This window comes from Paracoccus versutus, assembly GCF_000763885.1.
GTDB classification, from domain to species: Bacteria; Pseudomonadota; Alphaproteobacteria; order Rhodobacterales; family Rhodobacteraceae; genus Paracoccus; species Paracoccus versutus.
In genome coordinates this window covers 53754-100343 of record NZ_JRKO01000017.1, presented here as the reverse complement: position 1 = coordinate 100343, position 46590 = coordinate 53754, and the positions used below count along the sequence as shown (strand labels likewise).

Genomic DNA, 46590 nt, shown 5'->3' with positions numbered 1-46590 from the left:
CCCCACCACCGCCACGCTGCACCCAAGGGAAGGCTACGACGATGCCGACCGCGCGGCGCTGGCCGGGCTGGCGGCACGCCATCCGAACCTGACCATCGGCGGCGACAGCATGCGGCTCTTGCGCGACTGCGCCTTTGTGGCGACGCAGAACAGCGCGGTGGCCTTCGACGGCTACCTGCTGGGCAAGCCGGCGGTGCTGTTCGCCCAGATCGACTTCCACCACATCGCGCTGAACGTCGCCCAGCTGGGCGCGACCGAGGCGCTGGCGCAGGCCGAAACCCATGCGCCGGATTTCGACCGCTACCTGTTGTGGTTTCTTCAGGAAAAAGCCATCAACGCCACGCGGCCCGAGGCAGGCGCGCGGATCCTGGCGGCGATGCGCCGGGGCGGCTGGCCGATCGGGACCGCCCCCGGCACCTGAAATCAGATGGATTCGTCGATCCAGGCCTTCAGCGCGGCCTTGGGCGCGGCGCCGATCTTGTTCGACACGACCTGGCCGTCCTTGAACAGGAACAGCGCCGGGATGCCGCGCACGCCAAGCGCGGCGGGGCTTTCGGGGTTCTCGTCCACGTTGACCTTGACGATCTTGACCCGGCCCTCGTATTCGGCGGCCAGCTCTTCCAGCGAGGGGCCGATCTGGCGGCAAGGCCCGCACCATTCGGCCCAGAAATCGACCACGACCGGGGTCGGGGACTGACGGACTTCGCTGTCGAATTCGGCGTCGGAAACGGCTTGGGTGTTGGCCATCGGGCTCTCCTGCAATGTGCCGGCAGGGCCGGCAGGGCGTATCCGTCAACAGCTAGGCACCGGGGCGGTTGGGGTCAAGGCCCGCCATCACCCGATCCAGCAAGTCGTCGGGCAGCGCCATCAGGCTGCGCGCAGCCGTCCAAAGCACCGCAACCTCGACCCGCGCCTGCGGCCAGATCGACCGCAAAGCCGCGCGATAGGCGGCCATCTGTCGCAGGATGCCCAGCGGCACCGCCTGCGGCGTCCCCGGCACCTCGCGGTTCGACTTGTAGTCCACCGCCAGGATGCGGCCGGGCTCGACCACCAGCCGGTCCACCGCACCGGTCAGGATGCCGATGCCCGGCACCGGCGCGGCCAGCGCTACCTCGGCCATCACCTCGGCCGCGTCGGAAAGCGCAAAGACCTGCGCCAGGTCCGGCGCCTCGATCACCGCGCGCGCCTCGGCCAGCAGCGCCGCCAGTTCCTCGGGGGCCGGCAGGCCGCCCTCGGCATCGGCCAGCACGTCGCGGGCCAGATCGGGCCATTCGGCGGGATCGCGGCCCGGCAGATGCTCCAGCAGCAGATGCAGCCGCGTGCCGAACAGCATCGCCGCCGCGGCATCGCCTTCGCCGGGCGCGCCGATCACCTTGGCGCCGCCCAGAGCCGTCGCGGCGACGGGGCGCAGCTTTTCGGGCGCGGGGGGCGGGGGCGCGCGCAGCCAGTCCGGCTCGGCCAGCACCGGCCTTTCGGCCGGCACCGCATCCGGCGCGTCCTCGGGCCAGTCGCCAAAGGACAGCCGGCGGATCTCGCCCCCCCAGGGCGCGGGCAGGCGCGCCTGGGCCAGGTCGGAGCGGCCCAGCCCGGCCTCGACCATGGCGTGCCAGCTGTCCTCGCCCTGGCCGGTCTCGCCCGCCGCGGCAACGATCAGCCAGCTTTCGGCGCGGGTCAGGCCGACATAGAGCAGCCGCTTGCGTTCCTGCAATTGCCGCTCGGTCTGGGCGGCGGCCAGTTCCTCGACCGGATCGGGCCGCTCGCCCTTGCGGCCGCGCCACAGCGCCAGCCCGTCCGGGCCGGGCAGCACCGGCGCCTCGCGCGGGGGCTTGCGCTTGGCGGCGTCGGGCATGATGACGATGGGGCTTTCCAGCCCTTTCGAGCCATGCACGGTCATCACCCGGATCAGCCCCTCGCCATCCCCGGCCGAGCCGGGCTGGCGGCGGACCTCGACATCGTCGCCGGTCAGCCAGACCAGGAAGCCGGTCAGCGAGGGCGTCTCCGAGCTTTCATAGCTCAGCGCCTGCGACAGCAGCTCGTCGATGCCGTCCTGCGCCTCGGGGCCCAGCCGGGCGATCAGCCGCTCGCGCCCGCCGTGGCGGATCAGCAGGCGCTGGACCAGGTCATAGGGACGCATGAAGCCGGTCTGGCCCATCAGGTCGGCCAGCACATCCACCACATGGCGATGCGTCGATTCCCGCAGCCGCCGCCACAGGTATTCGCCGCGCCTGCGCCCGGCGGCGAGGCGATAAAGCTGCTCCTCGGTCAGCCCGAACAGCGGCGAGCGCAGGCAGGCCGCCAGCGACAGGTCGTCCTCGGGCGTGGCCAGCACCGACAAGAGGGCGCGAATGTCCTGCACCGCCATTTCCCCGGCCAGCTTCAGCCGGTCGGCGCCGGCGACGGGCAGGTTCGCCGATTTCAGCGCCGCGATGATCTCGGCAAACAGTTCCGAGCGGCGCTGGACCAGGATCAGCACGTCGCCGGCGCGGATGCGGCGCCGCTGGCCGGTCTTGGCGTCCAGGATCGGCTGGCCCAGCATCTCGCCCACGGCGCGGGCGATGGCGCGGGCCAGCTGCACGGTTTCCGAATTCTCGGCCGGCTGGTCCACCGGGTCGGTCCAGTCGCCGGGCTCGGGCTTGTCGGGCTTGGGGATCGCCGGCCACAGGTCCACCCGGCCCGGCATCCCGGTGCGAAAGGCGCGGTGCTGCGGCGGATCGCCCAGGCCGCGCGCCGCATCGCCGGCAAAGACCTGGTCGACCAGCGACAGGATCGCGGTCGAGCTGCGGAAGGAATGCCGCAGCTCCAGAACCTGCATCGGGTTCTGCACCGCCTGGAAGGCTTGCGCAAAGCCGGTGCGGCGGGCCTCGAACACCGCGATGTCGGCACCCTGGAAGCTGTAGATCGACTGCTTGGGGTCGCCCACCACGAACAGGCTGCGGCTGCCGGGCCGCGCGCCCTGGCCGGCGGTGAACTCGTCCGTCAGCCGCTCGATCACCTGCCATTGCGCCGGGCTGGTGTCCTGCGCCTCGTCGACCAGGATATGGTCGATGCCGCCGTCCAGCCGGAACAGCACCCATTGCGCCATGCTGTTTTCCGACAGAAGCCGCGCGGTGCGGTCGATCAGGTCGTCGAAATCCAGGTGGCCATGCGCCGCCTTCTGCGCCCGGTAGCGGGTCAGGAAGCCATGGCCGAAACGGTGCAGCGCCAAGGTCCGCTCGGCATGGGCCAAGGCGATGCGGCGGGGGCGGGCGGATTCGACCCGTTCCATCAGGATCGCCAGGTCGTCGAGCAGGTCGGCGCAGGGGCCGCTGCGCAGCGCCTTGGTCGGGAAGCTGTCGTATTTCGCGGTAAAGGGCTCCTTGGCGCCGGCGCCGGTCAGCAGCACGGATTCGAGGATCGCCAGTTCCGCCAGGCCCGGCTGCGTCCAGTTGCCGGGGCCAAGCTTCGCCGCCGCCTTCTGGTCGGTGGTGCTGCCCTTCAGCAGATGCGGGACCAGCGCGGCGACGACCGTGGCGCCATCGGCGAAGCATTCCGCCAGGAGCGCCCGCATGTCCTCGCCCGGCGCCAGCCCGCAGGCCGCCCAGAGCGCGTCCCGGTCCGCGGGGGCATCGAACCCCCGCAGACCGGCGAGGAAGGCGTCGAGCTTTTCGCCCGAATGCAAGGCCAGCAGGTCTTCCAGCTCGGACGCATGGTCTCGGGCCATTTCCTCGATGATCTCGGCGCGGATCAGCGCGGCGCTGCGGTCGTCAAGCTCGGTGAAGCCGTGCGGCACCCCGGCCTCGATCGGAAAGCGGCGCAGGACGCCCGCGCAGAAGCTGTGGATGGTCTGGACCTTGAGGCCGCCCGGCGTCTCGATGGCGCGGGCGAACAGCCGGCGCGCGGCGGGCAGGTCGGGGGCGCCCGCCTCGCCCAGCCGCGCAAGTTCCGCGCGCAGCGCCGGTTCGGGCAGCATGGCCCATTGGCCCAGCCGCGCCAGCAGGCGGTTCTGCATCTCGGTCGCCGCGGCCTTGGTATAGGTCAGGCACAGGATGCGCTCGGGCGCGGTCCCGGCCAAGAGCAGCCGCGCCACCCGGTCGGTCAGCACCCGCGTCTTGCCCGAGCCGGCGTTGGCCGTCAGCCAGGTCGAGCGATGCGGGTCCGCCGCCCGCACCTGCGCCAGCGTCGCCTCATCCATCATCGGCGAACCTCTGCGGCTGGGGGATTTCGGTCGTGTCCCATTCGCCATGCCGCGACAGGTGGTCGTAGTCGCTGGCATGGTCGGACCGCTCCATCGCCAGCCGCGCGGTAAAGCCGCGCTCGCCGCCCAGATAGCGGCGGATCAGGGTGACGAAGCCGGCCCAGGTTTCCTCGGCGAAGCCGGGGCTGAACTCGCGCGGCTCGGTCTTTCCCTCGCCGCCCAGCTGGATATAGCTGATGCCCTCGACCTCGGCCGGTCCCAGCGCCTTGAAGGCGCCGTGCCGGACCATGGCGGCCTCGAGCGGCAATTGCTTGTCGAAATGCGCGATCTGCTTGTCCGAAGGCGGCTTGCCGGACTTGTAGTCATAGACATGCACCCGGCCATCCTGCAGCAGGTCCAGCCGGTCGGGCCGGGCGATCAGGCGGAAATCCAGGCCGGGGACGCCCTGTTCGCCATATTCCTCGACCAGGATCGGCCGGCCGCGCGCCAGCCTTGCGGCCTCGTCCGCCATCAGCCGGTCGGCGATGCCGGCGATGCGCGCGCGCCAGAACAGCCGGGCCGAGGGCCAGGGCACCTCGGCCTCCAGCACCGCATCAGTGATGGAAAGCAGCCGCGCCGCCATGACCTGCGGCGCCTCGGGCAGGTCGGGCAGGCCGCGCAGGAAACGGTCCATGATGTGATGCAGCACGTTGCCGCGTTCGGCCGCGTCGGGTTCGGGGCGCAAGGGGTCCAGCGCGCGCAGGCCCAGCACGCGGCGGGCATAGACAGCATAGGGGTCGCGGATCAGCGTCCTGACCTCGGTCACGGACAGTTCGCGCAGCGCCGGCGGCGGCGGGATGGGCGAGGGGCGATGCGCCGGCGCCAGCCGCATCCGCGGCCGGGCCTGCAACTCGGCCAGATCCAGCCAATGGCGGCCGCGATCCCGCATCGCCGCCAGCGCCTGCGGCCCCTGCTGATCGGGCAGCCCGCCCAGCAGATTCACCAGCCGGTTCAGCCAGCGCGAGGGGATGGTCTCGGCCTCGGCATCGCGGCGGGCGCGGGTCAGCACCACCCGGCCCGCGCCAACGGCCTGCTGGAAGTCATGCGCGGCCAGGCCCACCTGGCGTTCGGGCAGGGTCAGTCCGGCGGCCAGCCGCATCGGCCGCGACAGCCACGGATCGGGCGGCAGGGCCTGCGGCCAGCCGCCCTCGTTCAGCCCCGACAGGATCACCAAGCCGGCGGCCTCATCCACCGCCTCGGTGCGGGCCTCGCGCGGGCCGCGAAAGCGGACCAGCGGATGGGCGGCCACGTCCTGCCGCACCGCCTGTCCCTGCAATTCGTCGTAAAGCAGGTCGCAGAACTCGCCCTGCCGCAGGTCGTGGCCCAGATGCGCATGGGCGGCCAGGTGGTCCAGCACCGACCGCGCCAGCCCGCCCGAGGCCTTGGCCCAAAGCTCGGAGGCATCGGCGCTGCCGCCGGGACCGGCGGCCAGATCCTCGGCCAAGGCGCGCAGATCGCGCAGCCGATCTGCCAGGGGCCGCGGCGCCCGATCCTGCGCCAGCGGCACGATGCGGTCCAGCAACTCGGCCAGCCATAGCGCCCAGGGCTTGCTGGAGCCGTCGCCCCGGTCCGCCCAGGCCCGCAGCGCCGCGCCGTCGGGAAAGGCGGGGCCGTTGCGGCGCAGGTGCAGTTCCAGGTCGCGGGCATGGCGGTTGTGGTCGCGCCGGTAGTCGGGGCCAAGGCCCGTCGCCGTCACCGGGTGCTTGAGCAGCACCAGCAGCGCGTCCAGCATCATCTCGGCCCCGAAAAGGTCGGCGACATGGCGCAAAAACAGGCCGGGCGCGGTCAGCGGCAAGGGCTGGCCGGCGGAATCGTCGGGGATGATGCCCCAGCGGTCCAGCGCCGATTGCACGCGGCGCGTCAGCATCCGGTCGGCGGCGATCAGCGTCACCGGCTGGCCGCGCTCGACCGCCTCGCGGATGATCAGCGCCACGGCCTCGGCCTCTTGCCCCGGCTGCTCGGCCTCGATCAGGGTCAGGCGTTCGGTCGCGGGGACCAGCGGACCAAGGCGCGGGCCTTCCTCGATCCATTGGTCGGTGACGGGCGCCGGGCGCAGCGCCAGCGAGATCAGCCGGTTGCGCGCCGGGTCGGGGGCGGTGCCGGGCAACCATTCGCCGGGCGGCCCGAACTCGGCCAGCAGCGGCGCATAGCGCGCCTGCGGGTGATCCTCGGACAGCGCGTCGAGCCCGTCCCAGACCGCCTGCGGCAGGTCGGCATCGAAGCCCGGCAGCACCACCGCGCCCATCGGCAGCCGGGCGACGGCGCGCATGAAATCCCGCGTCGCGCCATGCGAGCCGGTCGAGCCGGCGACGACCACCGGGCCCTGCGGCAGATCCTCGCCCCGCGCCCAGGCTGCGGCCAGCGCCTGGGCCGCGGCGCGCTGGCGGGCCTCGCGGTCCTGCGGCGGGTCGGACAGGTAATAGCCGGCGGCGATCTTGAGGAAGGCCAGCGCGCGGCCCCAATGCTGGGCATGTTCGCTGGCGTCGATGCGGTCCAGCGCCTGCGCGTCCAGCCCCTCAAGCTGCATCTCGGCCATCAGCGCCGCCAGCGAGGCGGCCAGTTCCGGCACCGATTGCCCCTGCGCCAGGTCGGGGTCGGCCCGCAGCGCGGCATCGATCAGGCGGCCCAGCTCCAGCCGGCGCGCCAGCGGCGCCGTGGCCGCACCGCCGCCCAGGTCGGCGATCAGCCGCAGCCGGGGCAAAAGCAGCGGCCCGCGCCGGATGAAGGCCTGGCGCAGCGCCGTCAGCGACTGGCCGGAGTTGGCATAGACCGTGACCCGCGCCATGTCCTGCGGCGGACGGTCCGCCATGCGCCGGACCAGCCCCTCGGCCAGGCCGCCGGCAAAATCGGCGCCGCAGGGCAGGGCGAAGACGCCGTTCTGCCAGTCAGGCATCGAGCAGGCTCTCGGCCAGCGGGATGCAATCGGGCCGGCCCACGTCGCACCATGCGCCGGGATGGACCAGGCCGTAAGCGCGGCCCTCGGCGATCATCAGATCCCAGAGCCGGTTGAGCGAGAACACCTGCTCGGGGATCTCGGCCAGCCGCTCGGGGCGGATGATCTGCACGCCGCCATAGACCAGGTCGCCCTTGCGGATCAGCCGGCCGGCAGAGCCAAGGCTGAAATCGCCGCCGCCCTGCCGGCCATGCGTCCGCGCCAGCGGCACCAGCATCAGAAGCGCGTCCATGTCCTCGCGCCAGCCGTCCAGCAGGGCGCGGACCGGGTTCGGGCCGGTCCAGACCACATCCGGGTTCATCGTGATCACAGGGCCGGGGCCAAGCAGCGGCAGCGCCTTGCGCAAGCCGCCCCCGGTCTCCAGCAGCAGGTCGGCTTCGTCCGAGACGGCGATGTCCTGCCCGGCGACGTGATCGCGGATCTGCTGGCCCAGGTGGTGGATGTTCACCGCCACCGGCCCGACGCCCGCCTGCCGCCCCAAGGCCAGCGCGCGATCCAGCAGCGTCTGGCCACCGACCGCGATCAGCGGCTTCGGCACCCTGTCGGTCAGCGGTGCCATGCGGGTGCCCTTGCCCGCGGCAAAGATCATCAGCGGCAAGGTCATCCGGCGATGCCCTCGATCACCTCGGGGGTCGGGGCCGGGATGCCCTCCAGCGCCTCGGCCAGCGGCGCCAGGGCCGGATGGGCCAGGTCGCGCTGGATCGCCGCCCAGACGCGCGGCATCATCGCCAGGTAGCGCCGCTTGCCTTCGCGCTGCGCCAGCCGGGTGAAAATGCCCATGATGCGCAGGTTGCGCTGCGCGCCCAGAAGCGCATAGGCGGCGCGAAACCGTGCCTCGTCCACCCCGGTCGCGGCGATGTAGCGGGCGATCTGCGCCGCCTCGATCCCGGGGGCGACGTCCCGGCGGGCGTCCTGCAGGGCCGAGACCAGGTCATAGGCCGGATGCACCGCCACCGCGTCCTGGAAATCCAACAGGCCCAGCGGCGCATCGGCCCGCCAGACCACGTTCTCGGCATGGAAATCGCGCAGGCCCAGCACCGGCGGCATGTCGGCGGCCAGCTTGGCATGCAGGTGCTCGATCACCGCGGCGACCTCGGCCCCCTTGCCGGGCGCGCCGGCGGCGGGGGGGTAGTATTCGGCGAAAAGCCCGACCTGATGCGCCAGTTCCGGCCCGTCGAGGCGCGGCACGAAATCCGGCGGCTCGTGGCCATGCAGCTGCACCAGCAGGTCGGTCATGCGGTCATAGATGCGGGGCGCAAGCTCGGGCCGCTGCTCCAGCACGCGGGCGACCAGGTCGTCGCCCAGATCCTCGATCAGCAGCAGGCCCTGCGCCTGGTCGGTGGCCAGGATCTCGGGCGCGTGCAGGTCCAGCGCCCGCAGCCATTGCGTCATCGCAACATAGGGCGCGGTCACGCCGGGCGAGGCATCCATCAGGACCGCGCTGCGCCCGCCGTCCTCGACCAGCCGGAAATAGCGCCGCGACGAAGCATCGCCCGCCAGCGGCCGGAGCCGCGCCCCGGACCAGCCGGCGCGGTGGATCAGCCGGGCGATGGCGGGCAGGCGGGTCATCAGGCCCCAATGCGGCTCGGAGCCCGCCAGGGTGATGCGGCGCAGGTCGGGCGCATCCGCCAGGGGCTCCAGCCCCACGGTCAGCGCGCCCTCCAGCGGGCTGCCATGCTCGGGCCATTCGACCAGCACGATGGCCTCGCGCATGGCCTCGTCGAGGCCAAGCTCGGCCAGTTCCTCGGGATGGGTCAGGCGGTAGAGGTCGGCATGCCAGATCTCGGTCCCCATCGGGTCGGCATAGGTCTGGACCAGGGTAAAGGTGGGGCTGGGCACCTCTTCGGCCGCCTCGCCCTGGCGGGCGCGGATGAAGGCGCGGGCGAAATGGGTCTTGCCGGCGCCGACCGGCCCCTGCAACGCCACCACGTCGCCCGGTTTCAGGACAGCCGCCATCACCCGCGCCAGGCAGGCGGTCAGGTCGGCATCGGCATCGTCAAGCGTCGCAAGCAGGGTCATGGCGTGAACCTAGACGCTGGAGCCTCAAAGACCAAGCACATCCGCCATGTCGTATTCGCCCGGCCCCTTGTCCTGGCCCCAAAGCGCCGCACGCAGCGCGCCGCGGGCAAAGATGGCGCGGTCGGTGGCGACATGGCGCAGCACCACCCGCTCGCCCGTCGTGGCGAAGATCACGTCATGCTCGCCCACGATGTCGCCGCCGCGGATGGCGGAAAAGCCGATGGAGCCGGGCACGCGGGCGCCGGTGATGCCTTCGCGCGCGGGGGTGCGCAGTTCGTCCAGGCTGTGGCCGCGCCCGGCGGCGGCGGCCTCGCCCAGCATCAGGGCGGTGCCCGAGGGCGCATCGACCTTGCGGTTGTGATGCGCCTCGACCACCTCGACGTCCCAGTCCTCGCCGAGGGCGGCGGCGACCTTGCGGGTCAGGCCGACCAGCAGGTTCACGCCCAGGCTCATGTTGCCGGCGCGGATGATCGGCGCGTGACGGGCGGCGGCACGCAGCTTGTCCAGGTCCGCGGGCTCGAATCCCGTGGTGCCGATCACATGCACGGCGCGGGCCTGCGCGGTGAGCTCGGCGAAGGCCACCGTCGCCGCCGGGGCGGTGAAGTCGATCACCGCCTGCGCCTTGGCGATGGCCTCGACCGCGTCGTCGGTGACGGTGATTCCCAGCGCCGCGCCGCCCATCGCCTCGCCCAGGTCGCGGCCGACCCAGGGGTTGCCCTCGCGCTCAATGGCACCGACAAGGCGGGCCTGATCCGACCCCAGAATGGTGCGCACCAGCATCTGCCCCATGCGGCCCGACGCGCCCGTGATGACGATTCCCGGTTTTTCCATGCTCGATCCCCCGTTTGCGGCATGTCTATCCCGTTGCGGCGCGGGCCGCGACCCCCTACATCTGCGCGCATGGCACAGAACCGCTTTCATTCCGGCACCGGCCCCTCGCAGCGCCAGCTTCGCGTGGGCGAACTGATCCGCCGCACGCTTTCCGACGTCCTCCTGCGGGGGGATGTCCACGATCCCGACCTGAACCGGCATTCGATCACGGTCGGAGAGGTGCGGACCTCGCCCGACCTCAAGGTCGCGACGGCCTATGTGCTGCCCCTGGGCGGGCAGGGCGCCGAAGAGGCGCTGGCCGCGCTGCGCCGCAACGCGGGCGAGCTGCGCCACCTGGTCGCCAAGGCGATGACGCTGAAATACGCGCCGCAGCTGCGCTTTGTCCTCGACGAGACCTTCGACCGCATGGACGACACCCGCCGGCTCTTGTCCGAGGACCGGGTGCGCCGCGACGTCGAATCGCACCCGGAAGACGATGAAGATTGACCTCAAGCGCCGGCTGGGCCTGGCCCTTGGTGCGCTGATCGCCATGACCCTGCCCGCCATGGCCGGGATCTGCGAAAAGCGCGACTTCGACGGGCAGGGCTATGTGATCTGCACGCTGACGGCCGGGCAGGAGCCGGGGCTGCGGCTGTGGCTGAACGGCCCGGACGGCCGGGTCTTGGGCGATTTCACCGCCGTCCGCCGCACGCTGGCCGAGGGCGAGGTGCTGGGCTTTGCCATGAATGCCGGCATGTATCACCCGGATTTCACCCCGGTCGGGCTTTACGTCAGCGACGGCGTCAGCCAACACGATCTGGTGACGGCCGGCGGCGGCGGCAATTTCGGCATGCTGCCGAACGGCGTCTTCTGCACCGGCGGCGCGCGGCCCTATCAGGTGATCGAAAGCCGGGCCTTTGCCAGGGCCGCCCCGGAATGCCGCATCGCCACGCAATCGGGGCCGATGCTGGTCATCGACGGCGCGCTGCATCCGCGTTTCCTGGTGGACAGCGACAGCCGCTATGTCAGGAACGGCGTCGGCGTCTCGCCGGACGGGCAGACGGCGTGGTTCGCCATCTCGGACCGGGCGGTGACGTTCCACGAATTCGGCCGGCTGTTCCGCGACGGGCTGGGGGCGCAGGATGCGCTGTATTTCGACGGCTCGATTTCGCGGCTATACGCCCCGAGCCTGGGCCGCGCCGATTTCGGGCGGCGGCTGGGGCCGATCATCGGATATGTAGGACAGAACTAGAATGGCGCGAAAAAAGGGACGCGAGATCCACGGTTGGCTGATCGTGGACAAGCCGGCGGGCATCGGCTCGACCGATGTGGTCAGCAAGGTCCGCTGGGCGCTGGACGCGAAGAAGGCCGGCCATGCCGGGACGCTGGACCCGGACGCGACCGGCGTGCTGGCCGTGGCGCTGGGAGAGGCGACCAAGACCGTGCCGATCCTGGCCGAGGCGCTGAAGGCCTATGACTTCACCGTGGCCTGGGGCGCCGAAACCACGAGTGACGACGCCTCGGGCCAGGTGGTCAAAACCAGCGACGCGCGCCCGGACGAGGCGGCGATCCGCGCCGCGCTGCCGGACTTCACCGGCGAGATCATGCAGGTTCCCCCCGCCGTCTCGGCCGTGCGCGTCGATGGCGCGCGGGCCTATGACCTGGCGCGCGAGGGCGAGGTGGTCGAGCTTGCCGCCCGGCCGCTCTGGGTGGAATCGCTGGAGCTGCTGGGCGCGACCCGCGACAACGCCGCGCTGCGCATGGTCTGCGGCAAGGGCGGCTATGTGCGCAGCATCGCCCGCGACCTGGGCCGCAAGCTGGGCTGCCTGGGCCATGTCGCGCAGCTGCGCCGCATCTGGTCGGGGCCGTTCGAGGCCGATGACGGCATCGCCTTCGACCGCATCGACCGCGCCAACCAGGCCGAGATCGAGGCGACGCTGCTGCCCCTGCAAGCCGCGCTGGCCGACCTGCCCGAGATGCAGGCGACCGAGATCGGCGCCACCCGCATCCTGAACGGCAATCCCGGCCAGGTGCTGGGCCATGCCGAATTCGGCGAGGAAGTCTGGGTCAGCCGCAACGGCCGCGCGCTCTGCATCGGCCGCTACATGGGCGGCGAGGTGCAGCCCTCGCGCGTGTTCAACCTGGGCTAGATCCCCCCGTCGCCCGGCGCCATGATCCGGGCGACCGTCGCGCCGGGCAGGGCCTCGGCGGCATAGGTGAAGGTGCCGGCGGATCGGACCTCCTGGGCGGCACGCATCAGCGCACCCAGCGCCGCCCGCGCGAAAGAGCCGCCGACGCTGATCCGCCGCACCCCGGCCTGCGCCAGCTCGGCCACCGACCAGGTCGGGCCCTTCAACCCCATGACCACGTTGACGGGCTTGTCCACGGCGGCGCAGACCGTGCGGATCGCCTGCAGGTCCGGCAGCCCCGGCGCATAAAGCACATCCGCCCCAGCGGCGGAAAAGGCTTGCAGTCGCCGGATCGTGTCGCCCAGGTCGGGGCGGTCCCAAAGGAAGTTCTCGGCCCGCGCCGTCAGCAGGAAGGGCAGGCCCCGCGCCGCCTCTGCCGCGGCCTGGACGCGCTCGACCGCCAGGGACAGGTCGTGGATCGGATTGGCGGCATCGCCCGTCGCATCCTCGATCGAGCCGCCGACCAGCCCGACTTCGCAAGCCAGCCGGATGGTTTCGGCGCAGGTCTCGGGCGCGGCGCCGAAACCGTCCTGAAGATCGGCCGAGACCGGCAGCTTGGTCGCGCGCACGATCTCGGCGGCGTTGTCCAGGATCTCGTCGCGCCCGAGACCGGCGATGGAATCCAGCTTGCCCCTGGAAAAGGCATAGCCGGCGCTGGTCGTGGCCAGCGCCTGGAACCCCAGGCTCGCCAGCAGCCGCGCCGAGCCGGCATCCCAGGGGTTGGGCATGACGAAGGCGCCATCCCCCTGGTGCAGCGCCTTCAGCGCCTCGAACCTGGCCTGTTGATCCGGCATCGCGCCTCTCCTGCAAGAACTCCACGCATGAGCCTAGCAGGATGGAACAAATTGTGAACGATTTTCTCGGCCCCTGTCGCGCCACGGAGCCTGCCGTGGCGCGAAGGCCGTCAGCCGGCGAATTGATAGGTCGCGGGCACGAAGCGATAGGAACCCTCGCCGTTCGGGGCGATGAAACCCAGCGCCGGGAAGGGCATGTGATAGCCGATGAAGGGGATCCTCTCTTCGGCCAGCCGGGCCAGCACCGCCTGGCGCGTGGCCGCGCCCTGGTCCTTGTCCACGTCGAAGCGCACATGCCAGGCCGGGCGCTGCACCGAATAGACATAGTGGTTGAAGCTGTCGCCGGTGATCAGCAGCCGCTGCCCGTCGCTTTCCAGCAGATAGGTGGTATGGCCGGGGGTGTGGCCATGCGCCTGCTCGGCCTTGATGCCGGGCAGGATTTCCTCGGTCCCCTCGATCTGCTGCGCCTTGTCGAGCAGCGGCACCACCTTGGCGGTATAGGCCTCGCTGGGATTGGCCGCCCAATAGTCGTTCTCGGGGCGGGGCAGGATCAGCTGGGCGTTGGGAAAGGCCGGGCTGTCGCCATCCATCAGCCCGCTGACATGGTCGCCATGCATATGGGTCAGCACGACATGGGTCACGTCCTCGGGCTTGACGCCGGCCTGCGCCAGCGAGGCGGCGTTGTTGGCGGGAACCATGCCCGCGTCGAACAGCACCAGCGCATCGGCGGTGCGCACCAGCGTCATGGTATAGGAGCCGCCGCTGCGGTCGGCGGGAATGAAATTCTCGGCACTGAGGCTTTCGAACTCGGCCGGCTCGGCATTCAGGCCGAAGGTCTCGATCGGATTGTCGCTCATGCCGCCGCCGCCCAGCAGCGTCGTCACCTGGAAGCCGCCCAGCTGGATGGTGTGGGCCCGGCCCGGAAAGGCCGGCGCCTCGCCCGCAGGCTGGGCGGGGGCGGTCTGGGCATGGGCCGGCAGCACCAGCGCCATGGGCAGGGCGCCGCCCAGCATCATGGCACCGCGGCGGGTCATATCGGTCCTGAACATCTCTCCCTCCTCGTTGGTTCTTTTGCAAGCTTACGCGAGGGCGGCGGGTTCGGGCATGAAACCTGCGTGAACTAGAACGGGGCGGGCGCGGTAAAGCCTTGCATCACCCCGGTTTCGGGATGCTTGAAGCGCAGGCTTTCGGCATGCAGCATCAGCCGCGGGAAATCCGCCGCCGCGCCGGTCGCATAAAGCGGATCGCCCAGGATCGGATGGCCCAGCGCGGCCATATGCACGCGCAGCTGGTGGCTGCGGCCGGTGACGGGCATCAGCCGCACCCGCGTCTCGGCATCGCTGGCCTTGACCACCCGCCATTCGGTCTGCGCCGGCCGGCCCTGTTCGTGATCGACCTTTTGCCGCGGGCGATTCGGCCAGTCGACGATCAGCGGCAGGTCCACCGTGCCGGTCTTCGGCTCCAGCCGGCCCCAGAGCCGCGCGACATAGGTCTTTTTCGTCCGCCGGTCCTCGAATTGCTTGGACAGGTGGCGCTGCGCATGCGGCGTCAGGGCAAAGACCATGACGCCCGAGGTGTCCATGTCCAGCCGATGCACCAGCAACACGGTCGGGAAGGCGGCGCGCAGCCGCTCGATCAGGCAATCGGCGCGATCCTCGCCCCGACCCGGGACCGAAAGCAGGCCCGCCGGCTTCTCGACCACCAGGATCTCGTGATCGGCATGGATCACGCGCGGCTGTTCGTCGGTGGGCTGGTAGAGGAAGCTCATTTCCAGACCAGCCGCAGGGCAAGGCCCGCGAACATCACCGCGGCGATGCGGTTCACGATGCCCAGCCGCTTGCCGATCACATGGCCGGCCAAGCCGCCGACCACGCCGTAACCTATCGTCACCAGCGTGCCCGACAGGGTGAACATCAGCCCCAGTCCCAGGATCTGCTGCCAGACCGGGCCGTATTCCGGCTTGGTGAATTGCGGCAGGAAGGCCAGCAGGAACAGCACCGGCTTGGGATTGAGCAGGTTCGACAGCGCGCCGCGGCGGATGATGTTCCAGGGCCGGCTGGCGGCACGGGCGCGGGGATCGACCTCGCCCGCGTTCCAGCTTTTCCAGGCCAGGAACAGCAGATAGGCCGCGCCGACATATTTGATCGCGACCAGCGCGCCGGGATGGGCGGCGACCAGCGCGCCAAGGCCCACGGTCGCCATCACCACATGGCAGATCACGCCCAGCCCGACGCCGAAACCGGCCAGCGCGCCCGCACGCGGCCCGTTCTGGATGCCGCAGGCGCTGGCGAAGAACACGTCCTGCCCAGGCGCCAGGTTCAGCACCAATGCCCCGGCCATGAAGGCCAGCAGCTGTTGCAGCGGAAAGTTCGCCAAGGTGTCCCAGATCATCGCGCGCCCCCTTTTCCTGCCGCCTAGGCCGGGCGGCGCGGCGCGTCAACTATTCGCGCGGGTCTTGCGGCAGCCCGTCGGCGATGTCGTAATAGTCGCCCTTGTCGGCGACGAAGATATGGCCCAGCAGCCGCAGCCCGGTCGGGCTGTCGATGGCGCCCGCCGCCACGTCGATGATGTCCGAGCCGTCGCGCTGCCAGAACAGCGAGCTGCCGCAGTCCGGGCAAAAGCCGCGCCGGGCGAAGTCCGAGGCGCGATACCATCTGGGCTCGCCCTCGATCTCCAGCGAGCTGGGCAGGATCGCCGCCCAGTAATGCCCCGACCAGCGCCGGCACTGGCTGCAATGGCAGGCCTTCAGGTCGTTCGTGGCGTCATGGGTGCCGCGGAACCGGATCGCGCCGCAAAGGCAATGGCCGGTAAACGCGGTCACGTCCGAATGTGTCATCCAGGATCTCCTGCAAGCGGTCGGCATCGTCCTGCGTGAAAGCGTCCGGGCGGTCGCTGTCGATGTCAAGCACGCCGATCAGCCGCTCGCCCTTGCCCACCTCGCCCTTGCCCACCACCGGGATCACCAGTTCCGAACGGGTCGAGCTGGCGCAGGCGATATGGCCGGGAAACGCCTCGACATCGGGCACCAGCTGGACCTGCCGCGTCCGCGCCGCGGCACCGCAGACCCCGCGCGAGAACGGGATCACCAGGCAGCCGTGGCCGCCCTGGTAGGGGCCGATCTTCAGCATCTCCGGCGCGGTGACGCGATAGAAGCCGGTCCAGTCGAAGCGCGCGTCCGAGTGGTGGATTTCGCAGGCCAGCGTCGCCATCAGCGCGACCTCGTCGGTCTCGCCATGGGTCAGGGCGCGGATGCGGGCGGCAAGGTCGTCGTAATCGGGCATGGCGCCAGACTAGCCCGGCGCGGCGGTCCTGTCACGGGGCTGCCTTCTCAGCCGGGCACCCGCCTATAGCTGCGGGGCGCACGCACCAGCGGCACCCCGGCGGGGTATCGCCGGCCACCCCCCGCCAGCAGGTCAGAAAGATGCCACAGCCGATCACCTGCGCCAGAACCGCCCAAGGACAGCGGGACGAAGCCGACGGCTCGCAGGGGCATGTCGCCAGGCATGACCAGGACCGAGCGGGCAAGGAAGCAACCGGCCATCATCGCAAAGGACAGGCAGAACGGGATGGAAAGGATCGCATGGGGCAGACCAACCAGAACAGGCCGCGGATTGGCGCAAAGGCGCATCTTGCCGCAACCGGCGGGAATCGGGTCTGGGAAATTCTGCTATGGTTGCAGGTCGTCCAGGATCGCCGGCAGATCCCGGCGCAGCAGCGCCATGCCGCCCGGCTGCCAGCCCAGCACCTGCAACCGCGCGCAAAGCGGACGGCGCAGCGCGGCGGCATCGGCGCGCGCGGGCAGGGGCGTGGCGCAGCCGGTCAGGCGGGCGACCTCGGCCAGCAGGTCGCGGCGGTCCAGCACCAGGTCGCTGGCATTGTAGCTGCCGGCCATGGCGGGATCCTCCAGCACCAGCAGCACGGCGCGGGCCAGGTCGGCGCCATGCAGTTCGGTCGCGACGCGCGGCGGCGGCGTGGTGCCGCGCAGGAAATCCCCGATCAGCCCGGCCCATTTCTGCGGTGCGCCCGGACCATAGACCCCGGTCGGGCGCAGGCTGGCGGTCGCGAAATCCGCGCCGGCCATGGCGGCCAGCGCGGCCTCGGCCTCGGCCTTGACCTGGCCGTAGAGGCTGGTCGGGGCCGGTGAAAGCGCGTCGGGCAGCGCCATGCCCTGGGGGTGGCCGTCATGCACGGCGCGCGAGGACAGGAAGACCACCCGCCCGACGCCCTGGTCCCGCGCCGCCCGGAACAGCATCAGCGAGCCGTCCAGGTTGGCGCGGACGAAGCCCTGCGGATCTTCGCCCTCGCCGCCGCGATAGCGGCCGGGGGCGTGCTGGAAGGCGGCATGGACCAGCGCGTCGCAGCCGCCCAGCTCGGCCGGATCGCCCAGGCGCCAGCCGGGCAGGGTGGCGACCTCATGTCCCGCCTGCTCCGCGGCGCGGTGGATCCAGCGCCCGACAAGGCCCGAGGCGCCGGTCAGCGCGATCCTCATGCCGCACCGGATGCGCGGCCGGGCGGGGGCGGCAGGTCGCGCGGATCGGGCACCGGCCCGTCGCCGGCATGGGCGCGCCACAGATCGACCAGCGGGCGCAGGGCCTCGGCCTTGGCGTGGTCCTGCCAGGGCTTTTCATATTGGTAATGCAGCACGCGGATGTCCTGCCAGCGCCACAGCTGCGGCAGGTTCAGCCAGACATATTGCAGCATGTTGTCAAAGACCGGCAGCCCGTGCCAGTCCGGGAAATAGCTTTCCAGAAAGGTCTGGTCGGTGCGGCGCCAGAACCGGCCGGGCTGGTCCAGCCGGGCCAGCATGGCGCGGAAGGTCTGTGCCGAGGGCCGGGCGGTGAAGACGCCCGAGTTCAGGCGGTGGAAATCGGCCAGGCTTTCATAGACATTCGGCGCGGCGGAAAATTCCGGGTAGTCGAACAGCCGGTCGATATTCTGCAGCACGATGGCATCGGCGTCGATGAACACCACGCGGTCGTAATCCAGCTGCCACAGCCGCAGCTTGGCGAAATTGTCCAAGGGCGTGTGGAAGGGCGGCTTTTCGCCCTTGGTGAAGGGCGCGGCGCCGTGCAGCCGGTCGCGGGCGTGCAGGGCGTTGAACCCCTCGGAGGTGGGCAGCAGGTCCACCCGCACCGGGCGCACGTCCAGCGCCCGCAGCGCCTCGACCGCATCCTGCGGCAGGTCGGTGTAAAGCAGGACCAGGTCGGCGGTGGTCCCGGTCCGGCGCAGCGACCGGAACAGCGCCGCCGCCCCGGTCGCATAGTCGGGATTGGTCGCCAGCGTGACAAAGGCGCGGCCGGACCGCGCCTTGCCCTGGGGGTGAATGCCTTCGGGGATCACGATACCGAACGCAGCCTCTTGCCTTCGGGATCATGCTCGACCCGCTGGGCGATGTCGCGGGTCCAGGCCGAGACGGCGGGCACGCGCGAGCGGTCGATGCGATGGGCATATCTGCGCGCCACGTCGACCACCTCGGAAAGCAGCCCCTCGGCCAGGGTGATGGGCTTGAGGCCCAGCGCCAGGAACTGGTCGTTCTTGACCACCAGCTCGTTCTCGTCGGCCTCCTTGCGGGGGTTGGGCAGATAGGCGACCTCGGCCCCGGTCATGCGGGCGACCAGCTCGGCCAGGTCGCGGACGCGATGCGTCTCGGTCATCTGGTTGAAGATGCGCACCCGCTCGCCGGCCGGCGGGGCGTCCCGCAGCGCCAGCTCGATGCAGCGCACCGAATCCTGGATGTGGATGAAGGCGCGGGTCTGGCCGCCGGTGCCATGCACGGTCAGCGGATGGCCGATGGCGGCCTGGATCAGGAAGCGGTTCAGCACCGTGCCATAGTCGCCGTCATAGTCGAAGCGGTTGATCAACTGCTCGTGCCGGCGGGTCTGGTCGGTATGGGTGCCCCAGACGATGCCCTGGTGCAGGTCGGTGATGCGCAGCCCGTCGTTCTGGGCATAGAACTGGAACAGGATCTGATCGAGGCTCTTGGTCATGTGATAGACCGAGCCGGGCCGGGTCGGATACAGGATCTGCTGCGCGCGCGGGCCGGCGGGCGTCTCGATGGAGACGTCCAGATAGCCTTCCGGGATCGGGGCGCCGATGGTGGAATAGCCATAGACCCCCATGGTGCCCAGATGCACCAGATGCGCGTCGATGCCGGTTTCCACCAGCGCCGCCAGCAGGTTGTGCGTGGCGTTGATGTTGTTGTTGACCGTATAGACCTTGTGGCGGTCGGTCTTCATCGAATAGGGCGCGGCGCGCTGTTCGGCGAAATGGATCACCGCGTCGGGGCGATGCTCGGCCAGCCAGGCTTTCAGCCGCTCGTATTCCGTGGCCAGGTTCAGCAGGTGGAAATGGATCCGCCGCCCCGTCTCCTGGTGCCAGATCCGGCAGCGTTCCTGGATCGAATCCATCGGCGTCAGCGACTGCACGCCCAGCTCGGTGTCGATCCAGCGCCGCGACAGGTTGTCCAGGATGTGAATGTCATGGCCCAGATTGGACAGGTGCAGGGCGGTCGGCCAGCCGACGAACCCGTCGCCGCCAAGAACTGCGATGCGCATGAGCTACTCCTTGATGTTGCCCCGCAGAAATGCGCGGTCAATGTGACAAAACGATGACGCTTTGGCGATGGTTCCTGAACAGAAGGCGGGGCGCCCTGCAATTTCTTGCCGAAATCATTGCATGACGGGACGGCGAACACTAAGGATTCCCCTATGATCTCGCAGAAAACGAAATATGCCATCAAGGCGCTGATGGCCCTGGCAGATGAGGTCGCCGCCGGCGGCAATGCCCTGACGATCGAAGAGATCGCGCAGCGTTCCGGCGCGCCCAAGCGTTTTCTGGAACATATCATGCTGGAGCTGCGCAATGCCGGCTATGTCGGCTCGCGCCGCGGCCGGGCTGGCGGCTATGTGCTGATCAAGCGCCCGAACGAGATTTCCATCGGCGAATTGCTGCGCCAGGTGGACGGGCCCATCGCGCCGCTGCCCTGCCTGTCGCGCCGGTCCTATCAGCGCTGCGAGGATTGCACGGACGAGGCGACCTGCCGGCTGCGCCGCATGTTCGGCCAGGTGTTCTGGTCCTATCTGCTGCTGATCGAATCGCTGACGCTGGAGGATCTGGTGGCCGAGGGCGGCCTGCCCGAGATGAGCGTGGTCTGAACGCGACGCCCGGCCGGGGTTGCATTCTTGCCATGGCCCAGGCCGCGAAGGGCGATACGGCTTGACCCCAGGGCAGCCCGATAGCAGTTGTGACATGACATTCGATCAATCCCGATGCCGGGGCGACGCCCCCGAGAAAGCACCGCAGGTCTGCCATGGTTGACAGTTTGCCCGCCCCCAAGCATGCGCCCCTTGCCGGGGTCATCGGCTGGCCCATCGCGCATTCCCGCTCGCCCCGGCTGCACGGGCATTGGCTGCAGCGCTATGGCATCGCCGGCCATTACGTGCCGCTGCCGGTGATGCCCGAGCATCTGGCCGAGGTGCTGCGCGCCATGCCGCACATGGGCTTCGTCGGCGCCAACGTCACCATCCCGCACAAGGAAAGCGTGCTGGCGCTGGCCGATGTCGTCACCGACCGCGCCGCGCTGATCGGGGCGGCGAACACGCTGATCTTCCGCGCCGACGGCAAGATCCATGCCGACAATACCGACGGCTACGGCTTCATCGCCAACATCCGCCAGCACGCGCCGGACTGGATCCCCGGCCTGGGCCCGGCGGCGGTGATCGGCGCGGGCGGCGCGGCGCGGGCCGTGGTCGCCTCGCTGCTGGAAAGCGGGGTGCCCGAGCTGCGCATCGCCAACCGCACCCGCATCCGGGCCGAACAGATCCGGTCCGAGTTCGGCGCCAAGGTCGTGGTCTATGACTGGGCGCAGGCCGGCAACATGCTGGAAGGCGCGATGACCGTGGTCAACGCCACCTCGATGGGCATGGAGGGCAAGCCGCCGCTGCGGGTGCCCTTGGACGCGCTGTCGCCGGGCACGCTGGTCACCGACCTGGTCTATACGCCGCTGACGACGCCGTTCCTGGCCGAGGCGCAGGCGCGCGGCTGCGAGGTCGTGGACGGGCTGGGCATGCTGCTGCACCAGGCCACGCCCGGCTTCGAGCGCTGGTTCGGCCAGCGCCCCGAGGTCGACGACGAATTGCGCCGGATCGTGCTGGCATGAGCTACCGGCTGGGCCTGACCGGCGGCATCGGCATGGGGAAATCCACCGCCGCGCAGATGTTTCGCGACCTGGGCCATCCGGTCTGGGACGCGGATGCGGCGGTGCATCGGCTTTACGCGCCCGGCGGCGCGGCCGTCGCGCCGGTGGCCGCCGCCTTTCCCGGCGTGCTGCGGGAGGGCGGCATCGACCGCGCCGCGCTGCGCGAGGCGCTGGCCGCCGACCCCTCGGGCTTTGCCCGGCTGGAGGCCATCGTGCATCCGCTGGTGGCCGAGGACCGCGCCGGCTTCATCGCCGCGCACAAGGACGCGCCCATCGTGGTGCTGGACATCCCCCTGCTGTTCGAGGGCGGGTCCCAGCGCCAGATGGACGGGGTGGCGGTGGTCTCGGCCCCGGCCGAGGTGCAACGGGCGCGGGTGCTGGCCCGGCCCGGCATGACCGAGGCGGATTTCCGGATGATCCTGTCGCGGCAGATGCCGGATGCGGAAAAGCGCAAGCGGGCGGATTTCCTGATCCCCTCGGACACGCTGGACGGCGCGCGGGCGGCGATCATGGACATCTGCGCCCGGATCATGGCAGAACGGCCCCATGCGTGAGATCGTCCTCGACACCGAAACCACGGGCTTCGACCCCGATACCGGCGACCGCATCGTCGAGATCGGCGCGATCGAGCTGATGAACCACCTGCCCACCGGGCGCACCTTCCACGTCTATATCAACCCCGAGCGCCCGATGCCGCAGGAGGCGTTCGAGGTGCATGGCCTCGGCGACGACTTCCTGCGCGACAAGCCGAAATTCGCCGAGATCGCGGCGGATTTCGCCGCCTTCATCGGCCAGGACACCCGGCTGGTGATCCACAACGCCAGCTTCGACATGAAATTCCTGAACGCCGAGCTGCGGCTTTGCGGCTTTCCGGTCATGCCCTTCAGCCGCGCGGTCGATACGCTGGAACTGGCGCGCAGCCAGTTCCCCGGCGCGCAGAACTCGCTCGATGCGCTGTGCCGGCGCTTCCGCATCGACAACTCGAACCGCACGCTGCACGGCGCGCTGCTGGACAGCGAGCTTTTGGCCGAGGTCTACCTGGCGCTGCGCGGCGGCCGCCAGCCGGGACTGGTGCTGGAGACGGGGCCGCTGCACGGCGCCTCGGGTCCGGGCACGGGGGCGCAGGGCGCCGCCGCCCCCAGGGGGCAAAGGCCGCGCCCGCTTGCCCCCCGCATCACCGAGGCCGAGGCCCAGGCCCATGCCGCCTTCGTCGCGAAACTGGGCGAAAAGGCGGTCTGGCTGCGCTATCGGGACGTGAACCACTAGAGGGGCCGGAACCTTTCCCGCGGGGAAGCGGGTTTCCCCGCAGGGCCGGCGACCGAAACGGAAAAGGACGGGAACCTTGATCAGGGATTGGTGGCAGTTCGTCCTGGCGATCTTCGAGCGGATGGACAAGATCCACATGAGCCTGATTGCCGCCGGCGTGGCCTTCTATGCCATGTTCGCGGTCTTTCCGGGAATGGCGGCGCTGTTTGCGCTATGGGGGCTGTGGAACGACCCCGAGGTGATCGAGCAATACGTCCATACGACGGACGGCTTCATCCCGCAAAGCGCCGCGGACATCATCTATGGCCAGATCAGCGCGCTGGTGGCGGCGGGGCGCACGCAGCTGGGCTGGACCACGGCGATTTCCTTCATCATCGCCACCGTCTCGGCGCGGGCGGGGGTGGACGGGCTGATCCGCGGGCTGAACGCGGCCTATGGCGTGCGCTCGCATTCCACGGTCATGGGCTTCCTGCTGGCCTATGTGCTGACGCTGGTCATCGTGCTGGTGATCGCGCTGGGGCTGCTTACCATCGTCGTGGTGCCCATCGCCTTCAACTTCCTGCCCGACGTGCCCCTGCGCAACTGGCTGATCGGCGCCCTGCCCTGGATGGCGATCTTCTTCATCGTGCTGGTGGTGATCGGCATCCTCTATCGCTATGGGCCGAACGTGAAGACGCCGCGCACGGCGATCTTCACCTGGGGCTCGGTCTTTGCGGCGCTGGCCTGGGCGGCGGCCTCCTATGGCTTTTCGGCCTACCTGGCCAGCTTCAACAGCTACAACCGCATCTATGGCTCGATCGGCGCGGTGATCGCGCTGCTGATGTGGTTCTACCTGGGCGGCTTCACCGTCATGCTGGGGGCGCTGATCAACGTGGAGCTGTCCCGCCGCCGCCGCTTCATCGCCGCCAAGAAGCTGCGGCAGGCGACGCGAAAGGACGCGGGCAAGGCATCGTGAACCGCCCGCCCGCCCGATCCTGAAGGAGGCGCGGCATGGACCGTTTCACCGGCGGCTGCCTGTGCGGCCAGGTCAGAATCACCGCATCCGGACGCCCCTGGCGGGTCGGCCTGTGCCATTGCCTGGACTGCCGCAAGCATCACGGGGCGCTTTTCCACGCCTCGGCGGTGTTTCCGCAGGACGCGGTGACGATCGAGGGCAAACCCCGCGACTACGCCGGGCGGTTCTTCTGCCCCCGCTGCGGATCGTCCGTCTTTGCCCGCAGCGGGGATGAGGTCGAGGTGAACCTGGGATCGCTGGATGCCCCGGACCAGCTGGTCCCGACCTATGAGCTGTGGACCATCCGCCGCGAATCCTGGTTGCCGCCGTTTCCGCTTGCCCGGCGATACGAGCGGGATCGGGACGGCCCTGGCCGCTGCGAGGACTAGAGGAGTCAGCGCCGGGTCTCGGCCATCATCCGCAGCGCAAGCCCGGCCAGGACCGTCCCCATCAGCCAGCGCTGCACGACCAGCCAGAACGGCCGGCCGGCCAGGAAGACCGCGACGCTGCCCGCCGCAAGCGCGATGAGCGCGTTCACGCTGACGCTGACGGCGATCTGCGTGGCCCCCAGGGCCAGCGACTGCGCCAGCACGCTGCCCTGGCCGGGCGTCACGAACTGCGGCAGCAAGGACAGGTACATGACCGCGATCTTTGGGTTCAGCAGGTTGGTCACGAACCCCATGGCGAAAAGCCTGCGGGCGCTGTCCCTGGGCAGGTCGCGGACCTGAAAGGCCGAGCGCCCGCCCGGCCTGACCGCCTGCCAGGCCAGGTAAAGCAGATAGGCGGCCCCGGCGAGCCGCAGGGCGTCATAGGCATAGGGCACGGCCATGACCAGGGCCGTGATCCCGAAAGCCGCGCAGAGCATGTAGAACACGAAGCCCAGCGCGACGCCCCCCAGCGAGATCAGCCCCGCCAGCGGCCCCTGGCAGATCGAGCGCGAGACGAGATAGATCATGTTGGGACCGGGCGTCAGCACCATGCCCAGCGAGATGGCGGCAAAGGCCAGCAGGTTCACAGGATCGGGCATGGCGTTTCCTTCGCGGATGGCAAGGCGGCGCAATCGGCCGACTGCGCCGCAGCCATGACGCTAGCAGCCGGCAGGCCGCGCAGCAATGCCGAGCGTCGGCCGGCAGGCTTTGCCGCCCGCTCGATTCCAAAGGATCGCCCTGCGCCGGGGAAAGCCGCCCCTCCAGCTTTCGCCGGTCGGACCGATGCCACCGGGAAGCGAACCGCCTCTTCTAACAGGCTGCTGAAAAGGGATTTTGAGAGGGACGCAGCGGAAATCGTTCTGGATCCAGCTGATATCAGCCCGAAAATGGGGTGTTTTCGGCAAATTTGAAGCGGATTTCCCGGTTCCCCGCCCGCGCTGTCCTGTCGCAAGGACTTTTTCAGCAACCTGCTAATGCCGCGAGCCCGGCCGCGCGGCCGAGGTCAGCACCACCTGCGGCATCTCGGCCCCTTCGCGCTTGTGCAGGTTCTCGACCTGGAAGCGCAGGCGCAGAAGGAAGCGGCCCTCGCCCATCTCCTGCTCGGCCTCGCCTTCCAGCTGGGTGGCGAAGGCCTCGATCAGCTGGCTGCCAAGGCCGGTGCCCTCGGCCAGGCTGCTGGCGCCGATCGAGTTCTCGACCTCCAGCACCGCATGGCCCGGCCCGTCCGCGCGCAGCGAGACGCGCACCCAGGGCTCGGCATCGGGGTCGGAAACGCCGGAATATTTCAGCGCATTGGTGAAAGCCTCGGTCGCCAGCAGGCTCAGCGGCACCGCCTGGTCGGGCATCAGCACCAGGGGCTCCAGCCGGGTGTTGATGCGCAGCCCGGCGCCGGGGCCGACCGAGGCATTGGTCATCTGGTTGATGATGTCGCGGATCAGCCGGTCGGCCTGGACCGAATCCAGATGCTCGGCCTGGTAGAGGTTGCGATAGATCGTCGCCAGCGACGCCACCCGGTCCTGCACCGAACGCAGCACGCGCCGGGCATCGTCATGCTCGATCACCCGGATCTGCATGTTGATGATCGAGGCGATCAATTGCAGGTTGTTCTTGACCCGGTGATGCACCTCTTTCAGCAGCACGGTCTTTTCGTTGACCGCGGCCTCCATCGCCTCTTCGTCGCGGATCAGGATGCGCGCCATGTTGTGGAAGGTCTGGCTCATGTCCTCGATCTCGGCGGGCGCGTCGGCCAGCACCGGCGGCGGGGCCGAGCGGTCGCCGATGGCAAAGCGGCGCATCTGGCTGCGCAGCTCGCGGATATGGCGCAGCACCAGGCGATAGACCGCGAAATAGGCCACGGCCAGCGAGGCGGCCCACAGGATCAGCGGCAGGATCAGCGCCGTGCGCCGGGTGATGTCGATGCCGGTGATGCCGGATTCGGCGCGGTTCCACGACCCCAGCGCATAGACGAGGCCGGGCACCACCGGCACGACGCTGAACACCCGCCGCTCGCCCGAGTTGGAAATGTCGCGGAAGGTCGTCTCGCTGCGCGACAGAAGCGAGGGCAGCGACTTGCCGCGCGGCAGCACCTCGGTGATGTCGCCCGCGCCCTCGCGGTCCGACGAAATCACCTCGCCCTGGTTGTTGAAGGTCAGGATGCGCGCCCCCTCGGTCCCCAGCCCCGAGACATGGGTCGAGCGCAGCAGGTCGTGCGACATCGAGACGGCGATGAAGCCCAGCAGCTCGACCCCGCGGTAAAGCGGCTGGATCACCACGACCACCGCCTTGCCCGTGACCGGCCCGTCGGCGCTGGTCGTGACCAGCGTGCCGGGGCTTTCGCTGAACTGGCGAAAGGCGGATTCGCCGGAAAGGTCGTGCACGCCGCGCACCGAGGAACATTCCGTCACCCCGTCGAGCCGGGTGAAGCCGGCATAGACGAAGTTCACCGTGCGCTGGACCAGGCCGCGCATGATATCGGAACAGGCCTGCGGCCGGTCCATCGTCTCCAGCACCGCCGGGCCCAGCGCGTCGGCGGTGCCGAGCGCGCTTTGCAACAGCGCCCTTTCCCCGGCGGCGGCGGTGGCGGTGCGGCCCAGAAGCGCGATTTCCGAGGATCGCTGGTATTCGCGCGACAGGTGCAGCGTCTGGATGACCGAGATCAGCCCGATGGGCAGGATCGCCACCGACAAGAGCCCGCCCAGCCGAAAGCCGAGGCCCTTGGTGAATTCCAGCTTGTCCAACAGCCGCCGCAGCACGACGCCATCTCAGCGCAGGATCGGCGTGTTCTGCGCCATCACCGCCAGCGTGGCCCGGTCGGTCATCTCCAGCTCCTCGCCCTCTTCCAGATGCAGAAGCTCGGCCAGCTTGCGCCGGCCGCGATTGGCGCGCGACTTGACGGTGCCGACGGCCACGCCGGTCATCGCCGCCGCTTCCTCGTAGGAAAAGCCCGAGGCGCCCACCAGGATCAGCGCCTCGCGCTGTTCGTCGGGCAATTGCTCGAAGGCGGCGCGGAAATCGTTCAGCGCAAGGCGGCCGTCGTGTTCGGGGCGGGTGGCCTGGCGCGCGGCATGGATACCGTCGGAATCGCTGACCTCGCGCTTGGTCTTGCGGCGGGCGGAATAGAAGGTGTTGCGCAGGATGGTGAACAGCCAGGCGCGCAGGTTGGTGCCGGGCTGGAACTTGTCGATATGCGTCCAGGCCTTGACGATGGTGTCCTGCACCAGGTCGTCGGCCGAGGCCCCCTCGCGGGTCAGCGACAGCGCGAATGCGCGCAGCGCCGGCAGGTGATCGACCAGTTCGTCCCGAGGATCGCCATGGTCCTGGGAACGGGTCGTCCGCGCCGGTTTTCGATCGGTCATCCGGTTCACTCCTGCTCGCGCAATTTGTCGAGCAGTTGCAGGAACCTGTCGGGTATCTGCTGCGTCGCGTCCTGCTCATAGACGCGGCGCAGATTCTCGTCGATCTGCTTTTCTATGGCTGCTCGCCTGCGTTCCTCACGCCTGGTATTCATTTTTTAGTTATTCCCGGTAATCTTGTGCGCACCTTGCCTAACCGTTACCTATCCGATCAGGTTCCGACACACGACGCTTTTTTCGAGGTAGACATGACCGCAGCGGATCTTGCCCAGTCCATCAGCCGGGAACTGCCCTATCTGCGTCGCTATGCGCGCGCGCTGACCGGCAGCCAGACCGCCGGCGACAATTACGCCGCCGCCACGCTGGAGGCGATCCTGACCGATCGCAGCCTGATGGATGGCGAGGACACCCGCATCGGGCTGTTCCGCACCTTCCACGCCATCTGGCAAAGCTCGGGCCAGCCGGTCGAGTTGGAGGCGCAGACCCCGCGCGAGGCCCGCGCCCAGGCGCATCTGCGCGGCCTGACCCCCAATTCGCGCGAGGCGCTGCTTTTGCGCACCATCGAGGAACTGCGCTACGACCAGATCGCGCAGATCATGCAATGCCCGCAGCCCGAGGCCGAGGAGCTGGTGCAGATCGCCCTGAACGAGATGGGCCAGTCGCTGACCGGCAAAATCATGGTGATCGAGGACGAGACCATCATCGCCATGGACCTGAAGGGCATCGTGCAGGCCATGGGCCACGATGTCACCGGCATCGCCCGCACCCATGCCGCCGCCGTCGACCTGGCGCATCAAAGCCGCCCGGACCTGATCCTGGCCGATATCCAGCTGGCCGACGGCTCGTCCGGGATCGAGGCGGTGAACGAGCTGCTTGCCAGCATGGGCGACATCCCGGTGATCTTCATCACCGCCTTCCCCGAGTGGCTGCTGACCGGCGACCGGCCCGAGCCGGCCTTCCTGATTTCCAAGCCCTATTCCGAGGAACAGGTGCGCTCGGCCGTCAGCCAGGCGATGTTCTTCGCCTCGACCGAGGGGCTGGCGGTGTCCTGACGCACCGCCGCCGCGCCGGGTGGCGCGGCGGGGAGGAGTTTTTGGCAGACGGTGAAAGGCGCGAGCCTTGGCGCCCCGCCGCGCCGTTGCAGGAGTATTTGGGGAACGAAGAAGCCGGGGGTCAGGCGCAGAGGGCGGCGCGGGCTTCGGCATGTTCGCGGGCCAGGCGGTCGATCAGCCGGGCGGCGGGCAGGATTTCGCGCACCGCGCCGATGCCCTGGCCCGAGCCCCAGACCTGGCTCCAGGCCTTGGGCCGCGACGAGGCTTCGGCGAAGTTCATGTCCGACACGTCGCCGCGCTCCAGGCTGGCCGGGTCGAGCCCGGCGGCGCGGATCGAGGGCGCGAGGTAATTCCCCGACACCCCGGTGAAGAGCGAGGAGGTGACGACGTCCTCGGCCCCGCAATCCACGATCATGCGCTTGTATTCGGGCTGGGCGTTGGCTTCCTGGGTGGCGATGAAGGGGCTGCCGACATAGGCCAGGTCCGCGCCCATGGCCTGCGCCGCCAGCACCGCGCGGCCGGTGGCGATGGCGCCCGACAGAAGCAGCGGGCCGTCGAACCATTCGCGAATCTCCTGCACCAGGGCAAAGGGCGATTGCGGCCCGGCATGGCCGCCGGCGCCCGCCGCGACCGCGATGAGGCCATCGGCGCCCTTTTCGATCGCCTTCTTGGCAAAGCGGTTGTTGATGACGTCGTGCAGGGCGATGCCGCCGCAGTCATGGGCCGCCGCGTTCACTTCGGGGCGGGCGCCGAGGCTGGTGATCCAGATCGGCACCCGGTGGCGGTGGCAGATCTCGATGTCGCGTTCCAGCCGCGCGTTCGAGCGATGCACGATCTGGTTCACCGCGAAGGGGGCGGCCGGGTTGTCGGGATTGGCCTGGTTGTGGCGGTCCAGTTCCTCGGCGATGCGGGTCAGCCAGGCGTCGAGCAGCACCGGCTCGCCGTCCTTTTCGCGGGCGTTGAGCGCCGGGAAGCTGCCGACGATCCCGGCCTTGCATTGTGCGATCACCAGTTCGGGCCCCGAGACGATGAACATGGGCGAGGCGACGACGGGGATGCGCAGGTGCGACAGGATCGGGGGCAGCATGAAATCCTCGTGGGGCAGGTGACGCGGGCAGATTGCCCGCGCCGCGCCATGCTGCCAACCCTGCCGTGGCGTCGCGGGGGCGCTTCAGTAGGGCAGCGGGTGGCTGCGGTGCAGCTTGTCGATGCGCTTGAGCGCCTCTGCCGGCAGCCGCAGGTCCAGCCCGGCCAGAAGATGGTCGAGCTGCGAAAGATCGGTCGCGCCGATGATCGGGATCGCGTGGAACGGGCGCTGGCGGGTGAAGGCGATGGCCATGTGGACCGGGTCCAGCCCCAGTTCGGCCGCCAGCCCGTGCCAGGCGGCGACGGCGGCATCGGCGCGGGCAGTGCGCCGCCCGCCCAGGTCGCCCGGTCCCCCGCTGGCGCGATCGGTGGCCGCGCGGCTGCCAGCGGGCTCGGCCCCGCCTTGGTATTTCCCGGTCAGCAGCCCCGCCGCCAGCGGCGAATAGGCCAGCAGCGTCACCCCTTCGTTCACCGCCAGCTCTGCCAGGTCGGTGTCGAAGGCGCGATAGAGCAGCGAATATTCGTTCTGGATGCTGGCCATGCGCGGCGCGCCCATGCGCTCGGCCGTGTCGATCCAGCGCGCCGTGCCCCAGGCCGATTCGTTCGACAGGCCGATGGCACGGACCTTGCCGGCGCGCACCGCCTCGTCCAGGGCGCCCAGCACGTCCTGCATATGCGCCAGCGTCGCGGCGCGGTCCTGTTTCGAGGGGTCGTAGCGCCAGTTCTGGCGAAAGGCATAGCTGCCGCGCACCGGCCAGTGCAGCTGGTAAAGGTCGATGTAATCGGTCCTGAGCCGCCGGAGCGAGGCGTCGATGGTGCGGCGCAGGATGGCGCCGTCGAAGCCCTCGGCCCGCACCTTGTCGCCGGGGCCGGCGGCCTTGGTGGCGATCTGCACCCGGTCGCGGCCGCCGCGCGCGGACAGCCAGTCGCCGACGATTTCCTCGGTCCGGCCCACGGTCTCGCGCCGCACCGGGTTCACCGGGTAAAGCTCGGCCGTGTCGAGGAAGGTGATGCCGGCGGCCAGCGCCCGGTCCATCTGGGCATGGGCCTGGGCCGCGCCCGTCTGGTTGCCGAAGGTCATCGTGCCCAGGCAGACCGCGCTGACCCGAACCTTGCTGCTGCCAAGCACCGTGCTGTCCATTGCCGTCCTTTCGTCGCATCTGGCGGAAGAGAGTGGGAGTCGAACCCACCCGAGACAGGCTCACTGCCCCAACCGGATTTGAAGTCCGGCCGCCCCACCGGGGACGCTTCTCTTCCCTATTCCCGCTCGTCCGACCCGTCCGGCGTGAACAGGTCGACCCGGTGCGGGTTGATGCGACGAAGATCGCCCCGACGCAAGGTCAGACCGAGACGGTCGAAGAAGTCAAGGATCTGGATCGCCACCTTGCGCCCGTTCCGCACCCGGTCGCGAAAGGCCGGGGCCGAGAACCAGCCGTCGGCGCTGGCGGCGGCGAGGTCGCGGATGATGCCGACCATCTCGACCGTGGTGGCGCGGGCAAAGAAATGGTCCTGCGCGATCTGGTCGATGCGGCCCTGGCGCGCGGCCATGCGCAGGATGCGGCGGACCTCGGGTTCCTCGGCACCGAACGCATGGGCAAAGTCGCGCACGCGGGGCGGGCGAAAGCGGTCCTCGCCGGCAAGCTGCGGCAGGATGCGCTCCAGCAGCGCCTCGTCCTCGGGCGCAAGGCGGGGCAGGTGGCCAGGCAGGCGGATGAAGGCGCCGTCCAGCGCGATGCGGCCCGCCGCCGCCTCGGCGCGCAGGAAGGCGGCGAAATCGGGCTTGGGCAGGCGCGGGTCCAGCATGAGCCGCAGCTTTTCCCGCCCGAGCCCCTGGAGATCGGCATTCTCGGCGTGAAAGGCGGCCAGTTCCGCCTGCATCTGCCGGCGCAGCGCCGCCAGCCGGTCGGGGCCAAGCGCCTGCCGCGTGCCGGGGACGATGGCGATGCCCGAGGCGGCGATGGCGCGGTCAAGCTGGGCCGGGGCCAGCGCGCGGTCGCGGGCAAAGCCGTCCAGGTCGATCAGCGCCGCGCCTGCCAGCGCGGCCAGCGCATCGGCCGGGTCGGGCAGGGCCATGGCGCGCAGCACCGCCAGGCGCTCGGGCCGGGCGCGGTGGCGGGCGGGGGCGCGCAGGTCGATCAGCCTCCCGCCGCCGATGGTGCGCCGGGCCGAGACGTCGCGCAGGATGAAGCGTTCGCCCAGCGTCGCGGCCAGGGAACGGTCAAGGACGAGCTGCGCCAGCCCCTCCTCGCCCGGTGCCAGCGGCCCTTGCAGCGGCACGATGCGGGCGCCGGTTTCCGCCGCGCCCAGATGCAGGCGGGCGGGAAACCAGGTGGCCAGCGGCTTGGGCTCGGTCCCCAGAACGCGCAGGCTGACGTCGATGCGCTGGGTCGGCGCGTGCAGCGCCGGGTCCAGCGCCACGTCGCCGCGATGGATCGCATCGCGCGTCACGCCTTCGCCGGCCAGGTTCAGGGCACAGCGCTGGCCCGCGAGGCCAGCCTCGGCCTTGCGGTTCTGGGCGTGGACGGCGCGCACGCGGGCCGGCAGTCCCGTGGGGCTGAGGACGATCTGGTCACCCGGCGCGACCCGGCCCGACAGCACCGTGCCGGTGACGACGGTGCCCGTCCCGGCCAGGGTAAAGCTGCGGTCGATGGCCATGCGAAAGCGTGCCGCGGCAGCGCGGGCGGCGGTCTGCGCCTCGGCCTGCACCAGCGCGGCGCGCAGGGCGTCGATGCCCGCCCCGGTCAGGGACGAGACCGGAAAGACCGGCGCCCCGGCCAGCCTGGTCGGGGCCAGCAGTTCCGCGATCTGGGCACTCAGGGCGGCAATGCGGGCAGGGGGCGCAAGATCGGACTTGGTCAGCGCGACCATGCCGCGGCTGATGCCCAGCAGGTCGAGGATCGCCAGATGCTCGCGCGTCTGCGGCATGATGCCATCATCGGCGGCGACGACCAGCAGGGCCAGGTCGATGCCGCCGGCCCCGGCCAGCATGGTGTGGACGAATTTCTCGTGCCCCGGCACGTCGACGAAGCCGGTGACAGCGCCGCCGCCCAGGTCGGCATAGGCGAAACCCAGCTCGATGGTGATGCCGCGGGCCTTTTCCTCGGCCAGCCGGTCGGTCTCGATGCCGGTCAGCGCCCGGACCAGCGCGCTTTTGCCATGGTCGATATGCCCTGCCGTGCCGACGATCATCGCCCGCGCCGCACCGCCGTCAATAACCGGCGAGGAAGGGGTTGAAGCCGCCCCGCTTCCATTCGGTGTCCCGCATCATCAGGTCGAGGCCAAGGCTGGCCACGTCGTCGGCGATGGGCTCCAGCGAGGGGTTGCGGTTCTGATACAGGATCTTGACCCAATGGTCGCATTCGCGGCAGACCTCGGCCTTGACCGTGGCCTCGCCGGTTTCGACCGAGCGGTAGCTGATGCCCTTGGTCGAGCCGCAGCAGAGGCATTTTACCCGCACCTCGTTCCACAGGGTCTGGCAGGTGGCGCAGGAACAATAGCGCGCGCCCTCGGCGCCGATGCTTTCGGTCACCAGGCTCGTCGCGGGGCGGCCGCCGCAGGCAGGGCAGATGCCGGTGCGGATCGGCACCAGCTTCTCGGCGTCCAGCGCCGCCGCCTGCATCGCGGCATGGACCTGCAGGGCGGCGGTGGCGAACAGATGCGGGGCCACGCTGTCCTCGGGGATGGTGTCGGCCAGCACATTGTCCATGACCCAGTCGCGATCCGCGGGCTCGGCCACCTGCAAGGCCGCCAGCGCCAGCCGCGCAGGCTCGGGCATGTCCAGCGCCGCCAGCCGCCCAAGCAGCAAGGGCAGCGCCTGCGCCAGCCCCTCGCGCATGGCGTTGCGGTCCAGCGGCGGCATGCGGCTGGCGCGGGCCAGTTCGATCCGCTCGGGCGGCAGCGGCGGGGGCGGCGGCAATTTGCGCGCCAGATCGGCCTGCGCCCGGCAAAGCCCGGCCAGGAAGCGCAGGTAGGGCGCAAGGTTCGGGCTGTGGCCGGCCAGGAAATCGAACCGCTCGGCGCGGGTCAAGAACAGCGCCGCGGGATCGGGCAGGCGCGCCAGGGGAACCTTGGCGACGCCGCCGATCATCGCGGGATCGGGTTTCAGGGCGGTGGACATGGCTTCCTTTCGGGTCGCTTGCGCCTACTCTGCCGGGCCGCCGCCCTCGCGTCCAGCCACTTCGCGCAGCCATTTGCGATGGTGCCGCCAGGCCCAGCCGCCGGTCACGGTGCCGCGGGTCATGGCCCGGATGGTGCCGCGGGTCCAGATCGCCGCATAGACATGCAGGATGAAGGTCAGGATGATCGCGACCGCCGCCACCGCATGCACCAGCACCGCCCAGCGCCGCACCGCGATCGAGACCAGATGCGGGAAATATTCCTGCCAGATCATCACGCCCGAGACGATCAGCACCACGATCAGCACCGACATGGCCCAGAAGACGAATTTCTGCCCGGCATTGTATTTGCCAAGCTCGGGCAGCTTTTCCTCTTCGCCGCGGACGACCTCGCCGATATGGCTGACCCAGGTGCGGTCCTCGGGGCGGGGCAGGTTCAGCCGCCACATCTGCAGGAACAGCAGAAGGAAGCTGAAGAACAGCAGCACGCCCACGAAGGGATGCAGCCAGCGCGTCATCTGCCCGCCGCCGAACAGCCCGGTCAGGAAGTAGAGCGAGGGGTGGAACAGCGCCAGGCCGGACAGCAGCAGCGCGATCAGGCTGGCGGCCGTCACCCAATGGTTCAGCCGGGTGATGCCACGATAGCGGCTGACCGTCACCGGGCGGCGGCTTTCGATATGGTCGCCCGCTTCGGAGAACATGCGCTTGGCCATCACAGCACCTCCCTTCCCGGCGGAACCGGGGGTTCACGCCCCTCGACCAGTTGCTCGGCATGGGTTTCATCCTCGGTCGAGACCTTGTTGGCGCGCGTCATCAGCCCGTGCAGGACCGAGCCGATGGCCGCGGCGCCGATCGCGGCCAGGCCCAGCGTCTTGGTCACGCCCTTCCAGCCCTCGACCACCGGAGAGATGCGCGGCTCTTCCGGCAGGTCGGAGTAAAGCGAGGGCTGGTCGGCATGGTGCAGCACATAGAAGACATGCGTGCCGCCCACCCCCTGCGGGTCGTAGATGCCGGCATTGTCGTAGCCGCGCGACTTCAGGTCGTCGACCCGCGCCTCGGCATGGGCCAGCATGTCCTCCTTGGTGCCGAAGACGATGGCCTGGGTCGGGCAGGCCTTGGCGCAGGCCGGCCCCTGGCCCACCGCCACCCGGTCCGAGCAGAGCGTGCATTTGTAGCTGACATGGGTTTTCTGGCTGATGCGCGGGATGTTGAAAGGACAGCCGGTCACGCAATAGCCGCAGCCGATGCAGTTCTCGTGGATGAAATCCACGATGCCGTTCGAATATTGCACGATGGCGCCGGGGGCGGGGCAGGCCTTCAGGCAGCCCGGATCGGCGCAATGCATGCAGCCGTCCTTGCGGATCAGCCATTCGAAATCGCCGGTCTGCGGGTTCTCGTATTCCGAAAACCGCATCAGGGTGAACATGTCGGGCGTCAGGTCGTGCGGGTTCTCGTAGAGGCCGACGTTCTGCTCGATCTCGGGATAGGTGTCGTTCCATTCGGCGCAGGCCGACTGGCACGCCTTGCAGCCGATGCATTTCGACACGTCGATCAGCTTGGCCACCGGCGTCAATTCGCGCGTCGGCGGCGGCAGGTCGGGCGTGGCCGAGGCGCGGACGACGTCGCCCGGCCCCAGGTTGGCCTGCATCGGTTGCACCGGCGGGTTCGAGACCGCGGTGCGCGGGCTGTCGAGGTTCGGATCGGTCGTCATGACACCGCCTCCCCTGTCGCGGGTTCGATATTGACCAGGAACGCCTTGAATTCAGGCGTTTCCACATTGGCGTCGCCGACGAATGGCGTCAGGCTGTTCGGGCCGAAGCCCTTGCGCGCCGCGCCCATGAAGCCCCAGTGCAGCGGGATGCCGATGACATGCACCAGCTTGTCGCCGCATTGCATCGGCTTTAGCCGCCCCGTCACCAGCGCCTTGGCCTTGACCTCGCCGCGCTTGGACCAGACCCGGACCCAGCCGCCGCGCCGGATGCCTTTCTCGGCCGCCAGTTCCTCGCTGATCTCGACGAAGAACTCGGGCTGAAGCGCGGCATTGATGCGGTTGTGCTTGGTCCAGTAGTGGAAATGCTCGGTCAGGCGATACGAGGTCGCGGCGATCGGGAACTCTTCGCTGGTGGCGAATTGCTCGGCGTCGCCGACAAAGACCCGCGCCACCGGATTGCCGCGCATCTGCGGGTTGAACACGTTGGCAAGGGGCGATTCGAAGGGCTCCATATGCGTCGGGAACGGCCCGTCGCGCATCATGCCCCGGCTGAACAGGCGCGAAACACCTTCCTGGTTCATGATGAAGGGGCCGACATCGCCGGGCTTCGCCGTGGGGGCGATGTCGGGCACGTCATAGCCGGTCCATTTCTCGCCGTCCCATTCCAGCAGCTTGCGCGAGGGATCCCAGGGCTGGCCCTGCAGATCCGCCGAGGCCCGGTTGTAGAGGATCCGCCGGTTCAGCGGCCAGGAAAAGGTCCAGTTCGGATAGGCGCCGGTCTCGTCGGGGTCGGCATTGTCCCGGCGGGCCATGTTGTTGCCGTCCTCGTTCCAGCAGCCGGAATAGATCCAGCAGGCGCCCATGGTGGTGCCATCGTCGCGATACTGGCTGAAGTTCAGCAGCTGCTTGCCCTTGGCGGTCAGCACCTTGGCCGGGTCGGCGGGGTCGCGCACATCCTCCAGCGCGCGGCCGTTCAGCTCCTTGGCCAGTTCCTCGGGCGTCGGCTCGTCGGGGTCGGCATAGTCCCAGGTCAGGTTCAGGATCGGGTCGGGGAACACCCCGCCTTCGTCCTGGTAGAGCTTTTTCACCCGCAGGAAGATCTGCGCCATGATCCAGGTGTCGTGCCTGGCCTGGCCGGGCGGGGTCGCCGCCGACCAGTGCCATTGCAGCCAGCGGCCCGAGTTGACCAGCGCGCCGTCGTCCTCGGCAAAGCAGGACGAGGGCAGTTCCAGCACCTCGGTCTGGATCGAGGCGGTGTCCACGTCGTTGTGTTCGCCGTGGTTTTCCCAGAAATGCGCGGTTTCGGTCGCCAGCGGGTCCATGACCACCAAGAGCTTCAGCTTGCTCAGCGCCGAGGTCAGCTTGGCCCGGTTCGGGAAGGACAGCAGCGGGTTGAAGCCCTGGCAGAAATAGATGTTGACCTGGCCGGCATCCATCAGCTCGAACATGCGCAGGATGTCATAGGTCGGCACATCCAGCTTGGGCAGGTAGTGATAGGCCCAGTCGTTCTCGGCCTTGGCCGCGTCGCCCCACATGGCCTTCATGAAGCTGACCATGAACTTGGGATAGTTCTGCCAATAGCTGGTCTGCCCCGGCCGCAGCGGGGTAAAGCTGCGGCTGGACATGTAGGTCTGCCAGTCCGGCTCCTTCTCGGTCGGGATGTTCAGGTAGCCGGGGATCAGGTTCGACATCAGCCCGATGTCGGTCAGCCCCTGGATGTTGGAATGACCGCGCAGCGCGTTCATCCCGCCGCCCCGGACGCCGATATTGCCCAGGATCAGCTGCAACATCGCCATGCCGCGGATGTTTTGCGAGCCCTTGGCGTGCTGGGTCCAGCCCAGCGCATACATCGAGGTCATGGTCTTGTCGGGGGCCGAGCATTCGCCGATCATCTCGGCGATCTTCAGGAAGCGGTCGCTGGGCGTGCCGCAGACCTGCTCGACCAGTTCGGGCGTATAGCGCGAGACATGTTCCCGGAGCAGGTTCCAGACGCAGCGCGGATGCTCTAGCGTCATGTCCACCTGGGCAAAGCCGTCCTCGCCGATGACATAATCCCAGCTCGACTTGTCATAGTCGCGCTTTTCCGGGTCATAGCCGGTGAACAGCCCGTCGCTCCAGCCGAACTCGTCCTTCACGATGAAGGCGGCGTTGGTGAAGGCCTTCACATAGTCCCATTGCACCTTGTCGTTCTGGATCATCCAGTTGATCAGGCCCATCAGGAAGGCGATGTCCGAGCCGGGACGGATCGGCGCATAGTAATCCGCCACCGAGGCCGTGCGGGTAAAGCGCGGGTCCACCACGATCAGCCTGGCGCCACGATTGGCCTTGGCCTCCGTCACCCATTTGAAGCCGCAGGGATGGGCTTCGGCGGCATTGCCGCCCATGACGACCACGAGGTCGGTGTTCTTGATGTCGGTCCAGGAGTTGGTCATCGCTCCACGGCCAAATGTCGGGCCCAAACTGGACACCGTGGGGCCGTGTCAGACGCGCGCCTGGTTGTCGAATCCGACGATCCCCATGGCGCGGACCGTCTTGTAGGTCAGCCATGCGGTTTCATTGGTGGTGGCCGAGGCCGCCAGATAGCCGGTGGTCGTCCAGCGGTTGACGGGCACCCCGTCGTCGTTGGCCAGCACCATGTTGGCGTCGCGGTCGTCCTTGAGCGCGCGGGCGATCTTGTCCAGCGCCTCTTCCCAGGAAATCTCCTCGAAGCTGGCGGCGCCGGGGCGGCGGATGCGCGGCGTGGTCAGCCGCGTCTCGGCATTGACGAAATCCTTCAGCGCCGCGCCCTTCGGGCAAAGCGTGCCGCGGTTGGTCGGATGGTCGGCATCGCCCTCGATATGGACGACCCTGGCCTCTTCGCCGGCCTTCAGGTCGCCGTCGGAATAGATGATGACGCCGCAGGCGACCGAGCAATAGGGACAGGTGTTGCGCGTCTCGGTCGTCGAGGCCAGCTTGAAGGCACGCACATGCGCCTGTTCCGCCGCCTCCGCCCCGCCGAAGCCCATGGCCCCCAGCGATGTCGCCGCGACACCCGCACCCGCCAGTTTCAGGAAACCGCGCCGCGAGAGGTCGATATTCATCGTGCCCTCCTTTTGCCTGTCGAAGAGATAGGTACGGGGTCAGGATCGCGCGGTATGGTAGTTCTGTCAAGCTTGGCACGAAAAAGGCGCGGCCATGGCCGCGCCCCCAAGCTCTTGTTATTTCGTTATGTTTATGCTTGCATAACGAAAGTTCAGACCTCGACCGAGACCGCACCGATCGGATGCGAGCAGCAGGCCAGGATATAGCCCTCCTCGATGTCCTCGTCGGTGATGCCGCCGTTATGGACCATATGCACCTCGCCCGCGGTCTTTCTGATCTTGCAGGTGCCACACAGGCCGAAGGTGCAGCCCGAGGGGATGTTCAGCCCGTTGGCCTTGGCCACCGCCAGCACGGTGTCGGTCTCGGCGCATTTCGCCACCACGCCCGAGCTTTCGAAGGTGATCTGGGCGGCGCTTTCCTCGTCCGGGACCACGTCGTCCAGCACCGGGGCCTCGGCCTCGTTGCGGATCGGCGCGCCGAAGCTTTCCTGGTGATAGCGCTCCATGTCGAAGCCCAGCGCGATCAGCATGTCGCGCACCGCCTGCATGAAGGGCTCGGGGCCGCAGCAGAACACCTCGCGCTCCAGGTAGTCCGGCGCCATCAGGCCCAGCATGATCTGGTTCAGCCGGCCGCGATAGCCGTGCCAGGTGCGGAACGGATCGGCCTCCTCGACGGTGAAGCGCAGCTGCAAGCCGGGCACCCGGTCGGCCATGCCTTCCAGCCGCTGGCGGAAGATGATGTCGGCGGGCGCGCGGGCGGCATGGACGAAGACGATGTCCGGCATCTCGCCGGAATCCCAGGCCCAGGTCGTCATCGACATCATCGGCGTGATGCCCGAGCCGGCCGAGATGAACAGGTATTTCGGCGCCTCGTGCTGGACGAAGGAAAAGATCCCCGCCGGCCCGAAGGCTTTCAGCCTCATTCCCGGCCGCAGGTGGTCGATCATCCAGCGCCCGCCGACGCTGCCCGGCTGCGCCTTGACGGTGACTGAGATGGACAGCGGCCGCGACGGGCTGGAACTGATGGTATAGGTCCGCTGCACGTTGCCGCCCGGCACCGGCAGATCCAGCGTGACGAACTGGCCGGGCTGGTAGTCGAACCAGGAACCCGAGGGCGCGCGGAAGGTGAAGGTGGCGGTGTCCGAGGTCTCGGGCACCACCATCGCGCATTCCAGCGGCTCGTCGTCCTTCCACGGGCGGTCGCCGAATGCCTTGACCAGGACCGCCATTATTCGGCCGCCATCGCCGGACGCGGGGACAGGCGGTCCATCATCTGCCGCACATACCAGTCGACGAAATGGATCACGCCCTCCTCCTGGCTGGGGGAATAGGGGCCGGGCTCGTAGGCCGGGGACAGGATGCCCTTCTGGTTCTCCTCGACCACGCGGCGGTCCTCGTCATTGGTCGCCAGCCACACTTCGGTCAGCTTTTGCAGGTCGTAGTCCACGCCCTCGACCGCGTCCTTGTGGACCAGCCATTTCGACGTCACCTCGGTCTCGGTCGGAGAGATCGGCAGCAGGCGGAAGACGATGGCATGATCGGGCAGGAAGTGGTTCCAGCTCGACGGGAAGTGATAGAACATCAGGCTGCCGGCGTCGTTCCACGGGATCATGCCCATGCGCCGGTTCACCGCCGCCTTGGTGGACATGGTGAAGCTTTCGGCATTGTTCAGCAGCGGCACGCGGGCAAAGCGCCATTGCATCCCCGGATCGTTCACGAAGCGCGCGGGCAGGCCGGCCTTGTCGCAGCGGTCCCAATGCGACAGGATCTCGGGCGAGGCGGCGTTCGGCCCCTCCATCACCGTCATCAGCGGGTTGTCGGAATAGGTCCGGCACAGCGAGGGGTGGCTGCCGCCGCAATGGTAGCACTCGCGGTTGTTCTCGATCACCAGCTTCCAGTTGCCCTTCTCGACGATGGTCGAGGTGAAGGCGACCTTGGCGTTCGACAGGTCGCTGGCGCCGACATAGTCGCGCAGGAAGCCGCCCAGCCGTTCGAAATCCGGCGGGTTGTCGGCCAGGCAGATGAAGACCATGCCACCCTCGACCCGGCAATGCACCGGCTTGAGGCTGAATTGCGACGGATCGAAGTCGGGGCCCATGTCGCGGGCGAACAGAAGCCTGCCGTCGAGGTCATAGGTCCATTGGTGATAGGGGCAGACCAGCTTGGGCGAGGTGCCGTTCTGCTTGGGGCACAGCCGCTGGCCGCGGTGGCGGCAGACGTTGTGGAAGGCGCGGATCTGCCCGTCGGCGCCGCGCACGATCACCACCGGATATTCGCCGATCTGCAGGGTGGCGTGGTTGCCGGTCTTGGGGATGTCGCAGGTCGGAATGGCAAAGAGCCATTCGCGATACCACAGATTCTCCAGGTCGGCGTGATAGGCGCCCTCGTCGCAGTAGAGATCGCGGCTGAGCGAGAAGTTCTTCCGCCGGTTGGCGAGCTGGTCCAGGATTTCAGCTGTGTTCAGCATGGCTTGATTCCGTCACAAAGGGGCATCCTTCGCAAAGCATTGCACCCGTTTTCCCCGCCGTAACTTGCCAAATGCGACGTGCGGATGACGCAAACGAACCTCGGGCGGCTTTGCGTGACCTCCTGTCCGGCCCAAAGCGGCGCGGGACGGGGGCAGGACCGCGATGCGCGCAAGGCATGGGCATAAGCCTGGGGATAAGCCGCGGCGACTCGGAGGGTCGAATCTGTGGAAATCGCGCGGCCTTTTTCCGCCCGTGGATGACCCCGCGGGACAGAGCGGGAACGGATGCGGCTTCTCCACATGTCGATAACCGGGGGGAAACCACCCACAAGCTGTGGAAAAGAAAAATTTTCACAAACTTATCCACAGTCGGTTTTTTCCTATCACGCTGTTTATATTTGGTTTTTTCGTTAACAAATCGTTAATGATATTTTTTTCCCCAAGCGGCGTGAGTTGGGGAATGTCGGCGCGGAGCGAAGATTTCCAGTCATCCACAGCCCCAACCACAACATCATCCTTTCTTTATCTTCCTTTATTTTTAATAGAGAGATGGCGCCGGAGGTGTGCCATGAACGATTTCCTGCCCCTTGCTTACCCCTGGATCAAAGCCCTGCATGTCATGGCGGTGCTTTCCTGGATGGCAGGGCTGTTCTATCTGCCGCGGCTGTTCGTCTATCACGCCGAGCGTGGCCATATCGGGCAAGAACCGGTGCAGTCCTTCCAGATCATGGAGGACAAGCTGCTGCGGATGATCATGAATCCGGCGATGATCGTGACCTGGATCGCGGGCCTGGCGCTGGTGCTGACGCCGGGCATCGTGGACTGGACGATGATCTGGCCCTGGACCAAGGCGGCCGGCGTGCTGGGGATGACCTGGTTTCACATGTGGCTGGCCGGCCAGCGCAAGGCGCTGCTACTGGGCCAGGGGCTGGGCGGCCGGCGCTACCGGATGATGAACGAGGTGCCGACGCTGCTGATGGTCGTCATCGTGCTGTCGGTGATCGTGAAATTCTAGAAGAATTGACTCGCGCGCCGATAATGCCTATGTGACCCGCATCCGCCGTCCGGCGGATTTTTCCTGACACAGTTTCTGCGCGGGCCGATCATGCGTCGGACAGCGCGTGCCCATAGGCTAGACATGACCGAAGAACGCCTCAACCTGTCCGATCTCAAGGCCAAGAGCCCGGCCGACCTGCTCGCCATGGCCGAGGAATGGGAGATCGAGAACGCCTCGACCATGCGCAAGGGCGAGATGATGTTCTCGATCCTCAAGGAACATGCCGAGGAAGGCTTCGAAATCGGCGGCGACGGCGTGCTGGAGGTGGTCCAGGACGGCTTCGGCTTCCTGCGCTCGCCCGAGGCGAACTACCTGCCCGGTCCCGACGACATCTACGTCAGCCCCGACATGATCCGCCAGCACAGCCTGCGCACCGGCGACACGGTCGAGGGCGTGATCCGCGCGCCCGGCGAGAACGAGCGCTATTTCGCCCTGACCAAGGTCGAGAAGATCAACTTCGAGAACCCCGAGAAGGCCCGCCACAAGGTCGCTTTCGACAACCTGACGCCGCTTTACCCGAATGAGCGGCTGAAGATGGAGATCGAGGATCCGACCATCAAGGACCGCTCCGCCCGGATCATCGACCTGGTGGCGCCGATCGGCAAGGGCCAGCGTTCGCTGATCGTGGCGCCGCCGCGTACCGGCAAGACGGTGCTGCTGCAAAACATCGCCCATTCGATCGAGAAGAACCATCCCGAATGCTACCTGATCGTGCTGCTGATCGACGAGCGGCCGGAAGAGGTGACGGACATGCAGCGTTCCGTCAAGGGCGAGGTGATTTCCTCGACCTTCGACGAACCGGCCAGCCGCCATGTCGCCGTTTCGGAAATGGTGATCGAAAAAGCCAAGCGCCTGGTCGAACATAAACGAGATGTTGTGATCCTTTTGGACTCGATCACAAGACTTGGTAGGGCCTTCAACACCGTCGTGCCTAGCTCGGGCAAGGTTCTGACCGGCGGCGTCGATGCGAATGCCTTGCAGCGGCCGAAGCGGTTCTTCGGCGCGGCGCGCAACATCGAGGAAGGCGGCTCGCTGACCATCATCGCCACGGCCCTGATCGACACCGGCTCGCGCATGGACGAGGTGATCTTCGAGGAATTCAAGGGCACCGGCAACAGCGAGATCGTGCTGGACCGCAAGGTGGCCGACAAGCGCGTGTTCCCGGCCATGGATATCCTGAAATCCGGCACCCGCAAGGAAGAGCTGCTGGTCGATGCCAAGGATCTGCAAAAGACCTATCTGCTGCGGCGCATCCTGAACCCGATGGGCACCACCGATGCGATCGAATTCCTGATCTCGAAGCTGAAGCAGACCAAGACCAACAGCGAATTCTTCGATTCGATGAACGCCTGACGGCGCGGAGGATGCGGTGGATACGATCTTTGCCGAGGCGACCCCGCCCGGCCGAGGGGGGGTTTCCGTCGTCCGCCTGAGCGGACCGAAGGCGCGTGCGACCCTGGAATCCCTGGCTGGGCCGGTGGCGACGCCGCGCCTGGCGGCCTTGCGGGCGCTGCGGGACGGCGAGGATCTGATCGACCGCGCCCTGGTCCTCTGGTTCGAGGAAGGCCATAGCTTTACCGGCGAGGAAGTGGCCGAGTTGCACCTGCACGGTGCTCCGGTGATCGCCAACCGGCTGGCGCAGGCGCTTCTGTCGCGAGGGCTGCGAAGGGCCGAGGCGGGCGAGTTCAGCAAGCGTGCTTTTCTCAACGGTCGCATGGACCTGGCTGAAGCCGAGGGGTTGGCCGATCTGCTGTCCGCCGAGACGGAAGCGCAGCGCAAGCTGGCGATGCGGGCGACAGAAGGCGAGTTGGGGCGCAAAGCCGACGAATTGCGCGTCAAGCTGGTTCGCGCTGGAGCCCTGATCGAAGCCAGCATCGATTTCGCGGATGAAGAAGTGCCCGAAGAGGTTCCGCCCGAGGCTTTGGACCTGATTGCGGCGGTTCGCGCTGATATTCGGCTGATGCTGGCAGGCTATCCCGCCACCGAACGCTTGCGGCAGGGCTATGTGGTGGCGATCGTCGGGCCGCCGAATGCCGGGAAATCAACGCTGCTGAACCGGATCGGCCAGCGCGACATCGCCTTGGTGTCCGAGGTCGCAGGGACGACCCGCGATATCCTGGAACTCCATACCGATCTGCGCGGCTTGCCGGTGACCTTCCTGGATACGGCCGGCTTGCGTGAAAGCAGCGATCCGATCGAGGCCATGGGGGTTGCGCGGGGATTGCAGAGAGCGGCCGAGGCCGACTTGCGTATCCACCTTACGGTCGACGGGATTGCCGATGCGGCGACGGCGGGCGACATCGTCGTCCGTGCCAAGGCGGATCTGGGCCGGGCCGAGGGGATCTCGATCTCCGGGCTGACCGGGGAAGGGGTCGCGGAGCTTCTGGATCTGGTTTATGATCGCTTGCGAGTCAGAGCGGCGGATACCGGGCTGGTCGGGCATAAAAGACAGGCGGAAGCCTTGCAGCGCGCCCTGTCGGCCCTGGAGGTCGATCACGACATGGCGCCGGAGTTTCTTGCCGAAGCCTTGCGCCAGGCGGCGCAGGCATTGGCGATGATGGTTGGACGTGTGGGGGCAGAGGATTATCTTGACGAGATCTTCAGTTCCTTCTGCATCGGAAAGTAAGGTTTCACGTGAAACAATTCGACGTAATCGTGATTGGCGGGGGTCATGCCGGCGTGGAAGCGGCCACGGCGGCCGCACGCATGGGCGCCGAAACCGCGCTGATAACGCTGAACCAGGACGATATCGGAACGATGTCCTGCAATCCTGCAATCGGCGGGCTGGGCAAAGGCCATCTGGTGCGGGAAATCGACGCGCTCGACGGGGTCATGGGAAGGCTGGCCGATGCTGCGGGCATTCAGTTCCGCTTGCTGAACAGGCGCAAGGGGCCTGCCGTCCAGGGACCGCGCGCGCAGGCCGATCGCAAGCTTTATCGAGCGGCTGCGGCGCGGGCGGTGGCCGAGCAAGCCCGCTTGACGCTGGTGCTGGGCGAAGCGGCTGAGTTGCTGCATGAGCGGGCTGTGGTTCACGGCTTGCGTCTGGCCGATGGCACGGAACTGCAGGCACGGCAGGTCATCCTGACCACGGGAACCTTCCTTAACGGGTTGATTCATATAGGCGAGATTACCCGCCCGGCCGGCCGCTGGGGCGGGTCGGCATCGGTGCGGCTCGCGGCGTCGCTTCGCCCGCTCAACCTGCCGCTGGGCAGGCTGAAAACGGGCACGCCTCCGCGCGTTCTCCGCAGCAGCATCGACTGGGAAAGCCTGGATCAGCAGCCGGGTGACGACGATCCGGTGATGTTTTCATACCTGTCCTCCGGCCCGGAGGTGGAGCAGATCAGCTGCGCGATCACCCATACGAACCCGGACACCCACGAGATCATCCGTGACAATCTTGCTCGGTCGGCCATGTATGGCGGCCGGATCGATGGGGTGGGGCCACGCTATTGCCCCTCGATCGAAGATAAGATCGTTCGGTTTGCCGACAAGAATTCGCACCAGATCTTCCTGGAACCCGAGGGCCTGGACAGCGACCTGGTCTATCCGAACGGCATTTCGACCTCTCTGCCGGAAGAGGTGCAGCTTGCCTATGTCCGCTCGATCCGCGGCTTGGAAGCGGCGAAGATCGTGCAACCGGGCTATGCTGTGGAATATGACTATGTCGATCCGCGTGCGCTGACGCCGGCGCTGGAGGCCAAGGCCCTGTCGGGGCTGTTTCTTGCCGGGCAAATCAACGGGACGACCGGCTATGAGGAGGCGGCAGCACAGGGATTGGTGGCTGGCCTTAACGCCGCATTGAAGGCGCAGGGGCGGGAGAGCCTGCATTTCAGCCGGTCCCAAAGCTATATCGGCGTGATGATCGATGACCTTACCACGCGCGGGGTCAGCGAACCTTACCGCATGTTCACCTCTCGCGCCGAGTTTCGCCTGTCCTTGCGGGCTGACAATGCCGATCAGCGCCTGACCCCGCTGGGGATCGGGACCGGTTGCGTGGGTCAGGCCCGCCAGGAAGTGTTCTCTGAAAAGATGCGTCGCTATTCGGCAGCTCGCTGTCGGGCGGAATCCGTCAGTTTCACGCCCACGGAGCTTTCCCGCGCCGGGATCGAAGTGCGGCAAGACGGCGCTCGGCGCAGTCTGTTCGCGCTGCTTGCCCAGCAGGAAATACCGCAGAATCAGGTCCTTGCGCTGGACGATGAGCTTTTGTCGCACGACCAGGCTACCATTGCGCAGCTGGCGGCAGATGCGCTGTATCATCAATACATGGACCGTCAGGGCAAGGATGCCGAGCTGCTACGCAAGGAGGAATCGGTCGCTATTCCGGCCGGGTTCGACTATGACGCACTTTCCGGCCTCTCCAACGAACTCAAGTCCAAGCTGAACAAATATCGCCCCGCAACCCTGGCAGCGGCGGCAAGCATCGAGGGCATGACGCCCGCGGCGCTGACGCTCATCCTTGCCGTGATCCGAACCGGCGAGCGGAAAACGGCTTGATGAGTGTTTCACGTGAAACAGAGCGCCTTACCGCCTATGCGGAACTGTTGCGAAAGTGGAACCCGGCAATCAACCTGATTGCGCCGTCCACATTGGACCAGATCGAGACGAGGCATATCGCAGACAGCCTGCAACTGACCGAAATCACCAGAAATGTGTCGGGGAATTGGGTCGACCTTGGCAGCGGCGGCGGTTTTCCCGGTATCGTCATGGCGATCATGCGGCCTGACCTGGATCTGACCCTGGTCGAAAGCGATCAGCGCAAGGCTGCTTTCCTACGTAACGTGGTGCGCGAATTGGCGCTGCCCCGCG

At 68.3% G+C, this 46590-nt stretch carries 44 protein-coding genes, 1 tRNA gene and 1 pseudogene (1 of these 46 cut by a window edge); 16 read left to right on the top strand and 30 right to left on the bottom strand.

Features of this window, described 5'->3' with window-relative positions; translation table 11 throughout:
• Positions 1 to 421 (top strand): annotated as a pseudogene (locus IT40_RS29240) (hypothetical protein); the annotation flags it as partial.
• 2 nt (positions 422 to 423) lie between these two features.
• On the opposite strand, the gene trxA reads toward IT40_RS29240, so the two are convergent.
• From trxA to dapB, 6 genes are read right to left on the bottom strand one after another with little or no spacing between them, the layout of a single operon-like run.
• Positions 424 to 747 carry a thioredoxin gene (gene trxA, locus IT40_RS09615; protein WP_011749068.1) on the bottom strand — a complete coding sequence of 108 codons (324 nt, stop codon included), beginning with the start codon at positions 745 to 747 and terminating at the stop codon, positions 424 to 426.
• Positions 748 to 799: 52 nt separating this feature from the next.
• On the bottom strand, positions 800 to 4174 hold the full coding sequence (gene addA / locus IT40_RS09610) for a double-strand break repair helicase AddA (RefSeq protein ID WP_036753785.1): 3375 nt from the start codon (positions 4172 to 4174) through the stop codon (positions 800 to 802).
• Positions 4164 to 7106 carry a double-strand break repair protein AddB gene (gene addB, locus IT40_RS09605; RefSeq protein ID WP_036753782.1) on the bottom strand — a complete coding sequence of 981 codons (2943 nt, stop codon included), beginning with the start codon at positions 7104 to 7106 and terminating at the stop codon, positions 4164 to 4166. The genes addA and addB overlap by 11 nt, the downstream gene beginning before the upstream one ends.
• Positions 7099 to 7770 (bottom strand): nucleotidyltransferase family protein, encoded by a 672-nt coding sequence (locus IT40_RS09600; RefSeq protein WP_084197007.1) that lies wholly within the window; start codon positions 7768 to 7770, stop codon positions 7099 to 7101. The genes addB and IT40_RS09600 overlap by 8 nt, the downstream gene beginning before the upstream one ends.
• Positions 7767 to 9185 (bottom strand): tRNA (adenosine(37)-N6)-threonylcarbamoyltransferase complex ATPase subunit type 1 TsaE, encoded by a 1419-nt coding sequence (gene tsaE / locus IT40_RS09595; RefSeq protein WP_036753779.1) that lies wholly within the window; start codon positions 9183 to 9185, stop codon positions 7767 to 7769. Before tsaE ends, IT40_RS09600 begins: the two co-directional genes overlap by 4 nt.
• A gap of 24 nt (positions 9186 to 9209) precedes the next feature.
• Positions 9210 to 10016 carry a 4-hydroxy-tetrahydrodipicolinate reductase gene (gene dapB / locus IT40_RS09590; protein WP_036753776.1) on the bottom strand — a complete coding sequence of 269 codons (807 nt, stop codon included), beginning with the start codon at positions 10014 to 10016 and terminating at the stop codon, positions 9210 to 9212.
• A gap of 69 nt (positions 10017 to 10085) precedes the next feature.
• Here dapB and rbfA point away from each other — a divergent pair, with 69 nt between their 5' ends.
• The 3 genes from rbfA to truB are packed head-to-tail and all read left to right on the top strand — an operon-like array spanning position 10086 to position 12145.
• The gene (gene rbfA / locus IT40_RS09585; protein ID WP_024842789.1) at positions 10086 to 10502 is read left to right on the top strand and encodes a 30S ribosome-binding factor RbfA; all 417 of its coding nucleotides are present in this window, start codon (positions 10086 to 10088) and stop codon (positions 10500 to 10502) included.
• Complete coding sequence (locus IT40_RS09580; RefSeq protein WP_036753773.1) at positions 10492 to 11247, top strand: phosphodiester glycosidase family protein; 756 nt, start codon at positions 10492 to 10494, stop codon at positions 11245 to 11247. Before rbfA ends, IT40_RS09580 begins: the two co-directional genes overlap by 11 nt.
• Before the next feature lies 1 nt (position 11248).
• Positions 11249 to 12145: a tRNA pseudouridine(55) synthase TruB gene (gene truB / locus IT40_RS09575; protein WP_036753770.1), complete on the top strand. Its 897-nt coding sequence runs from the start codon at positions 11249 to 11251 to the stop codon at positions 12143 to 12145.
• On the opposite strand, the gene IT40_RS09570 is transcribed toward truB, so the two are convergent.
• From IT40_RS09570 to IT40_RS09525, 9 genes are all read right to left on the bottom strand, one after another.
• Positions 12142 to 12978 (bottom strand): isocitrate lyase/PEP mutase family protein, encoded by an 837-nt coding sequence (locus IT40_RS09570; RefSeq protein WP_036753767.1) that lies wholly within the window; start codon positions 12976 to 12978, stop codon positions 12142 to 12144. The two genes, truB and IT40_RS09570, sit on opposite strands and share 4 nt — an antisense overlap.
• A 110-nt stretch (positions 12979 to 13088) precedes the next feature.
• Positions 13089 to 14027, bottom strand: coding sequence for an MBL fold metallo-hydrolase (locus IT40_RS09565; RefSeq protein WP_036753766.1), 939 nt, complete (start codon positions 14025 to 14027; stop codon positions 13089 to 13091).
• A gap of 71 nt (positions 14028 to 14098) precedes the next feature.
• Entirely contained in the window at positions 14099 to 14746 is a 648-nt protein-coding gene (locus IT40_RS09560) for an RluA family pseudouridine synthase (RefSeq protein WP_036753763.1), read from the bottom strand.
• Positions 14743 to 15369 (bottom strand): LysE family translocator, encoded by a 627-nt coding sequence (locus IT40_RS09555; RefSeq protein ID WP_036753760.1) that lies wholly within the window; start codon positions 15367 to 15369, stop codon positions 14743 to 14745. The genes IT40_RS09560 and IT40_RS09555 overlap by 4 nt, the downstream gene beginning before the upstream one ends.
• 49 nt (positions 15370 to 15418) lie before the next feature.
• Positions 15419 to 15814: a GFA family protein gene (locus tag IT40_RS09550; RefSeq protein WP_036753757.1), complete on the bottom strand. Its 396-nt coding sequence runs from the start codon at positions 15812 to 15814 to the stop codon at positions 15419 to 15421.
• The gene (locus IT40_RS09545) at positions 15741 to 16259 is read right to left on the bottom strand and encodes a GAF domain-containing protein (protein ID WP_052095846.1); all 519 of its coding nucleotides are present in this window, start codon (positions 16257 to 16259) and stop codon (positions 15741 to 15743) included. The genes IT40_RS09550 and IT40_RS09545 overlap by 74 nt, the downstream gene beginning before the upstream one ends.
• A 386-nt stretch (positions 16260 to 16645) precedes the next feature.
• A complete protein-coding gene (locus IT40_RS09535; RefSeq protein WP_036753751.1) occupies positions 16646 to 17467 on the bottom strand; it encodes an NAD-dependent epimerase/dehydratase family protein in 822 nt (273 codons plus the stop codon).
• Positions 17464 to 18318, bottom strand: a complete 855-nt coding sequence (locus tag IT40_RS09530; protein ID WP_052095845.1) for a glycosyltransferase — start codon at positions 18316 to 18318, stop codon at positions 17464 to 17466. The genes IT40_RS09535 and IT40_RS09530 overlap by 4 nt, the downstream gene beginning before the upstream one ends.
• On the bottom strand, positions 18315 to 19532 hold the full coding sequence (locus IT40_RS09525) for an NAD-dependent epimerase/dehydratase family protein (protein ID WP_036753747.1): 1218 nt from the start codon (positions 19530 to 19532) through the stop codon (positions 18315 to 18317). Before IT40_RS09525 ends, IT40_RS09530 begins: the two co-directional genes overlap by 4 nt.
• A gap of 153 nt (positions 19533 to 19685) precedes the next feature.
• Between IT40_RS09525 and IT40_RS09520 the strand changes: the two genes are divergently transcribed.
• The 6 genes from IT40_RS09520 (at position 19686) to IT40_RS09495 (ending at position 23824) form a co-directional block, all read left to right on the top strand.
• Entirely contained in the window at positions 19686 to 20132 is a 447-nt protein-coding gene (locus IT40_RS09520; protein WP_024842801.1) for an RrF2 family transcriptional regulator, read from the top strand.
• A 155-nt stretch (positions 20133 to 20287) separates the two neighbouring features.
• Positions 20288 to 21136 (top strand): shikimate dehydrogenase, encoded by an 849-nt coding sequence (locus tag IT40_RS09515; RefSeq protein WP_036753744.1) that lies wholly within the window; start codon positions 20288 to 20290, stop codon positions 21134 to 21136.
• The gene (gene coaE, locus IT40_RS09510) at positions 21133 to 21729 is read left to right on the top strand and encodes a dephospho-CoA kinase (RefSeq protein ID WP_036753741.1); all 597 of its coding nucleotides are present in this window, start codon (positions 21133 to 21135) and stop codon (positions 21727 to 21729) included. Before IT40_RS09515 ends, coaE begins: the two co-directional genes overlap by 4 nt.
• Positions 21722 to 22441 (top strand): DNA polymerase III subunit epsilon, encoded by a 720-nt coding sequence (gene dnaQ / locus IT40_RS09505; RefSeq protein ID WP_036753738.1) that lies wholly within the window; start codon positions 21722 to 21724, stop codon positions 22439 to 22441. The genes coaE and dnaQ overlap by 8 nt, the downstream gene beginning before the upstream one ends.
• 76 nt (positions 22442 to 22517) lie before the next feature.
• Complete coding sequence (locus IT40_RS09500; protein ID WP_036753735.1) at positions 22518 to 23396, top strand: YihY/virulence factor BrkB family protein; 879 nt, start codon at positions 22518 to 22520, stop codon at positions 23394 to 23396.
• A 35-nt stretch (positions 23397 to 23431) separates the two neighbouring features.
• Entirely contained in the window at positions 23432 to 23824 is a 393-nt protein-coding gene (locus tag IT40_RS09495) for a GFA family protein (RefSeq protein WP_036753732.1), read from the top strand.
• Between the two features lie 5 nt (positions 23825 to 23829).
• On the opposite strand, the gene IT40_RS09490 is transcribed toward IT40_RS09495, so the two are convergent.
• The 4 genes from IT40_RS09490 to IT40_RS09470 form a co-directional block, all read right to left on the bottom strand.
• A complete protein-coding gene (locus IT40_RS09490) occupies positions 23830 to 24462 on the bottom strand; it encodes a LysE family translocator (protein WP_036753817.1) in 633 nt (210 codons plus the stop codon).
• Positions 24463 to 24834: 372 nt separating this feature from the next.
• Positions 24835 to 26616: a histidine kinase dimerization/phosphoacceptor domain -containing protein gene (locus IT40_RS09480; protein ID WP_036753726.1), complete on the bottom strand. Its 1782-nt coding sequence runs from the start codon at positions 26614 to 26616 to the stop codon at positions 24835 to 24837.
• 9 nt (positions 26617 to 26625) lie between these two features.
• Positions 26626 to 27219 carry an RNA polymerase sigma factor gene (locus tag IT40_RS09475; RefSeq protein WP_036753724.1) on the bottom strand — a complete coding sequence of 198 codons (594 nt, stop codon included), beginning with the start codon at positions 27217 to 27219 and terminating at the stop codon, positions 26626 to 26628.
• Positions 27220 to 27224: 5 nt separating this feature from the next.
• Positions 27225 to 27371 (bottom strand): NepR family anti-sigma factor, encoded by a 147-nt coding sequence (locus IT40_RS09470; RefSeq protein WP_019352327.1) that lies wholly within the window; start codon positions 27369 to 27371, stop codon positions 27225 to 27227.
• Positions 27372 to 27464: 93 nt separating this feature from the next.
• Here IT40_RS09470 and IT40_RS09465 point away from each other — a divergent pair, with 93 nt between their 5' ends.
• Positions 27465 to 28268 (top strand): response regulator, encoded by an 804-nt coding sequence (locus tag IT40_RS09465; protein ID WP_036753721.1) that lies wholly within the window; start codon positions 27465 to 27467, stop codon positions 28266 to 28268.
• A gap of 121 nt (positions 28269 to 28389) precedes the next feature.
• On the opposite strand, the gene IT40_RS09460 is transcribed toward IT40_RS09465, so the two are convergent.
• The 11 genes from IT40_RS09460 to IT40_RS09410 form a co-directional block, all read right to left on the bottom strand.
• Entirely contained in the window at positions 28390 to 29355 is a 966-nt protein-coding gene (locus tag IT40_RS09460; RefSeq protein ID WP_036753719.1) for an NAD(P)H-dependent flavin oxidoreductase, read from the bottom strand.
• A gap of 84 nt (positions 29356 to 29439) precedes the next feature.
• On the bottom strand, positions 29440 to 30495 hold the full coding sequence (locus tag IT40_RS09455) for an aldo/keto reductase (protein ID WP_036753716.1): 1056 nt from the start codon (positions 30493 to 30495) through the stop codon (positions 29440 to 29442).
• 20 nt (positions 30496 to 30515) lie between these two features.
• Positions 30516 to 30611: transfer RNA gene (locus IT40_RS09450), tRNA-Sec, on the bottom strand.
• Positions 30612 to 32543, bottom strand: a complete 1932-nt coding sequence (gene selB / locus IT40_RS09445) for a selenocysteine-specific translation elongation factor (RefSeq protein ID WP_036753713.1) — start codon at positions 32541 to 32543, stop codon at positions 30612 to 30614.
• Between the two features lie 19 nt (positions 32544 to 32562).
• The gene (fdhE, locus tag IT40_RS09440) at positions 32563 to 33471 is read right to left on the bottom strand and encodes a formate dehydrogenase accessory protein FdhE (protein ID WP_036753710.1); all 909 of its coding nucleotides are present in this window, start codon (positions 33469 to 33471) and stop codon (positions 32563 to 32565) included.
• Positions 33472 to 33495: 24 nt separating this feature from the next.
• Positions 33496 to 34182, bottom strand: a complete 687-nt coding sequence (locus IT40_RS09435; protein ID WP_036753708.1) for a formate dehydrogenase subunit gamma — start codon at positions 34180 to 34182, stop codon at positions 33496 to 33498.
• On the bottom strand, positions 34182 to 35180 hold the full coding sequence (gene fdxH / locus IT40_RS09430) for a formate dehydrogenase subunit beta (RefSeq protein ID WP_036753705.1): 999 nt from the start codon (positions 35178 to 35180) through the stop codon (positions 34182 to 34184). The genes IT40_RS09435 and fdxH overlap by 1 nt, the downstream gene beginning before the upstream one ends.
• On the bottom strand, positions 35177 to 37648 hold the full coding sequence (gene fdnG, locus IT40_RS09425) for a formate dehydrogenase-N subunit alpha (protein ID WP_477646126.1): 2472 nt from the start codon (positions 37646 to 37648) through the stop codon (positions 35177 to 35179). The genes fdxH and fdnG overlap by 4 nt, the downstream gene beginning before the upstream one ends.
• 12 nt (positions 37649 to 37660) lie before the next feature.
• Entirely contained in the window at positions 37661 to 38260 is a 600-nt protein-coding gene (locus IT40_RS31010) for a twin-arginine translocation signal domain-containing protein (RefSeq protein ID WP_084197005.1), read from the bottom strand.
• 152 nt (positions 38261 to 38412) lie between these two features.
• The gene (locus IT40_RS09415) at positions 38413 to 39489 is read right to left on the bottom strand and encodes an FAD-binding oxidoreductase (protein WP_052095844.1); all 1077 of its coding nucleotides are present in this window, start codon (positions 39487 to 39489) and stop codon (positions 38413 to 38415) included.
• Complete coding sequence (locus IT40_RS09410; protein ID WP_036753699.1) at positions 39489 to 40727, bottom strand: aromatic ring-hydroxylating oxygenase subunit alpha; 1239 nt, start codon at positions 40725 to 40727, stop codon at positions 39489 to 39491. The genes IT40_RS09415 and IT40_RS09410 overlap by 1 nt, the downstream gene beginning before the upstream one ends.
• A 568-nt stretch (positions 40728 to 41295) precedes the next feature.
• Here IT40_RS09410 and IT40_RS09405 point away from each other — a divergent pair.
• From IT40_RS09405 to rsmG, 5 genes are all read left to right on the top strand, one after another.
• Positions 41296 to 41742 (top strand): CopD family protein, encoded by a 447-nt coding sequence (locus IT40_RS09405; RefSeq protein WP_036753695.1) that lies wholly within the window; start codon positions 41296 to 41298, stop codon positions 41740 to 41742.
• 123 nt (positions 41743 to 41865) lie between these two features.
• Positions 41866 to 43137: a transcription termination factor Rho gene (gene rho / locus IT40_RS09400; protein ID WP_024842822.1), complete on the top strand. Its 1272-nt coding sequence runs from the start codon at positions 41866 to 41868 to the stop codon at positions 43135 to 43137.
• 16 nt (positions 43138 to 43153) lie between these two features.
• A complete protein-coding gene (mnmE, locus tag IT40_RS09395) occupies positions 43154 to 44410 on the top strand; it encodes a tRNA uridine-5-carboxymethylaminomethyl(34) synthesis GTPase MnmE (protein ID WP_036753693.1) in 1257 nt (418 codons plus the stop codon).
• Between the two features lie 8 nt (positions 44411 to 44418).
• Positions 44419 to 46278, top strand: a complete 1860-nt coding sequence (gene mnmG, locus IT40_RS09390; RefSeq protein WP_036753690.1) for a tRNA uridine-5-carboxymethylaminomethyl(34) synthesis enzyme MnmG — start codon at positions 44419 to 44421, stop codon at positions 46276 to 46278.
• On the top strand, positions 46278 to 46590 hold the 5' portion of the coding sequence (gene rsmG, locus IT40_RS09385; RefSeq protein ID WP_036753687.1) for a 16S rRNA (guanine(527)-N(7))-methyltransferase RsmG. 269 nt of this gene lie beyond the right edge of the window; only the first 313 of its 582 coding nucleotides appear in the window; the start codon lies at positions 46278 to 46280; the stop codon falls past the right edge of the window. The genes mnmG and rsmG overlap by 1 nt, the downstream gene beginning before the upstream one ends.

What these genes read in the sequence shown, in the direction of transcription:
- trxA (WP_011749068.1), bottom strand. Translation starts at nt 747, where the DNA reads ATGGCCAACACCCAAGCCGTTTCCGACGCCGAATTCGACAGCGAAGTC.
- addA (WP_036753785.1), bottom strand. Translation starts at nt 4,174, where the DNA reads ATGATGGATGAGGCGACGCTGGCGCAGGTGCGGGCGGCGGACCCGCAT.
- addB (WP_036753782.1), bottom strand. Translation starts at nt 7,106, where the DNA reads ATGCCTGACTGGCAGAACGGCGTCTTCGCCCTGCCCTGCGGCGCCGAT.
- IT40_RS09600 (WP_084197007.1), bottom strand. Translation starts at nt 7,770, where the DNA reads ATGACCTTGCCGCTGATGATCTTTGCCGCGGGCAAGGGCACCCGCATG.
- tsaE (WP_036753779.1), bottom strand. Translation starts at nt 9,185, where the DNA reads ATGACCCTGCTTGCGACGCTTGACGATGCCGATGCCGACCTGACCGCC.
- dapB (WP_036753776.1), bottom strand. Translation starts at nt 10,016, where the DNA reads ATGGAAAAACCGGGAATCGTCATCACGGGCGCGTCGGGCCGCATGGGG.
- rbfA (WP_024842789.1), top strand. Translation starts at nt 10,086, where the DNA reads ATGGCACAGAACCGCTTTCATTCCGGCACCGGCCCCTCGCAGCGCCAG.
- IT40_RS09580 (WP_036753773.1), top strand. Translation starts at nt 10,492, where the DNA reads ATGAAGATTGACCTCAAGCGCCGGCTGGGCCTGGCCCTTGGTGCGCTG.
- truB (WP_036753770.1), top strand. Translation starts at nt 11,249, where the DNA reads ATGGCGCGAAAAAAGGGACGCGAGATCCACGGTTGGCTGATCGTGGAC.
- IT40_RS09570 (WP_036753767.1), bottom strand. Translation starts at nt 12,978, where the DNA reads ATGCCGGATCAACAGGCCAGGTTCGAGGCGCTGAAGGCGCTGCACCAG.
- IT40_RS09565 (WP_036753766.1), bottom strand. Translation starts at nt 14,027, where the DNA reads ATGTTCAGGACCGATATGACCCGCCGCGGTGCCATGATGCTGGGCGGC.
- IT40_RS09560 (WP_036753763.1), bottom strand. Translation starts at nt 14,746, where the DNA reads ATGAGCTTCCTCTACCAGCCCACCGACGAACAGCCGCGCGTGATCCAT.
- IT40_RS09555 (WP_036753760.1), bottom strand. Translation starts at nt 15,369, where the DNA reads ATGATCTGGGACACCTTGGCGAACTTTCCGCTGCAACAGCTGCTGGCC.
- IT40_RS09550 (WP_036753757.1), bottom strand. Translation starts at nt 15,814, where the DNA reads ATGACACATTCGGACGTGACCGCGTTTACCGGCCATTGCCTTTGCGGC.
- IT40_RS09545 (WP_052095846.1), bottom strand. Translation starts at nt 16,259, where the DNA reads ATGCCCGATTACGACGACCTTGCCGCCCGCATCCGCGCCCTGACCCAT.
- IT40_RS09535 (WP_036753751.1), bottom strand. Translation starts at nt 17,467, where the DNA reads ATGAGGATCGCGCTGACCGGCGCCTCGGGCCTTGTCGGGCGCTGGATC.
- IT40_RS09525 (WP_036753747.1), bottom strand. Translation starts at nt 19,532, where the DNA reads ATGCGCATCGCAGTTCTTGGCGGCGACGGGTTCGTCGGCTGGCCGACC.
- IT40_RS09520 (WP_024842801.1), top strand. Translation starts at nt 19,686, where the DNA reads ATGATCTCGCAGAAAACGAAATATGCCATCAAGGCGCTGATGGCCCTG.
- IT40_RS09515 (WP_036753744.1), top strand. Translation starts at nt 20,288, where the DNA reads ATGGTTGACAGTTTGCCCGCCCCCAAGCATGCGCCCCTTGCCGGGGTC.
- coaE (WP_036753741.1), top strand. Translation starts at nt 21,133, where the DNA reads ATGAGCTACCGGCTGGGCCTGACCGGCGGCATCGGCATGGGGAAATCC.
- dnaQ (WP_036753738.1), top strand. Translation starts at nt 21,722, where the DNA reads ATGCGTGAGATCGTCCTCGACACCGAAACCACGGGCTTCGACCCCGAT.
- IT40_RS09495 (WP_036753732.1), top strand. Translation starts at nt 23,432, where the DNA reads ATGGACCGTTTCACCGGCGGCTGCCTGTGCGGCCAGGTCAGAATCACC.
- IT40_RS09490 (WP_036753817.1), bottom strand. Translation starts at nt 24,462, where the DNA reads ATGCCCGATCCTGTGAACCTGCTGGCCTTTGCCGCCATCTCGCTGGGC.
- IT40_RS09475 (WP_036753724.1), bottom strand. Translation starts at nt 27,219, where the DNA reads ATGACCGATCGAAAACCGGCGCGGACGACCCGTTCCCAGGACCATGGC.
- IT40_RS09470 (WP_019352327.1), bottom strand. Translation starts at nt 27,371, where the DNA reads ATGAATACCAGGCGTGAGGAACGCAGGCGAGCAGCCATAGAAAAGCAG.
- IT40_RS09465 (WP_036753721.1), top strand. Translation starts at nt 27,465, where the DNA reads ATGACCGCAGCGGATCTTGCCCAGTCCATCAGCCGGGAACTGCCCTAT.
- IT40_RS09460 (WP_036753719.1), bottom strand. Translation starts at nt 29,355, where the DNA reads ATGCTGCCCCCGATCCTGTCGCACCTGCGCATCCCCGTCGTCGCCTCG.
- IT40_RS09455 (WP_036753716.1), bottom strand. Translation starts at nt 30,495, where the DNA reads ATGGACAGCACGGTGCTTGGCAGCAGCAAGGTTCGGGTCAGCGCGGTC.
- selB (WP_036753713.1), bottom strand. Translation starts at nt 32,543, where the DNA reads ATGATCGTCGGCACGGCAGGGCATATCGACCATGGCAAAAGCGCGCTG.
- fdhE (WP_036753710.1), bottom strand. Translation starts at nt 33,471, where the DNA reads ATGTCCACCGCCCTGAAACCCGATCCCGCGATGATCGGCGGCGTCGCC.
- IT40_RS09435 (WP_036753708.1), bottom strand. Translation starts at nt 34,182, where the DNA reads ATGGCCAAGCGCATGTTCTCCGAAGCGGGCGACCATATCGAAAGCCGC.
- fdxH (WP_036753705.1), bottom strand. Translation starts at nt 35,180, where the DNA reads ATGACGACCGATCCGAACCTCGACAGCCCGCGCACCGCGGTCTCGAAC.
- IT40_RS31010 (WP_084197005.1), bottom strand. Translation starts at nt 38,260, where the DNA reads ATGAATATCGACCTCTCGCGGCGCGGTTTCCTGAAACTGGCGGGTGCG.
- IT40_RS09415 (WP_052095844.1), bottom strand. Translation starts at nt 39,489, where the DNA reads ATGGCGGTCCTGGTCAAGGCATTCGGCGACCGCCCGTGGAAGGACGAC.
- IT40_RS09410 (WP_036753699.1), bottom strand. Translation starts at nt 40,727, where the DNA reads ATGCTGAACACAGCTGAAATCCTGGACCAGCTCGCCAACCGGCGGAAG.
- IT40_RS09405 (WP_036753695.1), top strand. Translation starts at nt 41,296, where the DNA reads ATGAACGATTTCCTGCCCCTTGCTTACCCCTGGATCAAAGCCCTGCAT.
- rho (WP_024842822.1), top strand. Translation starts at nt 41,866, where the DNA reads ATGACCGAAGAACGCCTCAACCTGTCCGATCTCAAGGCCAAGAGCCCG.